The organism is Ketobacter sp. GenoA1 (genome assembly GCF_003671475.1).
Lineage (GTDB): Bacteria > Pseudomonadota > Gammaproteobacteria > Pseudomonadales > Ketobacteraceae > Ketobacter.
Genome location: NZ_RCHM01000042.1, coordinates 865072 through 922742, shown reverse-complemented (window position 1 = coordinate 922742; position 57671 = coordinate 865072). Strand labels below are relative to the sequence as shown.

56 protein-coding genes (2 of these 56 only partly in view) are annotated in these 57671 nt (G+C 51.1%); 18 read left to right on the top strand and 38 right to left on the bottom strand.

Annotated features, from left to right (window positions below; all coding sequences use genetic code 11):
• Both D9N13_RS17930 and D9N13_RS17925 read left to right on the top strand, forming a co-directional pair.
• Window positions 1-1008: the 3' portion of a protein meaA gene (locus D9N13_RS17930; RefSeq protein ID WP_290592845.1), read on the top strand. The gene continues 1017 nt to the left of window position 1, outside the view; 1008 of the gene's 2025 nt are visible here — the last part of the coding sequence; its start codon lies off the left edge, out of view; its stop codon occupies window positions 1006-1008.
• A gap of 15 nt (window positions 1009-1023) precedes the next feature.
• Entirely contained in the window at window positions 1024-2031 is a 1008-nt protein-coding gene (locus D9N13_RS17925; RefSeq protein ID WP_290592843.1) for a GTP-binding protein, read from the top strand.
• Between the two features lie 19 nt (window positions 2032-2050).
• On the opposite strand, the gene D9N13_RS17920 is transcribed toward D9N13_RS17925, so the two are convergent.
• From D9N13_RS17920 to htpG, 8 genes are all read right to left on the bottom strand, one after another.
• Entirely contained in the window at window positions 2051-2905 is an 855-nt protein-coding gene (locus tag D9N13_RS17920) for an alpha/beta fold hydrolase (protein WP_290592841.1), read from the bottom strand.
• Complete coding sequence (locus tag D9N13_RS17915; protein ID WP_290592839.1) at window positions 2895-3701, bottom strand: alpha/beta fold hydrolase; 807 nt, start codon at window positions 3699-3701, stop codon at window positions 2895-2897. The genes D9N13_RS17920 and D9N13_RS17915 overlap by 11 nt, the downstream gene beginning before the upstream one ends.
• A 31-nt stretch (window positions 3702-3732) precedes the next feature.
• Window positions 3733-5442 (bottom strand): AMP-binding protein, encoded by a 1710-nt coding sequence (locus D9N13_RS17910; RefSeq protein WP_290592837.1) that lies wholly within the window; start codon window positions 5440-5442, stop codon window positions 3733-3735.
• A gap of 96 nt (window positions 5443-5538) precedes the next feature.
• Window positions 5539-6030: a phosphohistidine phosphatase SixA gene (gene sixA, locus D9N13_RS17905; RefSeq protein ID WP_290592835.1), complete on the bottom strand. Its 492-nt coding sequence runs from the start codon at window positions 6028-6030 to the stop codon at window positions 5539-5541.
• Window positions 6027-6314, bottom strand: a complete 288-nt coding sequence (locus D9N13_RS17900; protein WP_290592833.1) for a DUF4389 domain-containing protein — start codon at window positions 6312-6314, stop codon at window positions 6027-6029. The genes sixA and D9N13_RS17900 overlap by 4 nt, the downstream gene beginning before the upstream one ends.
• A gap of 5 nt (window positions 6315-6319) precedes the next feature.
• Window positions 6320-7372 (bottom strand): NAD(P)H-dependent glycerol-3-phosphate dehydrogenase, encoded by a 1053-nt coding sequence (locus D9N13_RS17895; protein ID WP_290592831.1) that lies wholly within the window; start codon window positions 7370-7372, stop codon window positions 6320-6322.
• 12 nt (window positions 7373-7384) lie between these two features.
• Window positions 7385-7708 carry a hypothetical protein gene (locus D9N13_RS17890; RefSeq protein ID WP_290592829.1) on the bottom strand — a complete coding sequence of 108 codons (324 nt, stop codon included), beginning with the start codon at window positions 7706-7708 and terminating at the stop codon, window positions 7385-7387.
• 112 nt (window positions 7709-7820) lie between these two features.
• Window positions 7821-9734 (bottom strand): molecular chaperone HtpG, encoded by a 1914-nt coding sequence (htpG, locus tag D9N13_RS17885; protein ID WP_290592827.1) that lies wholly within the window; start codon window positions 9732-9734, stop codon window positions 7821-7823.
• 168 nt (window positions 9735-9902) lie between these two features.
• Between htpG and D9N13_RS17880 the strand changes: the two genes are divergently transcribed.
• From D9N13_RS17880 to D9N13_RS17870, 3 genes are read left to right on the top strand one after another with little or no spacing between them, the layout of a single operon-like run.
• Complete coding sequence (locus tag D9N13_RS17880; protein ID WP_290592825.1) at window positions 9903-10730, top strand: (Fe-S)-binding protein; 828 nt, start codon at window positions 9903-9905, stop codon at window positions 10728-10730.
• Entirely contained in the window at window positions 10727-12115 is a 1389-nt protein-coding gene (locus D9N13_RS17875; protein WP_290592823.1) for a lactate utilization protein B, read from the top strand. Before D9N13_RS17880 ends, D9N13_RS17875 begins: the two co-directional genes overlap by 4 nt.
• Complete coding sequence (locus D9N13_RS17870; RefSeq protein WP_290592821.1) at window positions 12112-12738, top strand: lactate utilization protein C; 627 nt, start codon at window positions 12112-12114, stop codon at window positions 12736-12738. Before D9N13_RS17875 ends, D9N13_RS17870 begins: the two co-directional genes overlap by 4 nt.
• On the opposite strand, the gene D9N13_RS17865 is transcribed toward D9N13_RS17870, so the two are convergent.
• The 4 genes from D9N13_RS17865 to D9N13_RS17850 all read right to left on the bottom strand — a co-directional run bounded on the left by D9N13_RS17865 (window position 12728) and on the right by D9N13_RS17850 (window position 15785).
• Entirely contained in the window at window positions 12728-14020 is a 1293-nt protein-coding gene (locus D9N13_RS17865) for a hypothetical protein (RefSeq protein ID WP_290592819.1), read from the bottom strand. The two genes, D9N13_RS17870 and D9N13_RS17865, sit on opposite strands and share 11 nt — an antisense overlap.
• A gap of 117 nt (window positions 14021-14137) precedes the next feature.
• Entirely contained in the window at window positions 14138-14569 is a 432-nt protein-coding gene (locus tag D9N13_RS17860) for a PaaI family thioesterase (RefSeq protein ID WP_290592817.1), read from the bottom strand.
• Window positions 14566-15060, bottom strand: a complete 495-nt coding sequence (locus D9N13_RS17855) for a PaaI family thioesterase (protein WP_290592815.1) — start codon at window positions 15058-15060, stop codon at window positions 14566-14568. The genes D9N13_RS17860 and D9N13_RS17855 overlap by 4 nt, the downstream gene beginning before the upstream one ends.
• On the bottom strand, window positions 15057-15785 hold the full coding sequence (locus tag D9N13_RS17850) for a DUF599 domain-containing protein (RefSeq protein WP_290592813.1): 729 nt from the start codon (window positions 15783-15785) through the stop codon (window positions 15057-15059). Before D9N13_RS17850 ends, D9N13_RS17855 begins: the two co-directional genes overlap by 4 nt.
• A gap of 72 nt (window positions 15786-15857) precedes the next feature.
• On the opposite strand from D9N13_RS17850, the gene D9N13_RS17845 reads away from it, so the two are divergent.
• The 7 genes from D9N13_RS17845 (at window position 15858) to D9N13_RS17815 (ending at window position 22675) form a co-directional block, all read left to right on the top strand.
• Window positions 15858-16727, top strand: a complete 870-nt coding sequence (locus D9N13_RS17845) for a DMT family transporter (protein WP_290592811.1) — start codon at window positions 15858-15860, stop codon at window positions 16725-16727.
• A 100-nt stretch (window positions 16728-16827) separates the two neighbouring features.
• Window positions 16828-18018: an amino acid deaminase/aldolase gene (locus D9N13_RS17840; protein WP_290592810.1), complete on the top strand. Its 1191-nt coding sequence runs from the start codon at window positions 16828-16830 to the stop codon at window positions 18016-18018.
• 26 nt (window positions 18019-18044) lie between these two features.
• Window positions 18045-19478, top strand: a complete 1434-nt coding sequence (locus tag D9N13_RS17835) for a GMC family oxidoreductase N-terminal domain-containing protein (RefSeq protein WP_290592808.1) — start codon at window positions 18045-18047, stop codon at window positions 19476-19478.
• Complete coding sequence (locus D9N13_RS17830) at window positions 19475-19888, top strand: hypothetical protein (protein ID WP_290592806.1); 414 nt, start codon at window positions 19475-19477, stop codon at window positions 19886-19888. The genes D9N13_RS17835 and D9N13_RS17830 overlap by 4 nt, the downstream gene beginning before the upstream one ends.
• A 2-nt stretch (window positions 19889-19890) precedes the next feature.
• Window positions 19891-21435, top strand: a complete 1545-nt coding sequence (locus D9N13_RS17825; protein WP_290592804.1) for an aldehyde dehydrogenase family protein — start codon at window positions 19891-19893, stop codon at window positions 21433-21435.
• Window positions 21436-21512: 77 nt separating this feature from the next.
• The gene (locus D9N13_RS17820) at window positions 21513-21935 is read left to right on the top strand and encodes an MbcA/ParS/Xre antitoxin family protein (protein WP_290592802.1); all 423 of its coding nucleotides are present in this window, start codon (window positions 21513-21515) and stop codon (window positions 21933-21935) included.
• A 5-nt stretch (window positions 21936-21940) separates the two neighbouring features.
• Window positions 21941-22675, top strand: coding sequence for an RES family NAD+ phosphorylase (locus tag D9N13_RS17815; RefSeq protein ID WP_290592800.1), 735 nt, complete (start codon window positions 21941-21943; stop codon window positions 22673-22675).
• A gap of 23 nt (window positions 22676-22698) precedes the next feature.
• On the opposite strand, the gene D9N13_RS17810 is transcribed toward D9N13_RS17815, so the two are convergent.
• Window positions 22699-24048, bottom strand: a complete 1350-nt coding sequence (locus D9N13_RS17810) for a cytochrome P450 (protein ID WP_290592798.1) — start codon at window positions 24046-24048, stop codon at window positions 22699-22701.
• Window positions 24049-24179: 131 nt separating this feature from the next.
• Between D9N13_RS17810 and D9N13_RS17805 the strand changes: the two genes are divergently transcribed.
• The 3 genes from D9N13_RS17805 to D9N13_RS17795 all read left to right on the top strand — a co-directional run bounded on the left by D9N13_RS17805 (window position 24180) and on the right by D9N13_RS17795 (window position 27840).
• Window positions 24180-24716 carry a TetR/AcrR family transcriptional regulator gene (locus D9N13_RS17805; protein WP_290592795.1) on the top strand — a complete coding sequence of 179 codons (537 nt, stop codon included), beginning with the start codon at window positions 24180-24182 and terminating at the stop codon, window positions 24714-24716.
• Between the two features lie 146 nt (window positions 24717-24862).
• Entirely contained in the window at window positions 24863-25435 is a 573-nt protein-coding gene (locus D9N13_RS17800; protein ID WP_290592793.1) for a YfiR family protein, read from the top strand.
• Window positions 25435-27840 carry an EAL domain-containing protein gene (locus D9N13_RS17795; protein ID WP_290592791.1) on the top strand — a complete coding sequence of 802 codons (2406 nt, stop codon included), beginning with the start codon at window positions 25435-25437 and terminating at the stop codon, window positions 27838-27840. The genes D9N13_RS17800 and D9N13_RS17795 overlap by 1 nt, the downstream gene beginning before the upstream one ends.
• 4 nt (window positions 27841-27844) lie before the next feature.
• Here D9N13_RS17795 and D9N13_RS17790 read toward each other — a convergent pair whose 3' ends face one another.
• The 10 genes from D9N13_RS17790 to sdhC all read right to left on the bottom strand — a co-directional run bounded on the left by D9N13_RS17790 (window position 27845) and on the right by sdhC (window position 40287).
• Window positions 27845-28690 carry a lysophospholipid acyltransferase family protein gene (locus D9N13_RS17790; protein ID WP_290592789.1) on the bottom strand — a complete coding sequence of 282 codons (846 nt, stop codon included), beginning with the start codon at window positions 28688-28690 and terminating at the stop codon, window positions 27845-27847.
• A gap of 142 nt (window positions 28691-28832) precedes the next feature.
• Window positions 28833-29705 carry a succinate--CoA ligase subunit alpha gene (sucD, locus tag D9N13_RS17785; RefSeq protein WP_290592787.1) on the bottom strand — a complete coding sequence of 291 codons (873 nt, stop codon included), beginning with the start codon at window positions 29703-29705 and terminating at the stop codon, window positions 28833-28835.
• Between the two features lie 10 nt (window positions 29706-29715).
• Complete coding sequence (gene sucC, locus D9N13_RS17780; protein ID WP_290592785.1) at window positions 29716-30876, bottom strand: ADP-forming succinate--CoA ligase subunit beta; 1161 nt, start codon at window positions 30874-30876, stop codon at window positions 29716-29718.
• 195 nt (window positions 30877-31071) lie between these two features.
• Window positions 31072-32511, bottom strand: coding sequence for a dihydrolipoyl dehydrogenase (lpdA, locus tag D9N13_RS17775; protein ID WP_290592783.1), 1440 nt, complete (start codon window positions 32509-32511; stop codon window positions 31072-31074).
• Between the two features lie 71 nt (window positions 32512-32582).
• The gene (gene odhB, locus D9N13_RS17770) at window positions 32583-33824 is read right to left on the bottom strand and encodes a 2-oxoglutarate dehydrogenase complex dihydrolipoyllysine-residue succinyltransferase (RefSeq protein WP_290592781.1); all 1242 of its coding nucleotides are present in this window, start codon (window positions 33822-33824) and stop codon (window positions 32583-32585) included.
• A 65-nt stretch (window positions 33825-33889) separates the two neighbouring features.
• Entirely contained in the window at window positions 33890-36721 is a 2832-nt protein-coding gene (locus tag D9N13_RS17765) for a 2-oxoglutarate dehydrogenase E1 component (protein ID WP_290592779.1), read from the bottom strand.
• Between the two features lie 334 nt (window positions 36722-37055).
• The gene (locus tag D9N13_RS17760; RefSeq protein ID WP_317622520.1) at window positions 37056-37763 is read right to left on the bottom strand and encodes a succinate dehydrogenase iron-sulfur subunit; all 708 of its coding nucleotides are present in this window, start codon (window positions 37761-37763) and stop codon (window positions 37056-37058) included.
• An 11-nt stretch (window positions 37764-37774) separates the two neighbouring features.
• On the bottom strand, window positions 37775-39547 hold the full coding sequence (sdhA, locus tag D9N13_RS17755; protein WP_290592777.1) for a succinate dehydrogenase flavoprotein subunit: 1773 nt from the start codon (window positions 39545-39547) through the stop codon (window positions 37775-37777).
• Window positions 39548-39550: 3 nt separating this feature from the next.
• Window positions 39551-39919, bottom strand: a complete 369-nt coding sequence (gene sdhD, locus D9N13_RS17750; protein ID WP_290592775.1) for a succinate dehydrogenase, hydrophobic membrane anchor protein — start codon at window positions 39917-39919, stop codon at window positions 39551-39553.
• Window positions 39913-40287, bottom strand: a complete 375-nt coding sequence (gene sdhC / locus D9N13_RS17745; RefSeq protein WP_290592773.1) for a succinate dehydrogenase, cytochrome b556 subunit — start codon at window positions 40285-40287, stop codon at window positions 39913-39915. The genes sdhD and sdhC overlap by 7 nt, the downstream gene beginning before the upstream one ends.
• Before the next feature lie 561 nt (window positions 40288-40848).
• Here sdhC and gltA point away from each other — a divergent pair.
• Both gltA and D9N13_RS17735 read left to right on the top strand, forming a co-directional pair.
• The gene (gltA, locus tag D9N13_RS17740) at window positions 40849-42129 is read left to right on the top strand and encodes a citrate synthase (protein WP_290592771.1); all 1281 of its coding nucleotides are present in this window, start codon (window positions 40849-40851) and stop codon (window positions 42127-42129) included.
• A gap of 79 nt (window positions 42130-42208) precedes the next feature.
• A complete protein-coding gene (locus D9N13_RS17735) occupies window positions 42209-43078 on the top strand; it encodes an NAD(P)-dependent oxidoreductase (protein WP_317622532.1) in 870 nt (289 codons plus the stop codon).
• On the opposite strand, the gene D9N13_RS17730 is transcribed toward D9N13_RS17735, so the two are convergent.
• From D9N13_RS17730 to D9N13_RS17660, 15 genes are all read right to left on the bottom strand, one after another.
• The gene (locus D9N13_RS17730) at window positions 43067-43723 is read right to left on the bottom strand and encodes a TadE/TadG family type IV pilus assembly protein (protein ID WP_290592767.1); all 657 of its coding nucleotides are present in this window, start codon (window positions 43721-43723) and stop codon (window positions 43067-43069) included. The two genes, D9N13_RS17735 and D9N13_RS17730, sit on opposite strands and share 12 nt — an antisense overlap.
• A gap of 19 nt (window positions 43724-43742) precedes the next feature.
• The gene (locus tag D9N13_RS17725; protein WP_290592765.1) at window positions 43743-44411 is read right to left on the bottom strand and encodes a protein phosphatase 2C domain-containing protein; all 669 of its coding nucleotides are present in this window, start codon (window positions 44409-44411) and stop codon (window positions 43743-43745) included.
• A 4-nt stretch (window positions 44412-44415) separates the two neighbouring features.
• Window positions 44416-44949, bottom strand: coding sequence for a tetratricopeptide repeat protein (locus D9N13_RS17720; protein ID WP_290592763.1), 534 nt, complete (start codon window positions 44947-44949; stop codon window positions 44416-44418).
• A gap of 2 nt (window positions 44950-44951) precedes the next feature.
• Window positions 44952-46499 (bottom strand): FHA domain-containing protein, encoded by a 1548-nt coding sequence (locus D9N13_RS17715; protein WP_290592762.1) that lies wholly within the window; start codon window positions 46497-46499, stop codon window positions 44952-44954.
• 64 nt (window positions 46500-46563) lie between these two features.
• On the bottom strand, window positions 46564-46929 hold the full coding sequence (locus tag D9N13_RS17710; protein WP_290592760.1) for a DUF192 domain-containing protein: 366 nt from the start codon (window positions 46927-46929) through the stop codon (window positions 46564-46566).
• Window positions 46930-46935: 6 nt separating this feature from the next.
• Complete coding sequence (locus D9N13_RS17705; RefSeq protein ID WP_290592758.1) at window positions 46936-47856, bottom strand: type II secretion system F family protein; 921 nt, start codon at window positions 47854-47856, stop codon at window positions 46936-46938.
• A gap of 3 nt (window positions 47857-47859) precedes the next feature.
• Entirely contained in the window at window positions 47860-48735 is an 876-nt protein-coding gene (locus tag D9N13_RS17700) for a type II secretion system F family protein (RefSeq protein ID WP_290592756.1), read from the bottom strand.
• Window positions 48735-50399, bottom strand: a complete 1665-nt coding sequence (locus D9N13_RS17695; RefSeq protein WP_290592754.1) for an ATPase, T2SS/T4P/T4SS family — start codon at window positions 50397-50399, stop codon at window positions 48735-48737. Before D9N13_RS17695 ends, D9N13_RS17700 begins: the two co-directional genes overlap by 1 nt.
• A 23-nt stretch (window positions 50400-50422) precedes the next feature.
• Entirely contained in the window at window positions 50423-51724 is a 1302-nt protein-coding gene (locus tag D9N13_RS17690; protein ID WP_290592752.1) for a type II and III secretion system protein family protein, read from the bottom strand.
• A 28-nt stretch (window positions 51725-51752) separates the two neighbouring features.
• Window positions 51753-52565: a Flp pilus assembly protein CpaB gene (gene cpaB / locus D9N13_RS17685; RefSeq protein ID WP_290592750.1), complete on the bottom strand. Its 813-nt coding sequence runs from the start codon at window positions 52563-52565 to the stop codon at window positions 51753-51755.
• Window positions 52566-52576: 11 nt separating this feature from the next.
• Window positions 52577-52795: a hypothetical protein gene (locus D9N13_RS17680; protein ID WP_290592748.1), complete on the bottom strand. Its 219-nt coding sequence runs from the start codon at window positions 52793-52795 to the stop codon at window positions 52577-52579.
• Window positions 52796-52812: 17 nt separating this feature from the next.
• Complete coding sequence (locus tag D9N13_RS17675; protein WP_290592746.1) at window positions 52813-53526, bottom strand: hypothetical protein; 714 nt, start codon at window positions 53524-53526, stop codon at window positions 52813-52815.
• Window positions 53527-53546: 20 nt separating this feature from the next.
• Entirely contained in the window at window positions 53547-54350 is an 804-nt protein-coding gene (locus D9N13_RS17670) for a hypothetical protein (RefSeq protein ID WP_290592744.1), read from the bottom strand.
• The gene (locus D9N13_RS17665) at window positions 54343-55938 is read right to left on the bottom strand and encodes a pilus assembly protein TadG-related protein (protein ID WP_290592742.1); all 1596 of its coding nucleotides are present in this window, start codon (window positions 55936-55938) and stop codon (window positions 54343-54345) included. The genes D9N13_RS17670 and D9N13_RS17665 overlap by 8 nt, the downstream gene beginning before the upstream one ends.
• A 133-nt stretch (window positions 55939-56071) precedes the next feature.
• Entirely contained in the window at window positions 56072-56362 is a 291-nt protein-coding gene (locus D9N13_RS17660; protein ID WP_290592740.1) for a Flp family type IVb pilin, read from the bottom strand.
• Between the two features lie 398 nt (window positions 56363-56760).
• On the opposite strand from D9N13_RS17660, the gene D9N13_RS17655 reads away from it, so the two are divergent.
• On the top strand, window positions 56761-57671 hold the 5' portion of the coding sequence (locus tag D9N13_RS17655; protein WP_290592738.1) for a serine/threonine protein kinase. Its footprint extends 70 nt past the window's final position; the window shows 911 of its 981 coding nt (coding positions 1-911); it begins with the start codon at window positions 56761-56763; the stop codon falls past the right edge of the window.

Below are 57671 nucleotides of genomic sequence, written 5' to 3'. Positions count from 1 at the left end.
ACCGACTTGCTGGAATACCCTGACCTGTTCGACGGTTCACCGGTTGTGCAATCCAAGGTCGATGACCTGAAGGCACAGGCCAAAGAAGAGATTCAGAAAATTCTGGACGCCGGCGGTGGTGTTGAAGCCATTAAAACCGGCTACATGAAATCACAACTGGTGATCTCCCAGGCTGAGCGCATGGCCAAGATCAACACCGGTGAGCAGGTCGTGGTGGGCAAGAACCGCTGGGCCGAAGGTATTGCCTCTCCCCTGCTCTCGGCAGCCGATGGCGGCGTGTTCAAAGTGGATCCGGAATCCGCTGCCGACACCCTGAATGCATTACATGAAACCAAAGCAAAGCGTGATGAAGCCAAAGCCCAGGCCTGCCTCAAGCAACTGAAAGATGATGCCGAAGCGGGCAAAAACCTCATGGAGGCGTCCATTGCCTGCGCCCATGCCAGGGTCTCAACCGGCGAATGGGCCGCAACCCTGCGTGAAGTGTTCGGCGAGTATCGCCCCCCCACCGGTGTGGAAGGGCAAACGCTTTCATTGGAAAATGACAAACTGCAAACCGTCCGCGCCAAAGTTAAGCAGTTTATGGAGCAATACGGACATCGACCCCGCATTGTGGTTGGCAAGCCCGGCCTCGATGGCCACTCAAACGGCGCTGAAATGATTTCGGTGGCAGCACGCCATGCGGGCTTTGATGTCATCTATTTCGGAATTCGGTTGAGTGCCGTGGATATTGTGCAGTCGGCTATCGAAGAAGACGTGGATGTTATCGGCATCTCGCTGTTATCCGGTTCACATAATGAAATCATTGACCAGCTTATGGCCGAGCTGGACAAAGAAGGAGCCCGTGACGCCATACCGGTAATTCTGGGTGGCATTATTCCGCAATCGGATATACCCAATTTGGAGCAGAAAGGCATTCAACGGGTATTTACCCCCAAAGATTATGACCTGATGGACATCATGAACACCATTATGGACCTGATCCTCAATGCCAAAAAAACCGCGGCATAGGTGCTCGCAGGTTCTATGTCCCTACCCTCCCGCATGCCTTTAGAACCAGCCTGGTTGGAAAAACTCACCCAGGCCAAAGCACTGAAGAAATGGCCTTTGGCCAAGCTCATTACCCTGTTTGAAAGCCAACTACCGGATAACGCCTGCGTGCGGGAGGCGATCCACCACTACATAGCACAACACCCGCAGAGCTTTAGCAAAGAGGCCACGATTATCGGATTCACCGGCACACCGGGGGCCGGAAAATCCTCCCTCATTGCCGAACTGTGCCGCACCATTCTACAGAAAAGCAAAACCGCCACCATTGCCGTGCTGGCCATAGACCCCTCAAGCCAGGTCTCCGGCGGCTCCATACTGGGTGATCGTACCCGGATGCATTATGGTAAAAAAGAAACGCGGCTTTATTTCCGATCTCAGGCATCAAACCTGGAACTGGGAGGCGTTACAGAGGCCACCTTTCAGGCCTGCCGCCTCCTCCGACATCTGTTTGATTTCATCATTATTGAAACCGTGGGCATTGGTCAAAATGAAATTGATATTCAATTCATGACCGACCATACCTTTCTGGTGATGCAGCCATTGGCGGGGGATCAGATCCAGTTCATGAAATGCGGCATCATGGAAATCCCGGATAGCTTCATCGTCAACAAATGCGACGAAGAGAAGCTGGCCAGAAGCAGCTACCATATGTTGCGCAGCTCATTGAAACAAGCAAGGCTTGTAGAGCTGCATGCGGAAGATGACTATAGGCAGTCGGCCAAAGATCAGATATTCCTCACCAGCGCCGTCAAAAACCGAGGTATTGAAACCCTTTGCGATCACATACTGCAACTGCCTTCGAAAACTCACTGGCATAAAACCGAAGCCTTTTATCTGCAGAAGAGCATACAGAAGCGTTTTGGGGAGTTTGGGCTATCGTTGATCAGCGACAACCCAGACAAGGAACTGTTGTCTTCAATAACGTTAAGCTATGAGGAAAAGGAAAGAAAAGTCCTGCAGTTGATCCAGTCTCACATCAAATAAACAGGTTAAGCGTTGATTTCTATTGCGCCAGAAAACGCTCGATCATTTCAACCACGGGTTTAAAGGTTTCGGGCTCCAGATGAAGGTGATGATTGCCATCATACTCCGCCCACTCCAATTGAGGGACCAACTGGATCCTTTGGCTGATCACCGCATTACCCGTCAGAAAACTTTGCTTACCGGTCACCAACATTGCCGGCATGTTCAGCTCCTTCAGGTACGCCGATACCATGCCCTCGGTTAATCGAATTGCCGAAGACATCACCAGCCGTGGGTCGGAACGCCAGGTGAAGCCACCCGACACCGACATTAAACCCCGCGAGCACAAACTCTCCGCTGCCGCTCGGCTGATTCCCCCTATGCCTTTCATGCGGGCCTCAACCGCCTCATCACGGGTTTCATAGATGGGTTTACTCTTGGCTGCAGCCCGTTTCATATCGGAGACCGCCGAGCGCAGCACCCTGGGAGCTTCCTCGGCCTCGCTGGTGTTGCTACCAATGCCTTCGATCAATATCAACTTTTCAACCCGATCGGGGAAGGACCCTGCCAGCATAGTGGAAACGCCGGTGCCCATGGAGTGTCCCATCAAGGTAAAGCGCTCCAGATCAAGAGCATCCGCCAGGCCAATCACATCATCAACGTTGTCGATAAAATGGTAACGAACCCCTTCCGGCCGATGGGAGCTGAAGCCATGCCCCGCAAAATCCAATGCAATGATTCGATAATCCTTTAATCCGGGGGCCAGCCGATCATAGGTGGCCGCATTATCCAACCAACCGTGCAGGGCAATAATGGCCGGTTTATCCGCATCCCCCCACTGTTTAGCAGCCAACTCCCGGCCGGCCAGATTGATCCGAATCTCTTCAGTCAGCATGTTCTACACCCTGTATAAATTGTTGTATCAGTGAAACAGTAGCCTTCGGCTGTTGCAATGGAAACATATGTTGCCCGGGGATCATCTGCCGTTCCAGGTCAAAGTAATCGCAGAACGGAATCACGCATTGCTTGAGGGAAGCATCACTGCGGTCAGCATGGATTACCTTGATGGGAACACCTTCTGGCCGGCGGTAGGATTTCAGATTGACCGGAGTGTTGCGGAAAATTCCAACTTCAACATCAACATCGAAAGTCAGCTCCACCGCACCTTCATTGTGAGTTTCATTACCCGCCGCCACCGGCTTTACCACCACATCACTGAACGCTGCAAAGCACGCGGCGTCAAATTGAAACAGCTTTTTGGAGGCGAAATACTGCAACGCTTGTTCCCGGCTGGGCCAGGAACGGCGCCGGAACTTTGATTTGCCGGCGGGTGTCAGATCATCCGATCTGCCCAACAGTTTGGCAATTCTGAAGGCCCAGGCCAACTTACCCCACAACAGCGGCGGGTCCAGCATCAACACGCCTTTAAAACGCTCGGGCTGCTTGCAGGCTGCAATAAAGCTGATGACGGAACCCAATGAATGGCCAACTGCCAGCACCGGTTCGGTTGTCTGCTGAGCCAGAAAATCCAGTAGCTCATCAGCCAGGTACTGCCAACCCCCGGCATAGGGGTAGTCAGGGTTATGACCAAACTGAGGGTTATAGATCACCTGATGGGGAGCCAGAGCGGTAAAAAGCGGCTTGTAACTGGCAGCTGGAATACCATTGGCGTGAGCGAAATGTATCAACATACTATCTTCATCAGATCACACCTGTGACCTGCTATTCCCACTGAACTTTCTCTTTCGAGTCGTACCAGTTTTCAATCCGATCCTCATAGCGTGATTCCAGCACATTACGCTTAATCTTCAGGGTCGGTGTCATGATGCCATTTTCAATAGACCACTCGCCATTGGTTACCACAATGGTTTTCAGCTTTTCGTGGGGATCCAACGTCGCATTCACCTGCTCGTACAACTTGATCAAATCCTGGTGAATGGACTCTCGGCTTGCACCCTCCTGCAAGGCAGCCAGGTCTGATTCAGACAAGGCAACCAGGGCAATGGGTTGCGGCATGGCATTGCCCACTACGCAGACTTGCTCCACATGGGCGTCCGCCAGCAACTTGGATTCGATAGGAAAGGGAGCCACATACTTACCTTTGCTGGTCTTGAAAATCTCCTTAATGCGCCCGGTGATTTTCAGGCTGCCGTCCGGTTCGGTAACCCCCACGTCACCGGTATGCAGAAAACCCTCCTCATTCAAGGTTTCACGGGTTTTCTCCGGCTCTTTGTAATAGCCGATCATATTGGTTGGCGAACGAACCAGCACTTCACCACCCTCACCAATTTTTACTTCCACCGTCGGGTTAGCCTGCCCCACATACCCTACCCGGCCATTTCCCTGCCGTGTACTGTGAGAATAACCCATATTCTCCGTCATCCCGTACACTTCCAGAATTTCGATACCCAGTCGCTTGTACCAATCCAGCAGAGAACCGGAAATTGGCGCAGCACCACTGAAGCACAACCGTGCATCATTTAAACCAATGGCTTCTCTCAACTTCTTTTTTATGATTCCCGATACCAGCGGAATACGCAGCAGCAGATTCAGTTTACGTTCATCCATCTTGGAAAAAACCCCAGCCTGAAACTTTGCCCAAATCCTCGGTACCGCAAAAAAGATGGTGGGCCGCGCACGTTGCAAGTCAGAGGCAAAGGTATCCAGCGATTCAGCGAAAAACACATGCATGCCCTGATACAGTTGCATCATCTCCACAACCATTCGCTCAGCAACGTGAGATAGCGGCAAGTAGGACAAGGCACGGTCATCCGGTGACGCCTCATAGATATTGGCAGCCTGACTGGCACCGGACGCAATACTGTTAAAGGTGTGCATTACACCTTTTGGCATACCGGTTGTGCCGGAGGTATAGATAATGGTGGCCAGCTCGGTGTGGCTCCGCGAGGGGCTGGCCTGCATTGGCTCAGATGATTCGACGATTTCATTCCAGGTGGGAAAGGCATTGTCCGGGCTTAAGGGAAAGCTGATGCAGGATACGTCATCGGGAACACCCGCGGCCATTGCGGGCCAGTCATCCAGCTTACCGACAAAAAGGTACTTTGATTCACTGTGCTCCAGAATCTGGCGAACGCTGTCGGCGGTCAGTGTTGGATAAAGCGGTACGGAAACCGCACCCGCCATCCATATTGCCAGATCAGCCATCACCCAGTGAGCACAGTTCTTTGATACCAGCGCAACGTTATCGCCTGGTTTTACCCCTATCTTCTGCAGATAGGAGGCCATTGCCCTCACCTGTTGTCCGGCCTCGTGCCAGGTGATGTCAACCACCACCCCATCGCCCATCGGCTGCGTGAAACAAATTTTGGTAGGGGTGTGTTTCTCCCAGTGATAAAACCGCTCCAGGGGAAGCGGAATCCCGGTGTTGATTTTCACCTCGCGTGTGGGCTGAACTTTTGCGGAAGCGCTCATGGCCTTGTACTCTTTGTTTTTATTTCACAGATATTGGGAAGGTTAAGCGTAGAACTATGGCCGATCGCCCCATAAAGTTCAACTGATTGAAATGGCCTAAATTCCCGGTGTTTTATACCATTCCAGAATCATGGAGCCGGAAGCAAAAACATCACCCTGCAGACAGGCGATGGATGCAGTCGCCATGCCGATGGAAGGTTGTGCATGGCCTTCGGTGAGTACACTCAACAACAGGGACACCAGCGGGTTGTGACTAACCAACAGCAAAGGCCCCTGCGCCTGGTCAGCGCTTTCCTGATACCGTGACAGCAACGCCAGCACTGCCATTGGGTGGTCATCTGGGGTAATACCCTCCACAGTTTCCACCAGCGGATTACACCCGTGCTGCGTAAGACCGGCCACCACCGCATCTTTGGTTTGCTGCGCCCGCAAATAGGGGCTTACCCAAATCAAGCCCGGTGGTTCCGCCAATAGCGTATCAACCATGCTCTCTGCTTCCGCTATACCCCGTTCAGACAGGGGCCGCTCAGCATCTGTGTTGGCACGGCTCACTGCATCGCCATGGCGCATCACATATACCGTACTCACGGTTTTTTCTCGTTTACCGTAGGCCACTCATTGAATGGGTAGGGTTTGACATCGGATTTCATGGAAATGTAATCAACGATCTGCGCCATGTAACGGCCAAAGCTGGCGCCGAAGCGCTTCAATTCATCCTGGGGTTGCCCCGACAATAAACGCACCGCCACCTGTATCGCGCCCAAGCCGATCAACACATACCCAGCCAAGACGAAAACCAGATAAAACAGAATCATGTAAAGGGCCGTCAAAAACAGCGAATCTTTTTCCTGCGGCTGCGAATCCTGACTCATCGTTTTTACCCTCTCTTTAAATTAGCCAGCTTGTCCGGCCCTGGTAATACAAATTCCACATCGGTATTCTGTTCACCCAACATCAGTTTCTGGATAACATCCTTTAGTTCTTTTTCCTCGAACAAAATCTCATATAGACCATGCACTAACGGCATATAGACTTCCAGTTCTTCAGACTTTCCCTTGACCAGACGGATGGTATTGACCCCTTCTGCGGTGCCCCCCAGATTATCGAGAATCTCATCCAAAGCCCGGCCCTGGGCCAATGCGTGGCCCACCTGATAATTTCGACTTAAAGGCGAAGTACAGGTTACGTACAAGTCACCGACCCCCGCCAGCCCCAGAAAGGTCATGGGATTACCGCCTAATCGGGCCGCAAAGCGGCTCATCTCGGCAAGGCTGCGGGTAATCAGCATACTCTTGGTGTTTTCACCCATCCCCATGGCAGCCGCCATGCCGGAGGCGATGGCATAGATATTTTTTAAGGCGCCCCCCAGTTCAACACCAAAGCGATCGCTATTGGCATAGACACGGAAATAATTGCAGGACAAGGTGTCCTGAACAGTCTGTCTTACCACGCCGTATTCACTGGCAATGACCGACCCGGTCAGGGTGCGCTCGGCAATTTCCTTGGCCAGATTGGGCCCGCTCAATACGCCGATTTTGGAACAGGGGGTGCAATCTTCCAGAATCTGGCTCATCAATCGAAAGCCATCCATCTCGATACCCTTGGTGGTGCTGACCAGCATCTTGCTGTCATCCAGCCACTGCGCAGCCTGAGTCACCACTTGCTTAAACGCTTTACTGGGAATGGCCACAAACAACAGATCGGAACTGGAGACCGCATCTTGCAGGCTGGTGGTGGGTTGTATCGAGGGGTTTAGTTTTTTGCCGGGCAGGTACTGCGTGTTTTCATTTTGAGTGGCGATGTTGCGTACGGTCTCGGCGTTACGCATCCACAGCATGACCCGGTGCCCGTTGTCGGCCAGGATATTGGCAATGGAGGTGCCGAAGCTCCCGCCACCCAACACGGCAACTTGCTTCACTTCGGTTGTCATTCAGTTATCCAACTAAGAGAGAATCCAACGCTTAAGCCCGTATTCGGAATACAGGAATTCCTTGGTTCCGGTGGGGCCAGACATTTCCAATTTGACAGGGCCTTCATTCGATTCAACGATCAACGACATTCTCATGAAGGGGTTCGTTACACGTTCAACCTGCATTAATTGCGCTGCAGGCTCAACCGATTCGGGCACTCGGCCAAACACCAGAACATACCCCTCCTCCGTTTCCTGAACCGCTTTGATATGGTCCAGTACCAACGACAGTAGGGCTTCGCGAATCTCCTCTGCTGCCTCCCGGGTGAACGGGTAAGTTATTGAATAATCGACCACGTTGCCTCCCAAATTTCCTGAACATCATTTCTATGATAACAGGCCTGCAGGCAGATGGAATGGCGAAATGAAATAAATGACACCGGCATTACTGCCGGTGTCAGCTTGATTTTTAACCAAGCGCTTCCATCAACAGCTTGTTGATCCGCTTGACATACTCGGCCGGATCCTCCAAAGAGCGACCTTCCGACAATGCTGCCTGATCAAAGACAATTTGCGCCAACTCCTCAAACCGATCTTCCTGTAGCTCGCCATTCAGACGCTCCATCAGCGGGTGGGCAGGGTTAATCTCCATGGTGGGCTTGCTTTCCGGCATTTTCTGACCCGCCGCCTCCATAATCTGGCGCATCTGTGCCCCCATATCGTAGGCACCCACCACCAGGCAGGCAGGGGAATCAGTAAGACGATGGGAAACCTTCACCTCTGAAACCTTGGCGGTCAACACCTCCTGCAACCGCTTCACCAGATCTTCCGAGGTTTTCTCGACTTCTTCCTGTTGCTTTTTATCTTCCTCGGTTTCAATGTCCCCCAGGTCCAGATCACCTTTGGCGATATTGATGAAGCTCTTGCCCTTGTAATCAAACAGTTGCCCCATCATCCACTCGTCAATGCGGTCATACATCAACACCACTTCAACCCCTTTCTTGCGGAAGATTTCAAGGTGCGGACTGTTGGCGGCCGCGTTGTAGTTCTCTGCGGTGATGTAGTAGATCTTGTCCTGCCCTTCCTTCATGCGCTCGATGTAATCATCCAGCGACACCACCTGCTCCGCTGTACCCGTGTATGTGGTGGCAAAACGGAACAAACCGGCAATCTTTTCCTTGTTGGCATAATCCTCTGCCGGCCCCTCTTTCAGAACCTGGCCAAACTGCTTCCAGAACTCCTTGTAGTCTTCCGGCTCCAGCTTTCTGATCATATCCAGGGAACGCTTGGTGAGCGCATTCTTGATGCTCTCCACAGTCTTATTGGACTGCAGAATTTCCCGCGACACGTTCAAAGGCAGATCATTGGAATCCAACACACCCTTCATGAAACGCAGGTACATGGGCATGAACTGATCCGCGTCATCCATAATAAATACACGCTGAACGTAGAGTTTTAACCCCCGGGAAGCTTCACGTTGATACAAGTCAAACGGTGCCCGCTTGGGTACATACAGCAGCGACGTGTACTCCTGCTTACCTTCTACACGGTTGTGGCTCCAGGCCAGCGGCTCTTCGAAGTCGTGGGAAATGTGCTTGTAGAATTCCTTGTATTCGTCGTCGCCGATTTCATTGCGGGAACGGGTCCACAGAGCTGTAGCCTTGTTGACCACCTCGTATTCGGGGGCTTTGTCTTCCGTTTTTTCCTCTTCGGATTCATCGCTGGAAGGCAACTCATTCTTGACCATTTCAATGGGCAGAGATATATGGTCAGAGTATTTCGAGACGATGCTGCGCAGCCTCCAGCCGTCGGCGAACTCTTCTTCCCCTTCGCGCAGATGCAATACAATGGACGTGCCACGGCCTTCCCGGTTCACCTGCTCTACCGTAAAATCACCTTCGCCTTCTGATACCCAGTGCACACCGTTTTCAGCGGGTTCACCGGCTTTGCGGGTGAACACCTCCACCTTGTCTGCCACCACAAAGGCAGAATAAAACCCCACGCCAAACTGGCCGATCAATTGGGAATCCTGCTTTTGATCTCCGGTGAGGTTTTTCAGAAATTCACTGGTTCCGGACTTGGCAATGGTACCCAGGTGGCTGATGACGTCATCCCGGTTCATCCCGATTCCATTATCGGTAATGGTGATGGTTTTGTTATCCTCATCGAACTCGATGCGAATTTTGAGATCACCATCGCCTTCCATGATGTCGGCTTGGGACAGGCTGAGGAATCGGAGCTTGTCGGCAGCGTCAGAAGCATTGGATATCAGCTCCCGCAGAAAGATCTCCTTGTTGCTGTACAAAGAGTGGATCATCAGATGTAACAGCTGTTTTACTTCGGCCTGGAAGCCAAGGGTTTCTTTGTTGGCATCGACTGTCATGGTTGTAACGCGCTCCTCATAACGGTATAGATAAAGCGGCTTGACGCCGCATTGTGGAGAATAGAAATAAACACTCAGGCTAAATGGGGGCTCAAGCGGTGATATCAAGCCCCATGCCGCAAATTTTTACTCATATGCCACCGCCTATAGGTCTTAAAAAACAACGAGATGCAAGACAGTACCCCCAACAAAACCAAATCGGATAAGGCTGCTCCCAGAGTGGCCCTCTATGTCACCTGTCTGGTCAACACACTACGGCCGCAGATTGGCTTCGCCTGCGTACAACTGATAGAGCGCATGGGTTTTCGGGTGGAGGTACCCGCCACTCAGACCTGCTGCGGCCAGCCCGGCTACAACGGCGGGCTCCGGCAGCAGGCCATGGCAATAGCCAGACAGCAGATTGCCCTGCTGGAGCCTTTCGACCATGTGGTGGTTCCCTCTGGTTCCTGCGCCGGGATGATGATTAACCACTATCCTGAGTTGCTCAAACAAGACCTCAGTTGGTTGCAGCGGTCCCAGGCACTGGCCGGCAAAACACTGGAGCTTGCGCAGTTTCTGGATCAGCATCACTGGGAACCCGACTCACCACCGCCGCAGCACCATCGCAGAACCTGGGCACACCACACCAGCTGTTCCTGCCGCCGGGAAACCCGATCCCACCAATGCGCTGAATCGATGCTGCAACTCGCCGGCTATGAACTGGCTGAACTCCAGGATCAAGCGGTCTGTTGCGGATTCGGCGGCAGCTTTGCCGCAAAATTTGATGCACTGTCCAGCAGGATGGGGCGCAACAAACTCAACCAAGTGGCAGATTGTAAGGCCACCGGCGTGGTATCCGCTGATCTGGGCTGCCTGCTGCACCTGGAATCATTGGCAGGGATGACAGGATTGTCGGGATTGGCAGAGAAAGGCACTCAGGATTTTCTGCATGTAGCAGAGCTGCTGGCTGCCTGCCAAGAACCACAACAATCAAGCAGCGATGTGCCGACATCATGAAGGGCCCAACACCGGATTCGTTTAGGGCCAATGCCGAACACGCGCTGCAGGACGCCACACTGCAGCACGCGTTGGGACGCGCACAAAGTGGATTCGTGGCTAAACGCGCCCACGCCATTGCCATGGTGGATGATTTTGAACAACTGAAGCAACGCGCTCAGGCCGCCAAATCGCGTGCCCTTGCCAACCTTGCGCCCCTTTTAGAGCAATTCGAAGCCAGCGTGGTGGCCTCCGGCGGCCAGGTTCATTGGGCATCCACAACCGGCGAGTTGAATCAACAGGTGATTGATATCTGCAACGGGGTCGGGGCGCACCGCATTATCAAAGGCAAATCCATGATCGGCGAAGAAGCCGGCCTAAACGCGGCCATGGAGCACGCCGGATTCGAGCTGGTTGAAAGTGATCTGGGTGAGTACATCATCCAGCTGGCGCAAGAGCCACCAAGTCATATTATCGCCCCCGCCATTCATAAAACCCGGCAGCAGGTAGCGGAGCTGTTTAAGCAATTCCATGAGCTGGGTGATCGCGGCCTGACACAGATTTCCGATCTGGTAAACGAAGCCAGGCAGGTTTTGCGCAGTGCTTTTCTTACTGCCGATGTGGGAATCACCGGGGCTAATTTATTGATCGCCGAGAACGGCTCCATCTGCATTGTGACCAATGAGGGTAATGGAGATTTGAGCGCCAGCCTGCCTGCTGTGCATATCGTTGTGGCCAGTATCGAAAAGGTGGTGGCAACCATGGACGATGCCTCGGATATCCTGGAGGTGCTGGCTCGCAGTGCCACCGGCCAGCATATGAGTGCCTACACCAGCTTTTTTAATGGCCCAAAACGCGAGGCAGATGCCGGTGGGCCGAAACAATTCCATATTGTGTTGTTGGACAATGGGCGCAGCGATCTATTGGGTGGCCCGTTTGAATCCATACTCAGCTGCATAAAATGCGGTGCCTGCCTCAATCACTGCCCGGTGTACACCAACGTGGGCGGCCATGCCTACGGTTGGGTGTATCCAGGCCCCATGGGCTCCGTTCTCACTCCATTATTACAGGGCCTTAAGGCCACCACCCCACTTCCCAACGCGTCCACGTTTTGTGGCCGCTGCGAGGCGGTCTGCCCCATGGGAATCCCCCTGCCCCAAATGCTGAGAACGCTGCGGGAACAGCAGCATGACATGGCCCTTGATAACCTGCCCTGGCGTGCAGGCTTGGGTTTCTACAGCTGGCTGTCGCTCCACCCCAGGCTGTTCAACCGGTTTGCCAGATGGATACGCATGGGACTGAAAATAACACCAAGATGGCTCTGGCCAAGGCACCGGCAAGCGGTTCAACCCCAGGGAACAACCACATTCCTGGCACAGTGGCAACACCGGAAAACGAAAACATGAGCAATAGTGACCGAGCCAGATCCCAGATATTGAACACCCTCAAGCGCCAGGCCAAACCGATGGCCGTTGACCAGCCTGCCCTGCAAGTCGAATTGCAGTGGGGCCAGCAGGAAAGCTTTCAAAACCAGCTGAAAAGCAACGGAGCGGACTGCGAAAGGGTAGCAGATTCGGTGGCAGCGCTGGCGGCAGTGGATGCGCTTATCAAGCGCAATGGCTGGCATCCGTTGCCGGTCATCGCGCCCGGCCTGCTGCAAAAAGTGCAGCTTGCAAACAGGTGGGATTCAATCCATACGGAGGTTACAGAAGCAGGCACTGTCGCTGTCTCTGAAGCCTATTGCGGCATTGCAGATACTGGTAGCCTAGTGTGCCTGTCATCGCCGGATAACCCCACCTCGCTCAATTTTCTGGCGGAACATCATGTTGTGTTTTTACCCGGACATCGCATCGTAGCGGGTAAACGCGATGTCTGGAAACTGATGCAGGCTGAGGGTATTCATACACCAAGGGCCATCAACCTCATCAGTGGACCATCACGCACCGCAGACATCGAACAAACCATACAGCTGGGTGCCCATGGGCCCCGCAGCTTGACTGTGTTTCTTCTGGACCAGCTTAATCCTTGAGCCGCACCGCCTTAACCTCCCGGCGCCGAACCATCATGGCCACCTCTCCGGCATCAAGATACCGCACCAATGACACATTGTAGCGATCCACTGAATCCACCAGCCCTTCACGCACCTTGCCATCATGGGTAATCAATTCAACATTGCGCCCGATCAGCTCATCCAGATCTTTTTCGCCGAAGGTTTCCAGCACCGCTAACATGGGCTCCTGCTTGATAGATGCCGGAGGTGCCTTTTGAATGGTTTGCAAAGCACCAATCAGTTCGCGTACCGGAGAACGCTCAACCACCCATTCTTTTTCGTTTTTGTACAATTGGATCCTGATATCGTGGACACTGCCATCCACCATTACCAATTGAACATCAGTATGACCAGTGAAGGTTTCCAGACTGGTTTGATAGAAGGTGTCATCAAAGCCAATGACTTTGTCCAGTGACGTACCCAGGTTGTTGATTAGATACTGCCGGGCAATGTATTCGATGGTATCGTTTGAATCGTAGGAACGGACCACGTCATCGAATTCCCATATCACATCTTTGGTGGATGCAGTGAAATTTCCCGCAAGAAAGCCATTGCGACCATCCGGTAATTTAAGCAGGATCTCGCCCTGGTACCGATTGTCAGAAACACGGTCCAGATACAGTTCCATCCAATAATCCCGTTCGAAAGATTGAACTGATGGTAACGCTGATTGGGGCCGGTATTGGAGCACATGCACCAATGGAAAGTTGTCCGAATCCGGAGTTAAATCAAGCATCAGGTTTCCGCTGCCTGCAACATCAAAGTCCTGTAACTCGATGGCAATTTCAAGAATCTCATCCTTGCCAAGTTGCTTGAAGCGCAACATGCCATCGGCAAAAACCACTTGCTCAAACCGATAGTCGGCACCCAGGTAGCGACCATAGCCTATGCCCGTTGCGCGCACCCTGCGTTTTATATCGTAATCCGAAGCATAGGTTTCCGAGGACAGTAACAGCGGTGACTGGGCGTAAGCCGGGGCAACATAATCCCGAACAGCGGATAGTGGGTGCCCATCAAACAGAAACGGATTGCTCCTGATAAACAAAGCGCCGAACAACAACACGGCAATCAGGGACACCCCATGCAGCACACCCTGCACCTGTGTGGCATGCCAGCGTGCCCCATAGAACGGTATCCAGCTAGCGGGAAACAGGGTACACGCCAGCCCCCAGGATAAAGATTCCCCAAACGCAAGCCTCAAGCAATTGATGGTCAACGCCCCAAACACCAAAAGGGAGACACCAAGTAAGACTGTTTCCATGATTGTTTCCAGTGTTGCTCCTATTCAACCAGAGCGACTATTTACTATTTAATTATTGTTTTTGTCAGTGCCCCTAAAACTGAACACTTTTAGTACAGCTCCTACATTAACCAAGTGTTACGACAGTAGCAAGTGCGCTCTTGCCGTGGCCACCGGCTCCTCTTTTTTGGCCTGCCACACCACCACCGATACGTTTGCAATGCGGCGCCCCATGCGCAGCACTTTGCACTCGGCAAAACTGTCCCTAAACAGGCCGGCACTCAGGTAATCGATTGATAAATCGACCACTTTTGGGAAGGTTGGGGTTTCCATCATCATCAGCAGGTGCAACTGGGCAGACTGTTCAATAAAGCCCCCCAAGACCCCGCCATGGATGGCCGGTAACGTTGGATTGCCTATGTTCGAGTGGTTGGCGGGCAAGGTGAAGATCACCTCATCCCCTGCTTTCATACAGCCCATACCAATGGTACAGGCATAGGGAATGGCGCTCACCAGGGAGGCATAGTCGTTGGTTTCCCGGCACCGGTGCACGATATCCTTGATGCTCATGAGGCCGCCTCCGCCCCTGGGCCGGCCTGCCAGGGTACTTTACTGAGCCCCATGCGCATAAAGTTGGCAACACAGTGGGCAATGGGTTGATCCCGGCTGTCCTGATAGGCGACGCCACGGGCAAACACCACGCTTCTGGTTTTTCTGTAGGCGGTCACATAGGCGAACACATCGCGGGGAGGTTCTGCCGGTCGCATATAATCAATCCTCAAATCTATGGTTGGGGTAATGTCAAAATCAGGCGACATTGCCTGTGCGACAGCCAGTCCGCAGGCCTGATCCATCAAACTGGTAATGGCTCCACCATGAATGACCCCGGTATCCGGGTTCCCAATGATTTTGTCTGAGTATGGCAGGCGCACAATCAGGCCTTCCGGTGTAATCTCTTCCAGGGTCATACCCAGCACCATGCTGTGTTTGACACCGTTAAGAAACATATTCAAACCATCTTCCAGCGCCAAAGGTTGGGCTGGCGCTTTATCATCGCTCATGGAGACTCTCCACCAAATGTGGCTCTGTTAACCCGAATCAAAGCCTTAAGTGCATTAGAATGAAATTCCCGCCGATACAGCACACCCACCACCCAGGCAGAGGTTGCCATAAAAATCCAGGGGTTTATAAACCATAGCAGGAATGCCAGGCCGAAATAGTAAGAGCGCAACCCCAGATTGAACGCGTAGGCGGCCCGCGAAATGACGCTGCCTGCGCCGAGCGTGAACTCGCCATGATCTGACATCCGATCCGATGATTTTGCCGGTGCCATCCCGATCACAACGGAGGCAAACCCATACTGCCTCAGTGCCCAACTAAACTTGAAAAATGCGTAAACAAAAATGCCCATCAGTAAAAACAGCTTCAGCTCCCAGGCTGCCTTGGACGCGCTCACCGCAAAGGGAAGCTCTTCAGCCAATGAAATCACTCTGTCCGTCGCACCCAGCACAGTCAGAATACCGGCCAGAATGATTAGGGTGGAAGAGGCAAAGAAAGAGACGTTGCGCTCCAGATTGGCAATCAGAGAGGCATCGGCCACTCTGTTTTCCCGCTCCAGCATCTCGGTCATCCAACGGCAACGCTGCTGGTGCAGCACGCTGGACAGGCAATTCTTGCTTCGTGCCTTGCGCTCTGAATACTGGGTATAACCAACCCAACAAAAAAGAAACCAGCTGAATGCCAGCGCATCAACATAAACGAGATCTAAAATAGCAAGGTTTTGCAAGGAAGCATGCCCACTCTAGTACAATTTTTTGTAATAATAGCAAATATTTAGAGCAAAAATTCAAGGATTATCGTGCCCGGGCGTCAAACCAATATCCGTACCGCAGCCGTGTTCGCCCTGCTCACTTCATTGGTTGCCAGCATGGCCGCAGCCGCCACCAAGTACCTCACGGCATTAATCGACGCCAGTGTGGTTGTGTGCATTCAATACCTCATTTGCCTGCTGACATTAACCCCCTGGATTATCCAATCTGGCGTCAAGGGCATTGCCACAAAGGTCCCCAGGGCGCACCTGATCCGGGGGCTGGCGGGCTGGGCCTGTTTCTATACCTACTATGTCGCCATCAGCAAAATACCCCTGATGGATGCTTCACTGCTGCGTAACACAGCTCCGCTTTGCGTGCCTTTCTTTGGCTTTCTGCTGTTTCGCAACCGCATCGGAGTGCTGGGTATTGTGGGAATCCTGGTGGGATTTGCCGGCGTGATGTTCATCCTTAAACCGGAAGGCGCCAGTATCAGCCTGTGGCACGGAGTTGGCTTCCTTTCCGGTGTAACACTGGCATTGTCAATGATTTATACCCGGGAGCTGGCCCATACGGAACCTTCCAACCGCATCCTGTTCTACTACTTTCTGATTTCTCTTCTGCTCAGCATTCCCCTCGCCCTGTATAAAGCCGAGCCTATACCATTCACCGCACTGCCCCCACTGCTGTTTGTTGGGCTCTCAATTTTCATCACCATGAAGTTATACAACCATGCCTATGCCAACGCCCCGGCCAGCACCATCGCCCCCCTAACCTATTTCGGTGTTATATTTGCTGGTGTGTTCGGCTGGCTGTTCTGGGATCAGATTCCCGATGCCAAGAGCCTGGTTGGTATGCTGTTGATCGTAACCGGAGGCATCATGGCGATTCTGGCAAGGCCGTTTCACCCGGAGCGTTGAACCAGGTACGAGCCTTGCCTGCGCCCCTATGAATTAGCACTTCACATTCATCGCATTTGTGGTACCATGGTACCACTAACAACAAAAACAAAAATGCATCATGAATTTATACCAGCAGTATTCAAGCGCATTTGAGTCTATCGACAAACCGGCAGCCTGGGTTGATATGGATCGACTTGACGACAACATTGCAACCAATCTGGCAAGAGCGAAAAACCGCTCCATCCGCATCGCGTCCAAGTCAGTGCGCAGCGTGCACATACTCCGCCACATACTGAACAGCAGCCAGCAGTTTAACGGCATCATGTGTTATCACCCTCGTGAGGCCGCTTACCTGGCGCAGCAAGGTTTTGATGATTTATTAATTGCCTATCCCAGCCTGTGCCGGAGCAGCATTATTGAAGCTCTGCACGCCTCAACCGCTCCGGTTAAGATCTGTTTTATGGTGGATCGAATTGAGCATGTGGCTTTACTGGACGCACTGGCCGCGGAACACAACCTTTGCGCCAATATCTGTCTTGATCTTGATCTATCGGTTCCTTTCCCGGGCCTGCATTTCGGTGTGCACAGGTCATCCATCAAATCGGCCCGGGAGGCCGTGGATTTCTATCGCCGGATCGCCACCTACTCCCACGTGAAGCTGTGCGGACTCATGGGATACGAAGCCCAGATCGCTGGCTTGGGTGATGATATACCCGGCAAGTTCATACAAAACCTGGCGGTACGGCATCTTAAGAAAAAATCCATTCCCGTGATCAACGAACGCCGTACCGAAACCATACTGGCGCTGATCCGCGAAGGCGCGGACCTTAGCATCATCAACGGCGGTGGTACCGGCAGCGTGGAATCCACTCTGGAAGAACCCCTGGTGAACGAAATAACCGTCGGCAGCGGTTTTTTCTGCTCTCACCTGTTTGACTATTATCGCAACTTCAGCCTGAAACCCGCTGCCGGTTTTGTAACGACAGTGGCGCGTAAACCCAGTGCGTCAATTGTCACCTGTAATGGTGGCGGTTATGTCGCCTCCGGCAGCGCTGAGAAAATCAAGATGCCGCTGCCTTATCTGCCATCAGGGTTAAAACTGGATAGCAATGAAGGTACCGGCGAAGTACAAACACCGCTGCATACCAACCATTGCACGCACAGCTTGAAGCCCGGCGATCCGGTTTTCTTTCGTCATGCCAAAGCCGGTGAACTATGCGAACACTTCAACCACCTGCATTTGATGCGTAATGGAGTGATCACCAATAAGGTAAACACCTATCGGGGAGATGGCTGGACATTCATGTGAGTTCAGCGACAAGGATCAATAGCACCATGAAACAACAGGTTCACGAGTACATCATCATAGGCTCCGGAGCATCCGGATCAGTCATCGCCCATGAATTAACAAAAGCAGGCGCCGATGTGCTTATGCTTGAGGCAGGCAAACGTTTCTCGGCTGCAACGTTTCCCGACAACGAACTGGATGCCAATGCGCAATTAATGTGGAATGGCGGAATGGATGCCAGTGCCGATGCCAGTACACTGTTCATTCGCGGCAAGGCCGTGGGCGGTGGAACCATCATCAATCAATGTCTGCTGGATCGCTTCGACGCTATGGCTCTGGACAGCTGGCGTGAAAAATCCGGACTGCCATTTTTTAACAGCCACGACCTTGCAACGCATTATGATGCTGTCGAATCCAACCTTTCCCTGCATCATATGGAAGAACGTGACTGGAATACCAATGCCAGATTGTACGTTAAAGGTTTCGAACAAAAAGGCTTTGGATGGGCACCGCTGCGCAGGGGTCAAAGCAACTGTGGTACCGGCAATGATTGCATGACCTGTCTGGGTGGGTGTCCACGCTCTTCAAAACAAAGCATGCTGGAAACCTTTTTGCCCAAAGCCGAAGCTCAGGGGCTTAAGATTCAATCCGAATTTTTGGTGCGCGAGGTGATCCATGGGCCACACCTGGTGAGCATTGCCGGTTATCACAAAAACGTAGCCACCACGCTTTATGCCAAAAAGGTCATATTAGCAAGCGGTGCCCTGGGCACCACTGAACTGCTGCTGAGATCCCGGCTGCAGGATCGCCTCCCGGCACTGGGAAAAGGGTTTTATTGTCATCCACAATGGATGACCATCGCATTGTTTGATGAGCTTATCGATTCCCACAAAGGGGCCTTTCAAACCGTTAAATCGGATGAACCCCGGTTTCGAAAAGCGGGATTCAAACTGGAGAATGTGTTTGCGGGCCCCATAGCAATCGGGTTGCTGAAGCCGGGTTACGGGTTTGAACATCAGCGTTTTATGCGCCGCTACCGTAATATGGCCTGTATTGAAGTGGCGGTGCGGGATCAGGATCCGGGCACAATTTCACTGAATAAACGTGATCGGCTCACAATCAACAAACCGCTGTCTGATGTCGACAGGCAAAAAGCAGAAAATGGCAATCAACTGGTGGCGGACATGTTTCACGATATCGGTGCCAATGAAGTGATGACGTCACCATTACAGATCGGACTGCATCTGATGGGGGGGTGCGCAATCGGCAATGATGAGCGTACCTCCGTGGTCAACGAAGCATTTCAAGTGCATGGAATGAACAACCTCTATATTGCCGATTCTTCTGTATTCCCGGACGCTCCCGGCATTAATCCGTCCCTGACCATTATGGCCCTGTCCCATCAGGCTGCAGCCTCTATTCTACGGCAGAACGGCATGCAATCAGCAACATCCAAGCCCACCAGAGAGGCGGTTTTATGAGTGATTTTACGTCCGGACTGTTTACCCTGAAACAGCTGCGTGGCTTGCAGAAACTGGGGGATATTCTCATGCCCGCTGGCCATGGTTTTCCTTCATTCTCAGAAAGCGGGTGCATACACCAAGTGGACACCGCAATGGGCAGCGCCCACCCGGACGATATCCGTGATTTCGGATTTCTGCTACTGCTGTGTTATTACGCTCCGGTAACCGTCATCAGATGGATTGTCAGTTGCGCAGACCATGCGGAGCGCTTCCCAAATCTGCTGGCGATCCAATTCAGAAAACTCAACATAGGAATAAAAGGCGTTGTTGTCAGCCTCTACTATTCGGGTAAGGTGGGCATTGGCCAGACCGGTTCACCCCTTGACGTGATTGAATTCAAACTCACCTGCAAACCCCTGGACCAATAATCATGCTAGACAACCAGCTCGAATCCAGCTCACTTGCTCAACCACTGGAGCCACTGCTTGATCTGTCCAGTCGCCAGGCAGCCGACATTTTTGCCCGGGCCGGGCGCGCACAGTCAAACCTGTCAAAACTAACGCTGGATATCCGGCTCGCCGGTCTGCGGAAACTATTGGATTACGTGGTTGAAAACCGGGATGACATCATCGATGTGCTGTGTCGGGAGACCAGAAAATGCCGAACCGATGCACTGGTTTCAGAAGTGCTGGGTGTATTGGACAATTTTGAATGGCTGCTGAAAAATGCCAGAAAGATCCTCAGGGAAAAGCGGGTTTCCACGCCCATCACTCTACTGGGGAAACGATCACGCATCGTGCATGAACCGCTCGGCACGGTTCTCATTATAGCGCCCTGGAATTATCCCCTGCACATTGGGCTGACCTCCATTCTGGCAGCCTACGTTGCCGGTAACGCAGTGATATTCAAACCGTCCGAACTGACCCCCATGCAGGGATTGTTTGAAAAACTATTCGCCGTCGACCCGGTAATGGCAGACAGCATCCAGGTAGTGTACGGTACCGGCAAATCCGCGGAACAATTAATTGAGCAAAAGCCTGCCAAGGTGTTTTTCACCGGCAGCGCCCGCACCGGCCGCAAGATTCTCCATCAATGTGCCGAGCACTTGATTCCCGTTGACCTTGAATTAGGTGGTAAAGATCAGGCTATTGTTTTTGATGACGTGAACCTGGAGCGTTCCGTTAAAGGCGTTATCTGGGGGGCCCTCACCAACGCCGGGCAGTCCTGCAGTTCCGTGGAACGAGTGTATGTGCAGAGCAGGATTTATGAACAGTTCGTTGCCTTGGCTCAGCAGGAAATTGAAAAGCTGGTCCTCAACAGCGGTGATGCAGGTAATGCCGATGTGGGTGGCATGACAGCGGATTTTCAACTGGATATCGTTCATCGACAGGTGATGGATGCCCAAGCCAAAGGTGCCAGGATTCTCACCGGAGGCGCCACCCTGCTGGACAACGAATTATTCTATCTGCCCACACTGATCACCGGCATTGAGGATGATATGGCGCTGATGACGCAAGAGACCTTCGGGCCGGTGGTACCCATTCTACCGTTCAACACGGAAGATGAGGTGGTGGATTGCTGCAACGCGTCAGCCTTTGGGCTCAGCGCCAGTGTGTGGAGCAAAAATCTGGTGCGTGCCAACCGGGTAGCCCGTCGACTTGAGTGCGGTGCCGTCAGCATCAACAACGTTATGCTCACGGAAGGCAATCCCGCCCTGCCCTTTGGTGGCACTAAGCTCAGCGGCTATGGACGCCAGAAAGGTGAGGAAGGTCTGCTGGGCTATACCCGATCCAAATCCATTCTCATTGACAAAGATAGCCAGAAACTGGAGCCGAACTGGTATCCTTATACGCGCTCTAAGTATCTTGCCTTTGATCAGCTGATCAAGACCATGTTTAGCCATAACCTACTGAAATTATTGAAGATGGCGATTATTGGCCTGAAACTGGAGACAATCGCCAAGCGACCAAGATAGCCCCTACAAGGAAATTTACTTGATTTTTTCCCTCTGTGGACATCATAATACTCCAGAGACTCGCAGGGGGATCACTCATGCATACAAACACTGCCACCCAACACAGCTACCAGAACCGGGATGACCGTGTCAGTGCGGCCGCACTGCTCAATTTTTTCGGCATAACCGACGAATGGGGGCTCAGCAGCAGGGATCAGATGATCCTGCTGGGCAATCCGGCCAAAAGCAGCTTCTATCGCATGAAAGAGTTTGCCGACGGCAAAATCAATAAACCGATCCGATTGTCGCAGGATACTCTGGAGAGGGTCTCATATGTCATGGGCATCTACAAAGCACTGAACATTCTCTTACCCAACCCTAAAAGAGCCGCTGACTGGATCAAAAAACCGAATGCCGCACCGCTATTCAACGGCCAGTCGGCACTGGACATTATGCTAAACGGGCGAGTTACCGACTTGAGCGATGTACGCCGATTTCTCGATGGTGAACGGGGACATTAATTGCAATGCCAATCAGCGAACACAAGGAAGTCTGGGTTGACGGCCCTCAGTACCGAATTATTCCAACCAAGTTTCCGCCCATTAATTTTTTCGAACGTTTTACTCCACCGGAACTGATGGATGAAGCATTTGAAATAGAATCGTTGACCAACGAACGCCTGCAGGACGAAGTCGGTCAGCTCTCTCATGTTGCCACCTCTGATCGTGTCAGCGGCCCCGGTGCCAGCGTGGTTATGGCCTCATTCACTCACACCGGGTATGCCAGCCGTTTCACCGATGGCAGTTATGGCGTCTATTACGCGGCACGGGATCTGGAAACCGCTATTCACGAAACGGTTTATCATCGGGAGCGGTTTATGAGCTATACCCGGGAGCCGGCCTGCGAGATTGACGTGAGAGTGTATAAGGGTACGGTACAAAAACCATTAATTGACCTCAGAGCGCAACAATACAGCCATCTGATGCAGCCTGATCCCGAACAGTATCATGATGCTCAGCTGTTTGCCGCCACCTTGAGAGCGGAGCAACGCAACGGACTTCTGTACCCCTCGGCCCGCAATCTGGGCGGGGAATGCATTGCCGCCTTCAAACCCACAACGGTTTCCTTACCCGTGCAAAGCAAGTGGCTGGTGTATCATTGGAATGGGCAACGCATCAATAAAGTGTTCGAAAAACGGGAAATGCTGATCAAGCTAAAGAGCGGGCAAGAAGAGGAAGAACAACTGCTCTCCCTCTGCTGAGCGTCAAACGCAACGCAAGCCCGTCAGATAAACTCAAGCTTAACCGGGAGTTTGTCCCCGGGCACCGGCAGAGACGTCATATCAATCGGCATTTGGTATCCGGGCTCCACCGACCATTTGAAGCGTAAAAGTATCTGGTGAAGAATGGCCTTCACCTGCACTTCAGCAAAATGCAACCCAATACACATATGAGCACCACCGCCGAAAGGTACCCAAGCGTAAGGGTGAATCTTGTCCTCCCGCCGCTCGTCCGAAAACCGGCCGGGGTCAAATTCAGTGGGATTCTTCCAATACTCCGGCATGTAATGGGTAAAATAAGGCGAAACCGAAACCAACGATCCCTTGGGAATCAATACATCCTTGTACACCACGTCTTTAACCGTCCGGCGGGGAATAGAAGGAACCGGTGAGCACAGGCGAAGCGACTCCTTCATGACCAGGGTCATACCAGTGAGCTTTTCCAGATCGTCAAATTCCAGATGTGACCTGCCCAGTTGCCGGCTTTCTTCACGTAGCTGGTCCTGCCATTCCGGATTCTTGGCTAAATGATAAAGCATCGTACACAGAGTAATGGTGGACGTATCATGGGCCGCCATCATTAAAAATATCATGTGATTGATGACATCATCATCAGAGAACTTCTGCCCCTCTTCGGTTTCAGCCCGACACAGTTGGCTGAATAAATCCGAACCGTTAGCCGCTCTCTTCTCTGCTATACGGGACTTGAAATACCGATACAACAGCTTGCGGCCATCCAATCCTTTCTTCCAGCGTCCGCCAGGTACCGGGTAGCGAACCAGGGCGGTCCCGGCCCTGACCGTGTCAATAAACGCTTTATTCAGTGCCGACGCTTCCGGGCCCAGCTTTTCACCCATGAAAATTTCGGTGGCCATATCCAGCGTCAGCTTTTTTATGGCCGTAAAAACATGGAAATCATCCTGTGGTAACCACCTCTGGATACCCTGTTCAATGGGCCGCTGCATCTCCCCCAGATACTGTACCAGAACTGGCTTCTTAAACGCGTTCTGCATGATCCGGCGATGATGACGATGCTCCTCAAAATCCAGCAACATAATCCCGCGATGGAAAAACTTGCCGATAAAGAAATCCCATCCCTGGTTGTTGGAAAACATATCGCCGCGGTTCTGGAACACAAATTGATTTGCATCAGGGCCCAACATACTGACCATTCGGGTTCCAAACAGATTACACCAGCTGATTTCCCCCAGTTGGTCGAAGCGCTTGCGTGAAAACTTGATCGGATTGGCCATGGAGTGGAAGGTATAACCCACCAAGGGCAATCCCGGATCACCGGGAATGGGTTTCGCGGTCAACTTTTCCCCTTCCTGCAACGTTACGCCAGAAACAGTCATATTCATCTCCGAACTTATTATTGTCGATAACAGCTAACAGAGCCTGACTCATCAGTCTCTTGATTAATCCAGAATAGAGAGGTACAAATAACAATACAACCCTGTATGTTTTTATTAGGGAATCTCTGCTAATGTCAAAACTATCTAAGCATGATTGGGTATCTGCGGGCATCAACCAATTAAAAGAGCATGGCCCCGCAGGCGTATCCGGGGAAAAAATAGCGCGCCGACTGGACGTCACCCGGGGCTCCTTCTACCACCACTTTCGCTCAGTGGACGAACTGGTCAAGCTGATGCTGGAATTCTGGGAGCAAACGCAAACCACGGACATCCTCAACCGGTCCAATCAGGACTATGAGGATTTGAACGAAAAAATGACCATGTTACTGGAATCGGCCTGGAACACCGATGCTGACCTCGAGATCGCTATACGCCAATGGGCCTTCACCAACGCCACCGTCCGTCAACATGTTGAGAGAATTGATCAAATCCGCCTTGGCTATATATCGGCAATCTATTCGCAGTTGGTTAACGACCCCAAGCGCGGCCCAAAGCTGGGAAAGATCGCATACTACGGCTTGCTGGGGGCTCTTCACGCCTGGCCCCGCTTTACCAAAAACAGGCTGCGGGACACCATCCTGGAGATTCAAGAAATCCTTACCGAATAAAACAACTTAAGCCAATGTAACTCTTTGTATAGTTTGCAAAATATAGGTTAGCAATTAAACTTGAGTTAAGTAGATCGATTAGACAGAGCGAAGTCGCCTGAGTCTGATAGCATACAGGCCTGAGCCCGATAACCGGATGTAATCACTTGAAAAATGGAAACTCATTGGGGCACCGATCATTGCTGCGCGCGCTGCCGATTTTCCTCTGCCTGTTCGCCCCTGCATCCGCTCTCAGCGCAGGGCCCGACGAATACACTTTAAAATTTGTTTACCTTTATAATTTTACCAAATTCATAAATTGGGAAGCAGAATCCACACAATTCCCTGAAGCGCCGTTTCACATTTGTGTTATCGGGCAACTTCCCGGCAATGAACCTCTGGATGTACTGCAAACCAAGCGCTCAAAAAACCGGCCCATTACCACAGGCAGATACAAAAGCAGTAGTGAAACCCAAGACTGTCATATATTGTTCATTACGAAAAGCATACGAAGATCTGAGGTGAACCAAATACTTGCCCAGCCCCATAAAAATACCATTGTAGTTGGTGAAACCAGAGATTTTGCCCGTGATAAAGGTGATATTGGGTTTGTTATTGATGACGAACAACACGTGAGAGTGGAGATAAACCTGGAGAACACGCACCGCAAAAACATAACCATTCGAGCCCCTTTGCTTGAAATCGCCCGCAAGATTTACCGAACAGAGGATAACGGCTGATGAAACTGCTCAGATCGATGTCCCTGCGGGTAAAGACCATCATGATCGCAATGGTTACCAGCTCACTTGCGTTGACGATTTCAGGGATGTTCTTCTCCCTTTATGATTATCAGAACGCTCATCAGAAAGCCGATCAGGAATACAAGGTAATCGCCACCATTCTGGCAGACCGCAGCAAAGTGTCCCTGGAGTTTCTGGATAAGGTCAGCGCCACGGATAACCTGGCCTCCCTTGATGCTCATAAAGCCATCACCCTGGCCTGTCTGTTTGATGTGGACGACACGCTGTTTGCCTCTTATCACCGCAACTCCTATCGCCCCAAGCGATGCCCAACGTCACTACCCAGCCAACCGGTGTTTGATGACAATCTGTTCAAGGAAATAAGGGAACCGGTGATCTTCGAAGATACCGTTATCGGTACTCTCTACTTGCTCGCAGACCTGGGCGACCTGCGCGAAACCATGTTTCTCCATATTGCGACCAGTATCATCATCATTGGTATCACGTTGTTCATTACCTTTTTACTTGCCGTCCGCCTGCAGTCTTTCGTCACCGTTCCCATAAAGAAACTGCAGGACACAGCAATCAAGATACGACAATCCGATAATTATTCCTTGCGCGCAGACAAAACCACGGAAGACGAGTTGGGCAACCTGGTGGACGCATTCAATGGCATGGTAGCCAAGATTGAGCATGATAATGTTGCCTTGCGGGACAGTGAAGAACGTTTTCGCACCTTGACCGCATCCTCTCCAGTGGGCGTCTTTCAAACCGACGAAGAGGGCCAATACACCTACGTGAATGCCCGCTGGCGTGAAATAACCAACATATACGATATACACCTGACGCAGGAATCCTGGATCAAAACATTACATCCCGAGGAACGCTTTCAAGTGTTATCCCGTTGGCGGGAATCGCTGGAAAAAGGTGAAGAATTCCGCATGGAATATCGTATGCTAAGGGACGATGGCGAGGATATTAACGTTATCTGCCACGCCAAACCCCTCTATGAAGGAAACGGTCAGATTGTGGGGTATCTGGGTAGCCTGTCGGATATATCAGAACTGAAATCAGTGCAGTTGCAGCTTGAGCAGCTTGCCTTATACGATCCGCTGACCAAACTGGCCAATCGTCACTTATTCCGTAATCGCCTGGAAAAGGCACTGAAACATGCAGAAAGAGAAGGCAGCATGATCGCTCTTCTCTTTTTGGACATTGATCATTTCAAAAAGATCAATGATACCATGGGCCATGACCAAGGTGACGAACTGTTAAAAGCCATTGCTCACCGGCTGCGTTTCTGTACCCGCCCCGGCGATACGGTTGCCCGAATGGGAGGCGATGAATTTACCATTCTTGTTCCTGAAATAAGCGAAGGCTATGAAGCCGATGCCATCGCCCGCAAAGTGCTTGACGTACTTAAGGTCCCCATTCGTCTGACCGGGTTGGAAGTGATCATTACCACCAGCATTGGGATCAGCGTGGGCCTGAAGGATGCAGAAGATGCCAATGCATTAATGAAAAATGCCGACTTAGCCATGTATCGGGCCAAAGCCAAGGGACGGGACAACTATCAATTTTTCTCTGATGAGATGAACGTTGAGCTTTCCCGACAATTGGCGCTGGAGGCAGAACTGAGAATCGCTCTCCAGCAAGAACAGTTTGAACTTTACTATCAGCCTCAAATCAATCTTAATGATGGTACGTTAATAGGCTATGAGGCCCTGCTGCGTTGGAAGCACCCTGAAAAAGGTTTCATCCCACCGTCTGAATTCATTCCTGTGGCGGAAGATTCCGGTTTGATTCTGCCATTGGGGGAATGGGTGTTACGGCACGCCTGCCGGGATATAAAACAATTCAGAAAAGAAGGCCTGCTACCCAACAGTGGTCATGTGGCCGTTAACATTTCACCCCGCCAGTTCCACGACCCAAACCTGGTCACCGTGATCAAAGATATGATTGATTCTGCAGGCATTGAAAGCAGTCATTTACAGGTAGAGATCACTGAGAACCTGCTGATGGAGAATGTGGAAGCCACCATCGCCACGCTGAACTTGCTCAAGGAACTCGGCATCATACTCGCTATTGACGATTTTGGCACAGGCTACTCATCGTTGAATTATCTAAAGCGCCTGCCAATCCACGTTCTGAAAGTGGATCGCTCTTTTGTTATGGATATTCCGGCAGATAAAGATGACATGGAGATCACCAGTGCAGTGATCGCCATGGCGCACAAACTGGGCCTTACTGTGGTAGCGGAAGGAGTGGAGATCATTGAGCAGGCTGATTTTCTCAAGGAGAACCAGTGTGATTTCGCTCAGGGCTTCTATTATGGCAAGCCCATGAGCGTTGCGGATCTGTATAAACATATTGGAAACGTGGAGCGTTGGCGCTCCAGTGGCTAGTTTTTCAAAGACTGGTGAGCAGTTTCCTGAATAGCCCCTTATCGATGTCGTTTTCCCTGATGGTCAGCAGTTCACCAATGATATCCTGAATCGAAAATGCCACTTCATCCCGCAGTTCAAATAGTGCGTCCTGATCGTTCTCTTTACCCTGATATGGAGACACCTCAATTTCATCACCAATGGCGAAGTAGAATCGCTCTGGGCGAGGCAGTGCCGTTAAACCTAAGCCTCGTGTTAATGGCATGATGATATCGCCTCCCCGCAACAGGCCTTTCTTCTCCAGTAATCCGGCTTTCTTTAGTAACTTACCAACCGGGGATTGCAGGATATCTTCAGCATCCAATACGATGTCATACATATCATCGGGGCCCACAACGGCAAATGGCAGAATGTTGTAACCATGCTGAATCGCCATACTGCAAAAGCCTGTGCGTCGTTTCCATGTCAACTGGTATTGTTCACCCTTGCGTTTGCTGACCTCCCTTGCGCCACCAGGAAATACCAGAACATGCTCCCCTCGTTGCATTAACGCAGAACAGTTCTCCCGCGTGCCCTCCACGCCTCCGGTGCGATCAAGCACATCGCGCCACAACGGAATATCATAGTGCTGATGATCGGCCAGAGCCCGCACCAATACACCGCGTTCCCGATAAATCTGAGCCAGAAACAACGGCACATCAATCACCCCATAGATGGTGTGATTGCCTACCAATAGCGTGGGCTTGTTCGGATCCAGTTTTTCCAAGCCATAGAATTTTGGGCTGAAATAGGCCCTTAAGGGAGCGGTCAATTTCCACAGTTGTTTTGCATCAAACAACTCTGTCTCAAATGGCTTATGCTGATATCCCATAAATGGTCTCGTACTCGATTAAAATGAAATAGGGCGCGACAATCAAAACGCCATTGTCGCAAAAATAACAGGAACAAAAAACCGGCTGACAGTTTCCTGCAGCCGGCTCTTCATTACAATCAGGAATGCACGCAACCGTTTATTACCAGCCCGTCAATTCCTTCAGTGCAACACCCATTTCAGCCGGGTTGCGTACGGTTTTAACGCCAGCTGCCTGCAATGCGGCAAACTTATCATCCGCTGTGCCTTTGCCACCGGCAATGATAGCACCGGCATGCCCCATGCGCTTGCCCGGAGGTGCAGTCACGCCTGCAATGTAGGAAACCACAGGTTTGGTGACGTTATTTTTAATGAACTCAGCGGCTTCTTCTTCTGCTGTGCCGCCGATCTCACCTACCATGATAATCGCTTCAGTTTGCGGATCTTCCTGCAACAGCGCCAAAGCGTCGATAAACGTGGTGCCTGGTATGGGGTCACCGCCGATGCCGATACAGGTGCTTTGACCAAAGCCCAACGCAGTGGTCTGGTTAACCGCTTCATAGGTCAGAGTGCCGGAACGGGACACAATTCCCACCTTGCCCGGCTGATGAATATGGCCCGGCATAATACCGATCTTGCACTCTCCCGGTGTAATGATGCCCGGGCAGTTGGGGCCAATCAGACGCAGGCCTTTCTGTGCTACATATTCCTTCACATACAGCATGTCCAGTACCGGAATGCCTTCGGTAATACAAACGATCAGAGGAATGCCCGCATCCGCTGCTTCCAATATGGAGTCCTTACAAAAGGCAGCCGGCACATAGATAACGGTGGCATCACAGTCAGTTGCCGCTTTGGCCTCTGCCACCGTGTTGAATACCGGCAAACCCAGATGTTCAGTACCACCTTTACCGGGTGTTACACCACCCACCATCTTTGTACCGTACTCAATCGCCTGTGTGCTGTGTAAGGTACCTTGAGCACCAGTAAACCCCTGGCAGATGACTTTTGTGTCTTTGTTAATTAAAACGCTCATGTTTAACCTCTCACTTCACCGCTGCAACGACTTTTTCAGCAGCATCGTTGAAGCCGGTTGCTGCTATTATGTTCATACCACTTTCAGACAGGATCTTTGCACCCAGGTCTGCGTTGTTGCCTTCCAGGCGAACCACAACCGGTACCTTCACACCCACTTCCTGCACGGCACCGATTACACCCTCTGCGATCAGGTCGCAACGAACGATCCCACCAAAGATGTTGACCAATACCGCTTCAACACTGTCATCTGACAGGATAATCTTGAACGCTTCGGTGACCCTTTCCTTGGTGGCACCGCCGCCAACATCCAGGAAGTTCGCAGGCTGGCCGCCTTTGAGTTTGATCAAATCCATGGTTGCCATCGCCAAACCGGCTCCGTTCACCATACAGCCGATGTTTCCTTCCAGGGCAACGTAGTTCAGATCCCATTCAGCAGCACGGCGCTCACGTTCATCTTCCTGGGTCGGATCGTACATGTCGGCGACGTCTGGATGACGCAGAACCGCATTACCGTCAATGACCAGTTTGGCGTCCAGGCAGTGCAGATTGCCTTCTGAGGTAATCACCAGGGGATTCACTTCGATCAAAGAGATATCCTTCTCTTCAAATAGCTTGGCCAGGCCCATGAAGATCTTGGTGAACTGTTTAACCTGATCATTGGTCAATCCCAACTGATAACCCAGGTTGCGGGCCTGATAGGGTTGCGCACCAATGAGAGGATCAATTTCTGCTTTAAGGATTTTCTCCGGTGTTTCTTCTGCAACCTTTTCTATTTCCACACCGCCTTCAGTGGAGGCCATGAAAACAACCCGTCGGGTGGCACGATCAACCACTGCACCAAGATACAATTCCTGGTCTATATCGGTACAGGTCTCAACCAGAATTTTATTCACCGGCTGACCATTGGCGTCTGTTTGATAGGTCACCAGATTGGTGCCCAGCTTGGCTTTCGCAAACTCGATAATTTCCTCTTTGGAGCTTACCAGCTTAACCCCACCCGCTTTACCACGCCCCCCAGCGTGGACCTGTGCCTTAACAACCCAGCGATCACCTCCGATCACGTCAGCGGCTTCTGCTGCTTCATGGGGAGTGCTGGCTGCAATCCCCTGAGAAACAGGCAGGCCGTACTGAGCGAACAATTGCTTGGCTTGATACTCATGTAAGTTCATTGGCTCACCATCGATCTGATAATTGTGTGGATCATCCACGTTAAACATACTTGACGCGATTACTTTCCCTCGCACCAGCTTGCGCCACTTGCGCTTAGCAGGCTTTCATTTCGCCTACTGTCTGAACAGTCGTAGTCCAGCAAAAAAGATCGGGGTAGGCTTCCCTAACCCGACCAAAACTGAAATTGCATCTACCTACTTCTTGCGTTTACGTTTGGCAGAGTGAATGGCTTTGCCATCCACATCCAAGCACGCTTCATGGAACACCTCGGAAAGACCGGGGTGGGCAAACACCATCATTTGCAGATCTTCGGTGCTGGCACCGAATTCCATCGCAATAATAGCCTGCATGATAATTTCGGATGCCTGGGGCCCAACGATATGAACACCCAAAACCCGATCAGTGGTTTCATCGGCAACCACTTTCACGAAGCCAGCGGTTTCATTGGCGGCCGCTGCCCGGCCGTTGGCGGCAAATGAAAACATACCGGTCTTGTAGGCATCACCACTGGCTTTAACCTGCTCTTCCGTGACACCTGCCCATGCCACCTCGGGATGGGTATAAATCACCGAAGGAATGCATTCATAGTTAATGGCAGTGTGATGACCCGCGATAATTTCCGCCACCATAACGCCCTCTTCGGTGGCTTTGTGGGCCAATGCCGGGCCCCGAACAATATCACCGATGGCATACACACCCGGAACATCCGTGGCACAACTCTGGTTAACGAAGATAAAGCCACGCTCATCCAAATTAACGCCACTGTCTGCGGAAAAAAGATCTTCGGTATAGGGGCGCCGGCCTACTGCCACTATCAGCTTGTCAACGACGATTTTCTGTTCACCATCAGCATCGCTGTATTCAACCGTAACCTTGTTCTTTTCAACCTTGGTTCCGGTCACCCGGGCAGACAATTTCACATCGATATTCTGCCCTTTCAGGTTTTTAAGCAGCTCTTTTCCGACCTGGCGATCAACCATGGGCAGGAAATTGTCCATAGCCTCCAGCACCGTGACTTCAGAACCCAAGCGGCTCCAGACACTGCCCAATTCCAACCCGATAATACCGCCACCGATTACACCCAGCTTTTTGGGTACTTCCGTAAACTCCAGGGCACCTGAGTTATCCACTACAATGCCGTCCTGCAGCGGTGCCATGGGCAACGCAATTGGCTCTGAACCGGATGCCAGAACCACACTCTCTGCCTGCAACTTCTCAGCCTCACCTTCATGAGGCGTGAACTCAACCTGCTTGCCGGACAGCAGCTTTCCACGCCCCTGCAGCCAGGTCACGCCATTGGCCTTCAACAGCATAGCGACACCATCGGTCTGTTTTTTGACGATGCCATCCTTGCGCTTGATCATTTCGGGCACGTTCATCTTAACGGTCTTCGCCTCGATGCCGTGAACCGCCAGGCCATCTTTTGCTTCGTGGTACTTCCAGGTTGAATCCAATAAGGCTTTTGAAGGAATACAACCCACATTCGCACAAGTACCACCCAGGGCAGGGTTTCCATCTTTATTGATATACATATCGATGCAGGCTGTATTCAAACCTAACTGCGCAGCCTTGATAGCGGCTGCGTAGCCACCGGGGCCACCACCGATTACAACGACATCAAAACTCTTTGCCATGATAAATTCCCATTAATCATTCTGACTCAATAAATTAACACGCCCGGTAAAACAGGCGTCCAGAATACTGCTTACAGATCCAGCAACAGACGAGCAGGATCTTCCAGCAAGTCCTTAATGGTCACCAGAAACTGCACTGCTTCCTTGCCATCGATCAGGCGATGATCGTATGACAGTGCCAGATACATCATAGGCAGAATCTCGACCTGGCCATTGACCGCCATTGGACGTTCCTGAATTTTATGCATTCCCAAAATTGCAGTTTGCGGTGGATTCAATATAGGAGTGGACCACAACGACCCGAACACACCACCATTGGAAATGGTAAAGGTGCCGCCCGTCATCTCCTCAAGGGAGAGCTTTCCGGATTGTGCTTTCTTGCCGTACTCAACGATTTTACCTTCGATTTCCGCAAACCCCATCTTGTCAACATCTCGCAAAATGGGCACCACCAAGCCTCGATCCGTTGATACGGCGACGCCGATATCGTAATAACCGTGGTAGACGATATCGTTATCATCGATTGATGCGTTGACCGCTGGATACTTCTTCAATGCTTCAGTGGCGGCCATCGTAAAGAACGACATAAAGCCCAGCCGGTGGCCATGCACTTTCTCAAACAGATCCTTGTAATTTTTGCGCATCTCCATCACAGGCTTCATGTTCACTTCATTGAATGTTGTGAGCATGGCTGAATTATGCTGTGCGGCCAGCAGGCGCTCCGCCACTCGGGCCCGAAGGCGGGTCATCGGAACCCTGCGCTCTTCCCGCTCGCCGATCGGCAGGGGTGCTGCCGCGGCAGCCTCAGCCTTGGGCACTGTCTGGGTTTTGGAGGACGCTTCAGACGATGGCGCCGCACCGGCACTCTTCAAGTGGTTCAATACGTCTTCTTTCGTGATGCGGCCGCCTTTGCCGGTGCCTTTTATCTGGCTCGGATCAAGGTTATTTTCAGAGATCAGCTTGCGTACGGCCGGCCCCCAACCATCTTCCACGCTGCCACCGGTATCAGTATCCCCGGCAGGTTGCTCCGCTGGGGCTTCCTCTTTCGCTGCTGCAGGTGCCGCCGCTGCACCACTGCCCTCTTCAAGATAACCAATCAATTCCTGGCTGAGGACGGTATCACCTTCCTCTTTCATGATTTTTCCCACTACACCATCGTGGGGAGCAACCACTTCCAGCACGACTTTGTCGGTCTCAATGTCCACCAACAACTCATCACGGGAAATGGCTTCACCGGGCTTTTTGTGCCAGGTGGCTACAGTACCGTCTGCAACCGCTTCAGGAAATTGTGGTGCTTTAATTTCAGTTGTCATCTGTGTTCCTTTATCGCCAATCTCTTCACAACCAAATACTGGGTTTGCTACTAACGTGGTTTCGATCAAATGTTGAAAGCGGTTTCAACAAGCTTGTTTTGCTCTTCGAGGTGCAACGACATATAACCTGCTGCTGGTGCTGCTGACGCGACTCGACCCGCGTATTGCAAGAACAGAGAAGGGTTAATTCTGTGCACCACGTGCCGCATGTGATGCTGGCTACAGTACCATGCGCCCTGATTCATGGGCTCTTCCTGACACCAGACCACATGCTTGAGGTTGGGGTACTGCTTGAGCATTTCGTACAGCTCTTCTTCCGGGAAAGGGTAAAGCTGCTCAACCCGGATGACCGCAGTGTTCTCAATCTCATTGTGAGCGCGATGCTCAAACAGGTCGTAGTACACTTTGCCACTACACAACACGACACGTTCAATCTGCTTGGCATCATGATCCCAGGCATCATCCAGAACCACTTTGAAGTAACCATTGGCCAGATCATCAATCGTGGATTTCGCCAGCTTGTGCCGCAGCAAGCTCTTGGGTGACATCACTACCAAAGGCTTACGCAACGGGCGAATAGCCTGTCGGCGCAACATATGAAAAACCTGAGCCGGTGTAGAGGGCACACATACTTGCATATTATGTTCGGCAGACAACTGCAAGAAACGCTCAAGGCGCGCTGAAGAGTGCTCAGGCCCCTGCCCCTCATAACCATGGGGCAGCAGCATGGTGAGACCACACAAGCGCATCCACTTGTGTTCACCTGACGAGATAAATTGATCGATTACCACCTGAGCACCGTTGGCAAAGTCGCCAAATTGGGCTTCCCAGATCACCAGGCCTTTCGGTGCAGTGGTGGCATAACCGTATTCAAACGCCAACACCGCTTCTTCGGAAAGCAATGAATCGTATAAATCAAAGCGGGTGCCTTCCTGAGGGATGGTTTTCAGCGGTACGTGTATGCCCGGCGCTTTCTGGTTATGCATCACCGCATGACGATGGGAGAAAGTGCCACGACCAACATCCTGCCCGGTCAGGCGCACAGGATAGCCTTCATGCAACATGGTTGCATAGGCCATGGTTTCAGCAAACCCCCAGTCAATGGACAATGCACCGGAGGCCATCTTTTGGCGATCCTCACGTATCTTCGCAACCTGCCGCTGCACACCAAAGCCATCAGGAACCTGGTCCAGTTGCTGCGCCAGATCGTGAATCAGTTTAGCATCCACTCCCGTATCGAAATAGGCCACATAATCGTGTCCGATATAAGGCGACCAATCCACAAACAGTTCGGTGTTGGGCTTTTTCACCAAAGATTTCACTACATGCTGACCGTCGTCCAGGGCAGACCGATAATCCCCCATCATGGAAGCGACTTTATCTTCTGTGAAAGAACCCTCTTCCACCAGACGAGAAGAATAAATTTCTCTGGGATTCTTTTTCTTGCGAATCACCTGATACATCATCGGCTGAGTGATCGCAGGCTCATCGGCTTCGTTGTGGCCCCGCGCCCGGTAGCAGATCAGGTCTATAACCACGTCTTTCTTAAACTGCTGACGAAAATCAATGGCCATTTGGGTAACAAACAGTACCGCTTCCGGATCATCGCCATTGACATGGAAAATTGGTGCCTGAACCATTTTCGCCACATCGGTGCAGTACTCAGTGGAGCGCGCATCATGGCGGTTACTGGTGGTAAAACCAACCTGGTTATTGACGATGATGTGGACCGTGCCACCGGTTTTGTAGCCCCGTGTCTGAGACATCTGGAATGTCTCCATCACCACACCCTGGCCGGCAAACGCTGCGTCACCGTGAATCAACAAAGGTACAACCTTATCGCCTTTCTTATCCTTGCGACGATCCTGCCGTGCCCGCACGGAGCCCTCTACAACAGGCGACACAATTTCCAGATGCGATGGGTTAAAAGCCAGCGCCAAGTGCAGTTCACCACCGGGGGTCATCACATTGGAGGAGAAACCCTGGTGATACTTCACATCACCGGACCCCACCTCGTTCTTCACCTTGCCTTCAAACTCACTGAACAGCTCAGCCGGATTCTTGCCGAGAATATTGATCAATACGTTCAAACGGCCACGGTGAGCCATACCAATGACCAGCTCTTTGGCACCATAGCTTCCGGCCCGCTGAACAATCTCATCCAGGCAGGGTATCAGACTCTCGCCACCTTCCAGGCCAAACCGCTTGGTGCCGGGATATTTGGTCGCCAGCATGCGCTCAAGGCCTTCCGCTGCAATCAGGCGCTCCAGCAGATGGGTTTTAACGTCAAGACTGTAGTTGGGGTGGGAACGGACACTTTCCATACGCTGCTGAATCCACCGCTTCTCGGCAGTATCAACAATATGCATATATTCCACACCGATACTGGTGCAGTATGTTTTTTCAAGCGCTTCAACAATCTCGCGCAGTGTGGCTTCTTCACGCCCCAGGAATACGTTTCCGGTCTGGAAAGTGGTGTCCAGATCCGCCGCCGACAGCCCATGGTGGGTCAGCTCCAGGTCTGGAACCGACTCTCGCTCCATGATATTGAGAGGATCGAGATTGGCTTTCTGGTGGCCTCGTACACGATAGCCCGTGATCAGCTGCAGAACCTTTACCTGTTTCTTTTCATGCTCGGAAGAGACACTGCTGACTGCAAGGGGTTGCACCCGGTTCTTATTCTTGGCGAGGTATAAAAAATGTTCTCGGACTGTGGAATGGGGAACGTCTGTCTCAGTTCCATTTACGCGGGGGAGTTTATCGAAGTTATCGCGCCATTGTTCCGGCACAGAATTGGGGTCTTTCAGATAAGCTTCGTATAGCTCTTCGACATAGTTAGCATTCGAACCGGATAGGTGCGAAGTACTCCATTGCCGATACATCAAACTATCATCCATTGCAGATCACCGTGTCGAACTAGGACACTATCTGCAAAGACGCGAATCAGCAACAGACACGTGTGAACATGTTAGGTTTGCGACTGGCGGGTTGAGCCAAATGCGCTTCGAGATAGTTCGGTTTTACCGATAAGCCCTAAGGTTTAATAATCAACCTGCTTCCGCTTTTTGGGCGGAGCAAGGAAATTCACAGAGGTCACCAAAACATTAGTTGACTGATGCCCCTGTATTCCCAACATCAAGTGTAGCGTCTTTTCAGTGGGCCACCTAAAGGGAATCGCTTAGGTGGCTGAGACCACTGAATTATATAGACTTCAGGCCAATAAACAAACGTTTATGTGCCCTGCTGCAGCAGCAGCGAACGAATGTGCCCGATTGCCTTGGTGGGGTTCAAACCCTTGGGGCAAACGTTCACACAGTTCATAATGCCTCGACAGCGAAACAGGCTGAACGGATCATCCAGATCGGATAATCGCTGCTCAGTCATCGTGTCGCGGCTATCCGCAATAAAGCGGTAAGCCTGCAACAGGCCGGCGGGGCCGATAAATTTCTCCGGATTCCACCAGAACGACGGGCAGGATGTTGAACAACACGCACAGAGAATACACTCATACAGGCCGTCCAGCTTGTCCCGCTCCTCTGGCATCTGCAAACGCTCTATGGGCGGAGCCGGCGTGTCATTGACCAGATAAGGCTTAATTTTTTCGTACTGGTTATAGAACATGGTCATATCGACCACCAGGTCACGAATAACCGGCAAGCCCGGCAGGGGCCGCAGGACCAACTTGCCTTTACCACCGGTTGCCTGTGAAATAGACGTAATACAAGCCAAGCCGTTCTTGCCATTGATGTTCATGCCGTCGGAGCCACATACTCCCTCACGACAGGAACGACGATAGGCCATGGTACTGTCCTGCTCTTTGACCAGACTCAATACGTCCAGCACCATTAAATCTTTACCACCAGTTTCAATCTGGTAGTCCTTCATATACGGCTCGGAATCAGTGTCCGGATTGTAGCGATAAATACTAACCTGCAACATATTGATTCACCTTAATAAGTTCGGACCTTGGGCTGGAACGTATCAACTTGCTTGGGAGAGAAGTTGACGGCGCGCTGAGAAAGCTGCTTGGTCTTCGGATCATAGATCGAGTGGGCCAGCCAGTTTTCATCATCACGGTCGGGGAAGTCATAACGGCTGTGGGCGCCACGACTTTCCTTACGGCCTTCTGCAGCAATGGCAGTGGCCTCAGCCACCTCCAGCAGGTTATCCAACTCCAGCGCTTCAATTCGAGCGGTATTGTAGGCACTGCTTTTGTCATCAAGATGGGTATTGCCAATGCGCTCACGCAGCTCTTCCAGCTTTTTAACACCTTCCTGCATGAGATCGCCTTTACGGAATACACCGAAGTTATTCTGCATATTGGTCTGCAGCTCCTTGCGCAGCTTTGCCACATCCTCGCCGTCGCTGCTGGTCTCAAGACGGTTCATCCGACTGTAAGCCCGCTCCAGATCCGACTCGGAGGTATCACGATGCTCGATACCATCCTTGAGCGCTTTCTCGATAAACAGCCCGGCAGCCCGACCGAACACCACCAGGTCAAGCAGGGAGTTGCCGCCCAGGCGATTGGCACCGTGCACTGATACGCAGGCTACCTCACCCACCGCATACAAGCCGTCGATGATCTTATCTTTGCCTTCTGCATCCTGCATGATCGCCTGACCATGGATGTTGGTGGGTATACCCCCCATCATATAGTGACAGGTGGGCACCACAGGAATGGGTACTTTCACCGGATCGGCTGCGGCAAAGGTAATGGCAAGCTCGCAAATACCGGGGAGTCGCTTGTGCAGTACTTCCTCACCCAGGTGATCAAGCTTCAGGTAAACATGATCCCCGTCCGGGCCACAACCACGGCCATCGAGAATCTCTTGCATCATGGAGCGGGCGACAACGTCACGGCCGGCCAGGTCTTTGGCATTGGGGGCATAACGCTCCATAAAGCGCTCGCCATCCTTATTGACCAAATAGCCCCCTTCACCCCGGCAACCCTCGGTCACCAGTACACCCGCACCGGCGATACCGGTTGGATGGAACTGCCACATTTCGATATCCTGCACCGGGAAACCGGCACGCAGAGCCATGCCCACGCCGTCTCCGGTGTTGATCAGAGCATTGGTGGTGGACGCATAAATGCGGCCGGAACCACCGGTTGCAAATACGGTGGCCTTGGATTTGAAATAGACGGATTCACCGGTTTCCATGGAGATGGCAATCACACCGGTGACTGCTCCGTCCTGATTGGTCACCAGATCCACCGCATACCATTCGTTATAAAAGTTGGTATTGCAGCGAACGTTTTGCTGATACAGGGTGTGTAGCAGCGCATGACCGGTACGGTCTGCAGCGGCGCAAGTACGGGCAGCCTGGCCCCCTTCGCCGAAATTCTTCGATTGGCCACCGAAAGGACGCTGATAAATACGCCCTGCCTCAGTACGGGAGAAAGGCAGCCCCATGTGATCCAGCTCGAACACCGCTTCCGGGCCAACGCTGCACATGTATTCGATTGCATCCTGATCACCGATATAATCCGACCCCTTTACAGTGTCGTACATGTGCCAGCGCCAATCGTCGTTGGGGTCGGCACTGGCGATCGCGCAGGTGATACCACCCTGGGCGGATACTGTGTGGGAACGGGTTGGAAACACCTTGGAGATCAGGGCTGTTTTCTGCCCGGATTGCGCCAGCTGCAGCGCAGCTCGCATGCCGGCACCGCCACCACCAACGATAACGGCATCAAATGTCAAAGTACGCATATTGGCCATCTTTTAAATACCCCACAAAATCTGGATGCCCCACACTACGTACACCATGGTCACCAGTGCACAGACAGCCTGAAAAGCAATTCGAAGAACGGTCCCGGCAGCCCCCAACTGGCGCTCGGTCAGGTAATCTGTGGAAATGGTCCACAGACCTACCCAGGCATGGGCGGCCATAGAAATAAGGGCAATCAAAGTGAAAATACGCATATAAGTGGAAGACATGTAGGCCTGCCACTGATCATAGGTCAGGTCCGGGGTGGCAATGAGGAACCCCATCAGGCATAGGAAATACACACCAAGAACCACTGCAGTTGCACGCTGAATGACCCAATCGTACAGGCCGTTTTTACCCAAACTGGTTACGCTGGTTACCATACCCATACCCCCGCAGCAACGATCAGAACCGCTGACACAATCATGACAGCGATAGAGAGAATCCGTGACCCTTCCAAAGTCTCGAAGTAGCCGGCGTCCATCAGCAAATGGCGCACACCAGCAATGAAGTGATAAATGAACCCGGCAAGAATTGCCCAGACGATGAGCTTGGCGACGACACTGTCCATGCATTCTTTTAACGCATCGAACGATTCCTGGCTCTGCAGAGACAGGCCCAAACCCCATATAAGGAAAGCCATACCAACAAATATTGCGACACCCGCGATACGGTGCGTAATGGACGCAATCATTTGCGGCGTAAACTTGATAGTCGTGATATCCAGATTAACAGGTCGTTGACTTTTCACGGTTCCAACCACTGAGACTGTGGCTCCAAAATCGGAGCGTTAAAGGAAGTTCCGAGAACAGTTAGGCAAGAAAAATCAGGTAGTTAAATAACCCCGAATTTTGTACCCCTCTCTCATTCGGGGCCGAAGTATAGTCTCATAGACATTGAAATACAAATGATCAATTGACCCTATAGACGTTTGTATAATAAGCATTTATCACCACTTTGGCGCGCTATAGCCCCCTGATGCACTATAATGGGTGCAGCATGGATGACTGAGCGGTTTTTACCCCCAAAACAGCCACTCAAGCCTGAAATAAATTGACAAACTTTCGTTGAGTGATTAGCTTTGGCGACCACTTTTGCTCGGCCCCTTTTCGGCAGATGAGCTTAAGTAGTCAAATACGTTCACGACTAAGCCAAACAACGTGACACAATTACCTTTGTCTCACCGGGCTTAATGCAGAGGCTCCATATTAACGAGCACGTAGGCGCAGTTGCCTTCCTATCAGGAAGTCAATTGAGTGATTCGGCATAATTCCTGCCTGAAATGCCTACTAACCGAGTACAGGAGAGTAATATGACTGAGAAAAGCGCTCAGTTAAACCTAGGCGGAAACACCCTCGATCTTCCCATTTATTCCGGCACCATTGGACCTGACGTCGTCGACGTTGGCAAATTGACCGGCGCGGGTGTGTTTACGTACGATCCAGGCTTTGTTTCCACAGCAGCCTGCGAATCCAAGATCACCTACATCGATGGCGGCAAGGGCGTGCTCTTGCACCGCGGCTACCCCATTGATCAATTAGCAGACAATTCTGATTACCTGGAAGTCTGTTACCTTCTCCTGTACGGAGAGCTGCCCAGCGCAACCGAAAAACAGCAGTTTGAAAACACCATCAACAACCACACCATGGTGCACGAGCAATTGCGAAACTTCTACCAGGGTTTCCGCCGTGATGCACACCCCATGGCGATTATGTGTGGCGTTGTTGGCGCGCTGTCAGCGTTCTATCACGACTCTCTGGAAATCTCCGATGAGCGGCATCGGGAAATCGCCGCATTCCGGTTGATAGCGAAAATGCCTACCCTGGCGGCCATGTGTTACAAATACTCCCTTGGCCAGCCCTTCATGTATCCAAGAAATGATCTGAGCTACTCAGAAAACTTCCTGCAGATGATGTTTGGCGTTCCTTGCGAAGAGTATGAAGTTAATCCGATTCTGGCCAAAGCCATGGATAAGATCTTCATTCTGCACGCGGATCATGAGCAAAACGCCTCCACCTCTACCGTGCGCCTGGCCGGCTCCTCCGGAGCCAATCCGTTTGCCTGTATCGCTGCCGGTATTGCCGCCCTGTGGGGGCCCGCACACGGCGGTGCCAACGAAGCCGTACTCGACATGCTGACTGAAATCGGCGATGTATCCAACGTCGACAAGTTTGTTGCCAAGGCCAAAGACAAAAATGATCCATTCCGTTTAATGGGATTCGGTCACCGCGTCTACAAGAACTACGATCCCCGCGCCAAGGTAATGCGTGAAACCTGCCATGAAGTGCTGGGCGAATTGGGCATTAAAGACCCTCTTCTGGAGCTGGCCATGAAGCTGGAAGACATTGCCCGTTCTGACAGTTATTTCATTGAGAAAAACCTGTACCCCAACGTGGATTTCTATTCAGGGATTATCCTGAAAGCCATCGGCATTCCCACCAGCATGTTCACCGTAATCTTTGCCCTGGCAAGAACGGTTGGCTGGGTTGCTCATTGGCATGAGATGATCAGCGGCTCCTATCGAATTGGCCGTCCACGCCAGCTCTACACCGGCTCGCCACAGCGGGACTTTGTTCCACTGGACAAGCGATAAAAAAAGGCTGCGCAAGCAGCCTTTTTTTTCGACTATTATTTCAGTCAACAGCAGCGCTTGCCCACGGGAGGAAACCACCATTATGAAAATTGCGTTTATTGGACTTGGGGTCATGGGTTATCCCATGGCAGGGCATCTTTCCACTAGCGGCCATGAAGTGTGCGTCTACAACCGGACCAACGCCAAGGCAGAACGCTGGCTGCAGATCCATAAAGGAACCTCAAAAGCCACTCCCGCTGCCGCGGCACTGGATGCAGATATTGTATTCACCTGCGTTGGCAACGATAGTGACCTGAACCAGGTTACCCTGGGCCCTGATGGTGTCATCAAAACGATGAAAGAAGGCGCCATACTGGTTGACCATACCACCGCTTCCGCCGACATTGCGCGGGCACTGTCGTCAACCCTCGCTCTCACTGGAATCGGCTTTATTGATGCCCCGGTGTCCGGCGGGCAACTGGGTGCAGAAAACGGCCAGCTTACGATTATGTGCGGGGGTAACGAGGACCACTTCGAGGTAGCAAAACCGGTGATGGACTGCTATGGGAAGCAGGTCACACTCATGGGGGAATGCGGTGCCGGGCAACTCACCAAAATGGTAAATCAGATCTGCATTGCCGGCCTGATTCAAAGCCTGTCAGAAGGCATGCAGTTTGCAACAAAAGCCGGCCTGAATGTTGAACAGGTTTTTGATGTCATTGGCAAAGGTGCCGCGCAGTCCTGGCAAATGGACAACCGACATAAAACCATGATTGAGGATCGCTTTGATCACGGCTTTGCAGTTGACTGGATGAGAAAGGATCTTGCTATTTGTTTGGAGGAAGCCCGTCGAAATGAATCCAGCTTGCCGGTGGCTGCGCTGGTTGACCAATTCTACTCGGAAGTGCAGCGTATGGGGGGCGGTCGCTGGGATACATCGAGCCTTTTAAAACGTCTGCTACTGAGATGAGTAGATTGAATCGTAATTATTGAGTGTCAACCTGGCAGGTGATTGCATTCGAACCGTAGCAACCGCAGAAATATTGGTTCCATTATTTGCTGCAGGGAGATTGGATTCACCAATCAAACGTATATTGCTGACGAAGGGTATACCGCTATCGTAGCGATAGGTGACCCGTATTCTTAGAATATTGGCGTCCTGAATACTGGCACCATTGCATATCAAGGCATCGTTATCATAGAACGGCATGCCGAAATAGGGAATCTCACAACTCCCTGGAAGGTAACAATCACTATCGTCATAAGACGGCTGCTCGCCACACGCTTGAAACATTTCAAGTGTAGGATTCAGGACTTCAACTGAGATGTTGGCAAGCTGGTTTGATACGGCGTCACCATCATTGCCGTCAATGCCTGTAGTGGCCTGCATACGATAGGCCACTTCCCGAGCCATAGCACCAACATCTATACTGGTGGAGGCGCCCACTCTGGCTGCCATCAGGGCTGCATATTCCAGATTAGCTTGCGCCTGGTAGACAAAGCCCCCCTGCACGATACCAAAGCCGATGATTAACATGATCGGCAACACGAGCATCGTCTCTATCATTGAAACACCGGTTTGCAGATAACGGCCGAACGCTTTTTGAATTGTCATTGTTTGCTCCTACTGTGCCCTAAAAAACACAGAGAACCGTCTTGTCATCTCTACCACCACACCGCTCACTCTCATCAACCAATGACTTTAATTTTTCAGACACAGATCGATTTTCTGCGGCAAGCAGTTGTTGCATTCTTTCATTACTCACCACATCACTAATACCATCGGTCATCAGTAACAGGTGATGCCCCTGTGCTGATGGAAAACGCTGAACTTCAACTTTTACAGACTCCCTTACACCCAGGGCATTGGTCACTACCTGCTTCTGAACATCATCACCTTTGTTCACCAGCTTGGAGTGATCCTTTGTCAAAGCTTCAAGACCTGCATCCGACAGACAGTACACTCGACTATCGCCAACATGACAGACAAGCAATGTGCTTTCGTTCTGCACAACAGCAGCTACTGTAGTGGCCATGCCATTCAGTTTAGGCTCCTGCCCTGCTTTGTAAATTTTCAAATTGGCACTCTGAATCGCAGCCAGCAAATCATTCTCTGGATCGTCTCCCGAGGAACATATGTGCTCAACCTCCTCAACCAGTGTCCTTGATGCGAAATCGCCTGATGGACCGCCACCAACACCGTCGGCAACCACAAAAATACCTTTGTTGCTCAGCGCAATACAAGCATCTTCATTAACGGACGACTTCGAACCCTTTTGGCTGATTGACACCACATGATACATATATTTATTTTTTTAATGTAATGGCTAGTTGATCCAGGCTCTGTTCTCTATCAGAGGGTGAGGATTTCTTGGTAAATCTATCAATACCCGCCATCAACTCAGACACCTTCTTCAGGTCTGCTTCTGGATCCACCAAAGCTGCATAGTATTTAAAATGGTTCTCCGCTTGCATCAACCGGATGGAGGCCAAGTTATAATGCGCTTTGTAGTTCTTGGGATCCTCGTTGATCACCGACTCAAAAAACGCGGCAGACTCCACATATTGCCCTTGCCTGAACGCAATGGTACCCAAACGATAGTTGGCATTGGGTTCACCCGGCTTAATCTTCAACATAGCGAGAAACTCAGCTTTCGCAGCATCCATTTCTCCGAGCTTATAGAACGACTCACCCTTGTCATAATGTGATTTCAACTGGGCTCTGATTTGTTCCTGCTCAGACTTTTCCTTGCCGGCGGACGATGAACCAACACCTTGTGTTGCACAGCCGGCGAACAACAACGCAAACGCCAATGCATACGACACTGCGAGCGAACGCATGTTCAACTGCCCCACTTTTCATACCAGGCTAATTTTGCGCTGGCCTTGGTATGATACTCAGTTCCAGGAGGCAGCAACTGGGTGACTTCAGACCACATTGCCTTAGCCTTGTTAGTATTGACGTATTCCAGCCTCAGTGCCTGCCGATAAAGCTGCCGGGCTTTGTTATTCAGGTTATCAAGAGCAATTTTAGCGCTGACACTGTCACCAATTTCGACAGCCTTACTCCAATAGTTATACGCACTGTGATTGTCGCCGTCGCTGGAGGCCTGGTTACCCCGCTCCACATATTCGTCCATGACCTTGGTCGCTATTGAACGACTGTATACACTCTTCTGTCCGTCCAAAAGCTGTGACTCTCGGGACATAAAATCGGTCCAAACACTGAAAGCACGATCCTTATCACCCGTCGCATACGCTTTCTGGGCATCCGTATACTGGGAAAACAGTGCGTCGATATCCCGATAGGTGGTTTTCACCCTGTCCTGATAGGACCTTGAAACAGCTGCGTTGCCGATATACTTCTTCAATTCATCCAGTGCCTGGGGGGCCTTACCCTGAATGTATAAGCTCTGCGCCGTTGTTTGAGCAGTTGCTGCCTGGCTATTCAAATTGGGGGTCGGTTTGGGTTTTGGCTTCGATACCACCGGTTGAGGTGGCGCCGGTGAATCGCTTGCTTGGGCAGCTGCCGTCTCAACTTTCTTTGGCACCATAGACAAACTGGGCGGTGGCGCAATGGAACTGGCAGGAGGTGGGGCGGCCGGGCTGCTTGAAGCCACCATTGATTCGCCCTCCAAAACCGGTTCAGAACGCGCGGGCTTAGCCGGCGCTACCGTATCTGTCCTGCCAGGTTGGGTAACCGGAGCCGCTGTTGGTGGTGTTGCTGTTGGTGTTCTCTCCTGAACAACGAGCCCTTGCTGCCCTGACCTCTGCAGATACAGGAAGCCAGTATAAGCAAATATCCCAACGGCAAGCACAATGATCATGGAGGTTGCAATCTTCTTAACCGGGTTGGGGCCAAAGGTGTCGTCCTCAGCTCCTTTTAAAGGTGCACTGCGTTTGGCAAACAGGCCACTCTTTCCGGTGTTTTCGGCTTGATCATCAGTGGCTCCAGACTCACCAGAATGAAAGGTTAGAGCAACTTCCCCCATTTTGATCGAGTCGTTCTCCTCCAGTATCACCCTTGCTACTTTATAGCCGTTTACCTTAATACCGTTAAGGCTTTCCATGTCATTAACAACAAAACGGCCCGATTGAAAGACTATTTCAGCGTGTTTTCGAGAGACACCTTTGCCCTGCAGTACCAAATCGCATTCGCTACCGCGCCCAATGACAAAGGGAAAGGTAGTAATTGGATAAGATTCCCCTGTTTCTGCAACCAGCGTAGCAATTGCATCAGAATCTTCAATATCGGCGTACACTTCGGTACGGTCTGCGTCCCACGACTGAGCCGGGCCCATGCCGGGTTCGCTATGATTTTCAAAACCTTGCTTTTTAAGATCTAAAACAGGTGTGGATTCAACTATAAAATTGTCAGAGTTCTGATTCATTACACTGCCCTGCGAGCAGCCCCAGGACAGGGCCGCAGTATATTATTCTTCTAATACTAATCATTTAATCAAATATCAAGGTGTCATCCAAGTGAATTCCTGTTCGCATAACGTTACCTTGTGCAATTTCGAGCACGGCGTAGGTGCCTTTTGGTGCCAAGCTAATTCTATTAGGCTTGACATTCTCTTTTACGCCTAAAACCTTGTTGTCATTGTCGAGAAACACCAAATCAATTGTAAAGCGCATAAAAAAGGTATGGATACTGGCGCAAGGCACGATCAAGAGCCCTTCTTCTGAACCGATTGAACTGCGGGATAACAGCCCGATCAAGCGGGTAAGAAAAGTATCAGCAGTACGAATTCGTGTTAGGCCATTACTGCCAATCGGCTTACCCGCCCGCTGTATATGCAACGTTGATAAACCGGACATCAATCACTACACCAACAAATCCATCATGAACTGCGGCAAAAAGTTGGTTTCTGCCAGCTTCACCACCAACACAAAACCAATCAACATAAAGATGATGGGAAACAAAAACAACACCAATGGCAGAAGCATTTTTACGGGTGCCTTGTTTGCGGCCTCCTCAGCCTCATTGAAGCGCTCAGAGCGACGCTGCTCCGCCTGTAAGGTCAGCACCTCAACGATTTCCCCTCCCGTTTCCTCGGCCTGGTTTATGGCAGCGACAAAGTTATTGATGGACTTGGTATCCATTCTTGCTGCAAGGTCCAACAATGCCTGCCTTCTCACTTTACCCGCCCTGATTTCCCGCAGCAGCTTACCAAACTCCTCCTTAACCGGGCCTTCGGGCAGATTGGAAATAGCCTGACCCAACGAGGTCGAGTAATTCAAACCGGCTCTCATGGACAGAACCAGGAGATCCAGGAGGAATGGGAATTCCTTTGCGACACGAGCCCGACGCCGGGCAATTTTATCGTTGAGCCATATATCCGGATAAAAGAAGCCCAGAGGGATCAAGGCAACAATGACGAGTTTAACCTCCGCACCTTGCTCACTGGGCATAGTGAATAAGAAATAGGATACAAAACACATGGCGGCTAGACAGACTAGCTTGAGCGTGAAAAATTCTTCTGCCAAAATGGCGTAGTTCATGCCTCCAGTACTGAGACGATTGTTAATCCGCGTGTAAAAGGTATGAGGCATTGCGCCGCGCACATCTGACGCGAACAGCCTTACCACCGGTTTGAAAATCTTGAAAATAAGTGGTGGCGGATCACGCCAATCTTCCTTTGACTTGGCACGCGTTTTTAAAAACAGGTTAACCAGAGCGAACGCACCGATCCCCAGAGAAGAAGACAGCAATAGCACCGGAACATATTGCATGATAAACGCCATACCCTATACGTCCACGTTTACGATCTTTTGAATCATAAAGAAAGCCATTACTGACATGGTAATCATGACACCCAACCATATGAGGCCCAAATTGGTTGTAAACAGCATGGACATGGCTTCCGGCTCAATTTTGTAGAATACGTAACCAATGAACACTGGGAAAAACGTTGCCAATGTACCTTGCGCCTTTCCCATTGAAGTCAACGCCCGAATTTTACCTTCCACCTTGGATTTCTCCCGTAAGGTTCTGGAGAGCACCTCAAGGGTATCCGCAAGATTACCCCCCACCGTACGGGATATTTTGATGGCGGAATTCATTAGAAGCAGGTCGTCACGGCCAATTCGCTTGGCCAACGCATCCAATGATTCGTTCAAGTCGGAGCCCACCCTGTACTCAACCAGCACTTGTGTAAACTCCTGCGCCAGAGGTTGCGGTTGATTTTTTGCAACCTGCTGGAAAGCCTTCACCAAATTCAAGCCTGAGCGCAATGAAGAGGATATTGACGAAAGCGCGTCGGGCAATTGATCCACAAAGTCATCGGAACGGCGTTTTTTCATGACCTTGAGGACAAAAGTGGGGGCCACGAAGATAATAACGGCCAGCGTCATCGCCAACACTATGTTGGTGATCCAGAACACCAGGGGAACGAAGACGATTGCAGCGATCAACGTCACCGTAAAAATCTGGCCAGGCTCCATCATGACAACAACATCACGCAGCCCTTTATCCACCTGTTGATAGAAGTTCTTCTGATAGAGAGAAAACAACTGACGCGCAACATTTGAAAGCACCCAGGTGACACAAAAAAACGCCACCCCAATCAGAACAAAGCTGACGAGCTGGGATTGACCTTGCAGTATCGCCAACAACTGATCCATCAACGTACCCCCTCGTGGAGAAATTCTCCTGAACTATCATCTCCAAACAAAGCTGTATCCAACGGGACGCCCTGCTCAATTGCATTACGGTAGAATTTCGGAATATAGCCAGTCGCTCTATAAAACCCGGTTATCTTTCCGTTTGCATCATAGCCTTTGCGTACAAATTCAAAAATAGGTTCCAGTTTTATTTTGTCTCCCTCAAAACCAACAACTTCCATTATGTGGGTAATGCGACGGGTACCATCCGCCAACCTGGTCTGCTGAACCAGAATATCCACTGCCGACGCTATCTGCTCTCTAATGGCGCGAGAGGGAAGATCGACTCCCGCCATCATCACCATAACCTCGAGACGGCTCAGAAAATCGTTGGGAGAGTTTGCGTGCCCGGTTGTCAACGAGCCATCATGGCCCGTATTCATCGCCTGCAGCATATCCAGGGCTTCACCTCCGCGACACTCGCCAACAACGATACGGTCAGGCCGCATCCGCAAAGCATTGATTACCAGATCCCTTATACTGACCTTACCTTTACCTTCCGCGTTCGCCGGCCTGCTTTCAAGTGCAACCACATGCGGTTGGTTTAATTTCAGTTCGGCTGCATCTTCAATGGTAATGATTCGATCTTGACTGCCAATAAAATTGGAAAGAATATTCAACAAGGTTGTTTTACCAGACCCTGTTCCACCGGAAATGACGATATTCTGCTTTAGCTCAACAGCCTCTTTTAAGAACAACCCCATGCTCTCGGATATAGACCCGTAACGAATTAAGTCCGACATATAGAGGTTTTTCTTGGCGAACTTTCGAATGGTGATGGATGGGCCATTCAGGGCCAAAGGTGGAATGATTGCATTCACTCGTGATCCGTCTGGCAGACGCGCATCCACCATTGGGGAACTCTCGTCTATACGCCGACCGAGTGGTGCGACTATTCTATCGATTACAGACAAGAGAGACTGGGTACTGGAAAAACGACTTTCTGACAAGGTCAGGCGCCCGTCTTTCTCTACATAAATCTGATCAGGGCCATTCACCATAATTTCGGTTACTGCATCATCGTTTACCAAAGGCTCCAAAGCGCCCAAGCCTACGGCTTCCGCAACCACCTGCCGTTGCAACTCCTCGCGGGAAACACCGTCAGGAATTCTGCTGACATGATCCCGGATTATTTCCTGAGTTGCTTTTTCTGCCTCCAGACGCAACTCATCCTGCCCCATTGTCTGCAAGTTTGCCCGTTTACGCAGATCCAGATAATCAAGAATAAGTGAGTGGACTCTACGCTTGAGCGCAACCAGTTCTTCACTTTCCTGCTTCACGTTATCGAATTTTTGGCGGCGGTCCGTACCCTCTTCAAACACTGCCATCTTTTTGGATACTGCTGTGATACGCAGAGTAATTTCACCAAAGCGCAGTACATCACCTTCCGACAACAACAGTTCCGCCAACAGGCGTTCTCCGTTCACCCAGGTCCCGTTGGTGCTATTGAGATCCTGAAGCCGAGCGCCACTTTCATCCACGATAATCTCAGCATGATTACGGGAAACGTGGTTATCGGTAAGGATAACATCACAATGGTCCCCTTTTCCGAGCACCACTTTGCCAGCGGCAAACTCAAAAATGGACTTGTTTCTGTTACTGTCTACAACCTCAAATTTCAACATGATCAAGCGCTCAGAAGACTACATCAGTCAAAGATGCTGTACTTCATGTCCTCACTGGCATCATTACTTAGCTTGCTGGCATAATCCAGCATATCCTTATTTCGCTTACTATCAGGATCAATAAGATAGGGGGTCACAAATATCACCAGTTCTGTTGTGTCCTCACGAAAATCCCGGGATTTAAACAACTCACCGATGATCGGTATTGAACCTAAGCCCGGAACTTTGGAAACAGCCTTACTGTCTTCAGCTTGCAGCATGCCGGAGATCACCATGGTCTGACCGGTTTGTACGTTCATTTCCATATTGGTTTTCCGGGTGATGAAGCCTGGTATATCGAGCACTTCAACACTTTCATCAACCGCACTGACTTCAACATTAATCTTGGTATTGATGAAGCCGTCCGGGTCAGCAACAGGCTCAAAATCCAGAATGACACCCACTTGCTTGAACTCCACTGTCAGCTCACCATCACCTCCCCGTATGGGTATCGGAATTTCACCACCGGCCAGGAAAGCTGCTTTGGAACCACTCTTGGTAACCAGCTTGGGCTGAGCCAACACACGGGCAATACCGTTGGTTTCCAGCAAATTAATGGTAGAACCGATTTCTGTCAGTGGTTCAGAGGTCCCTTCTTCATAGCCGAAGCCGAAGAAGGACGTATACTTTTCAAAATCAAGCACACCGTGGAATTCCCCCAACAATTCATAAAACGGCCCTGGTGCGGATGCTGCCCATTCCACACCCACATTCATCAGGTCATCCCGACGAACTTCAACCACCTGGACATCCAGCAAGATCATGGCCTGCAGACTGACCTTTGGCCTAACAATATTGAACACGACGGTACCACTGCCTACTTCCTTCGACAGTTTCTTTTTCATATCTTCGATGATGGGAATGTCCTGCTCTCTGAGAATCCTCCCCTCAATAAATACGATGCCATTCTCCTCCCGCGCGTTCACTCCTTCCACGTCGGCCAGAACAATATTGGCAACTTCCAGTATCTGAACCCAGGAGTTATCCACCACCTTCAATAGATAGCGTATCTGTTCACCACTGTCCGTCCAGATCCGCAGATCAGTAACCCCGGCTTTCAAGCCGGTTAGCAGAATTTCATCAGGGCCTGTTGGCTGGGCGTTAGCAATATCAGGATGTCCAATGGAAACTCGATTCACACCGGGATAGGGCATCAGGCGTGTTTGACCTTGAATAATGTTGACGGTACCTGAATAGGCGTCGTCTGCAGCATAACTGGGAGTAAACAGAAAGGAATACATTGCCAAAAGCGCCGCGAACAGCACTGGAAAACAGGTCTTAACCATCACTTCTTAGGTCCTTTTATTTTTATCGTTATGAGCGCTTGCCGCCTCTAATCACCTCAAACCCCCAGGGCTGATCTTTCGGTGGCGGCGGAGCAACGGCCTTAACTTCATTAGGAATATCTACTAAATTGTCCAGAGTTACATAATCTTCAAAGCGATCTGCTTCATCTTCCGGGCGCCTTAACAACAGGCTGATGTCACCAACCGTCTGGGCATGAATAAGGCGTGTTGCATACAGAGGTGTTACGCCCACCGTTATTTCTGTATACCGGCGTTGTGTCTTGTTGGGGATGCCATCGTCCAGATCCCCACCCGTTGCCAGCACTCTCAGATTCTGGGCCAGCGGAACCGTACGCCGGGTAACGCCGTCCTGAAGCGTAATCATCAAGTCAACATAATCACCCGGTGCAAGAAAACCCGAAAACGTATCAAGTGTGGAAACAGGGAGCGTAACGGCCCGTTCGCCCTCCCTCAGCAAACTCGCCAATCCGTCAATCTTTACCTGGCTGACATGCAGCCCGAGAATAGGTTGGCCACCACGAACAGGGTGAATAAGCTGCCTGCCTTCTAGCCTTGAAAACTGTGAAGGCCTGACGGCTTCCGATGAGACATAAATTTTTGGAATTTTACGGATAGACGCGGTGGTTGAATTGATCTCCTCACCGACGGCAAGATCCCGCTTTGCGACGACAACCTCAACCGCTTCACGTTCCGCCTCAAAATTGGACTTATAGGAGGATATTTCACTTTCGATATGATTGGTGGATAAATACCAACCACCAGCACCCGCGGCAATGGCACACACCAGAAGAATGATACTGTTCTTATTATTAGATTTCATAGCTACTACCACTACGGCTCATAGATTTCTCGGGCGAACTCGTGCTGTCGGTCGTTTAGAGCAGACATGATGGTCGGATCATCGGTTTCAGGGTCGCCGTCAATACCGCCTTCAATCCCCCCCAAATCCCCCACGCTGCCCATCATGGCGAAGCCGATCACTGCAACCATAAAGATCAACACGACCAGATACTCTGACATGATATTGCCTGACTGCGAATTCTTATTCATTTTTTGTTCTTATAAGTCTATTTGACCCAGTTTATAAGCACCTGACTAAAACTACTGTTGCGACCTTGTAAACCCTTTATATTCAACTGTAACAGCTCTCCCCCTCGTTGAAAACTGACCACAGCGCCCTCGACCCCGTCTCCAGAACCGGAGTATTGTTGCCATCCCTCACTTTGCAATTGAACTCTATAGAAATCCAAAACTTGTGCTACGCCAAGAGAGGTATCAAGCGTGACCGACTCTGATCGTTTACCCATCTCCAGTGACTGCACCACGCTGGCAATCTTGGCGCGAGGTGGCAGTGGCAATGTGGTTTTTTTGCGCTCTTTATAGTTAAGCGGGGTTGGCGAGACCACAATCTTACCATCCACCACGTTACCCTGCTGGGAAAACTGCACAGAATACTGAAATCCATCCAATTGGTAACCCAGTATATTAAGATCACCTATACTCTTTTGGGTTAGCTTTCCATGCCCCTTAATCTGCCACAACCCCAGATAGAAACGCTCAACCTCTTCAGCTTTGCCCGGGTAGGAAAAAAGCTTAACGGACATGGGAATGTTGTTTACCGCCAGATGCCGGCCTGCCCAATACCACTGGGCACCTGACACCACTTCCAGCTCCGGCAGTTTAACATCCAGGGGGTCTTTAAAAGCGGAAAAAGCGGTTTGGGAGAACACACACGCAACAACAAGAATCAGGCTGACGTAGAGTTGCCGGGGAAATTCCATGAATACTGCTTGCCTGTATATTAATTTGCTACGTAGGGCTCCAGCAGCGTGCTGGGAACCGCAGTGGATTGCTCTGATGACACCATTTCAAAAGAATCATTGCCATTCACAAACAGTTTTTCGTCGATTTCATCGAATAAAGGCGCTAAAAACCGGGTAGCATTAGTATTTTGGAACCAACGCTGGGCATTGCTGTACACTGATTCCCGAACCCCCTGTACCCTGTCGGAGAACGATGCCTCATTGCCCGGCGCCCAACTGTCTGCAATAAGCACATAAGAGGCACTGACGTTGGGCGTATAAGCACTCTCAGAATCCAGTGCAAAAGTGTTTTCCGCGTCAAAATTCACTTGCAGGGAGGCCGCTGCTATGGAGTTAACATTTACATCGCTCCTTTCGCTCAGCCAGTTGACTCGGGATGAATTTGATTCAAGAAATCCGGTAGCATCATTGATGAAAGTATCTTCTACAGTGGGTGCATTGACCGATATTCCATTATCCAGATCCACCACCGATTGCCTGGATTGCCAATCCCGCCACTTTTCCGTGGTCACCGCCACATCACTGTCAAAGCCAACCGAGTCGTTGATAAAAAACCGCTCGGCAATTTCATCATCAAACCCATTGATTGGATCGGACATACGGGCTTCGTAATCTGCTCCGGTGTAGGCGGTGCGCTCCCATGCCACGTAGCGGGCCGCCTTATGAGTTTGAGTCTGCACCTTGATCATCTGCATGATCGCAATCAGCATGAATACAAACGGGATAACCCAAGCCATGTACACAATGAATTCTGAAATAGCTTGTCCGCGCTGCTTATTCATTGACACCTCCAATACCGCTGGCAATCAAACGCGCATGCCAAAACGGGTTATACAGGTTGGGCACTTCTACCGACCCACTGTTATCAAGGCGAGAAAAGCCATTATCGGTGCGTGAGCAGGACGCATTGCCATCTTCATAACAATCCGGTCGCTGAAAATACACTTCAGCCTGCCCGATAGCGTACACGTTTTTCCCACATATGCTCTCTTGCTCTTCAAAAGGGCGCAAGTTATCGGACCAGCCTTCCAGCCGATTTCCATCATCGTCAAAGCCAATATGATCGGAACAGTTACTCTGATGGAGAAACGCCGTGATGGTGGCTTTTTGGCGGTTGGGGTCCAACGCCGCGTAGCGTTGCACGCTGTCATAGCTATTATTTGCCAACGAGTTACAGTCGATACTACCGCCGTTAGTGCAAAGCCCCCAGAAGCGCAAGCCCTGAATCGCAGCGTCATTTATCATGGCAGTTGCTTCCTCCACGTTCTGCGCGGCATCGCCATCCTCGGTGGTACGATAAAACTGTATCCCGGCAAACTTGAGCTCAAATGAATCCTCTTCAGCAACCCAGTTAATATTACCTGTATTGGGATTAAAGACTGCGTTGGTTTCACCGGCGCGGTCTGCCCGAAACGCACCAAAAAATGAGTAGTTATCCATGTTCCGGTCACGAATCCAGGTGGCATTTTCCATGGTTGCCACCGTTTGGCGGATGGCATCGATCATCAGGCCACCGTCTGCTTCCGGGGCCATGGGAGTACCCGGTATGGAAATACTCAAGTTTCCAATACCGCTGACCGCCTGCTGGCAATTCTGGGAGCGCGCCCCGTAGGAGCTACCCAACGCATTGCCAGTCTCCATACCCGGCGCTGCAAAGAGTATCATTTCGCACAGTTCAGCAGCGGCGTTCGCCGCCTCGGTGGCAGCCGTAGCTGCGGTCTGATTATCCGATGTTATAAATTGCTGCAATGTGGTGGGGCTGTTAACCGTGATGGGCGCATTGGCACGGGATATATAGGAAGACGCCACTACGGACATTGCCTTCTCCACCACTGTGTAGCCAGTGTTGGGGTCGGGCCTGATCAAATCCTCGTACGCCTGCTGCTGAAAATTGGCGAACGATGCATTATTGGCGTCCAGCATTAGCGAAAGCATCCCGGTAAATACTTTAGAAGTATCCACTATGGGTTGAATAACCTGAGCAATCAAGTCCAGGGAATCCTCAAAAGCGTCCCCGATGATTACCCCCAGCAACCAGCGCACAAAGTCACCAATCAAGCCGCCACCACCGACCCCTTCCTGAACAATTTTACCCAGCAGGTCTACTTCCACCTGAAAACTGTAGAGATGGCCAATAGCCGCCTCGTTGGCCACCATTGCACGATTGGTATAAGCCATAAAATTCAGGTGGCGAGCCGCTACCTGAGCACCGGAATAGGCACTGGCATCGGCCGCATTGACCAAGTTAATTTTCTCATTGACAGCGCGACCACTGTTGAAAACAACAAAGAAGACCACGCACGCAACCGCTAGGACAGCGAGGGAAAGGGGGAAGACCTGGCCACTATGGCCCTTCAAAGACAAGCTCATACGCACCACTGGCTTTAGTTTTAATTGTTGTAATCGGCTGGGCGAAGAGGAGTAACTACTTCAAATCAATAGCGGCGGCCACTACAAGAGGAAGCCGCCGCTCATAAAACAGATCAACAAAAAAGATCTAAACTCAGTTTCCGTTCAGAACGTCGTTGTTTGTGTCGTAGTTATCCAAGCCAGCTACAGAATTATCCGCTGCGTCTTGCGCCAGGGTACTTGCATCGCTTCGAATAGTGGCAGACTGCGTGCCATCGGCAAATTCATCAGCAAACGCTGCCATTGTGGTACGGACAGAGCCGCCCATCAGACCCATAGCAGCAATACCAGCTACTGCCAGCAGACCAACGATGACCAGATATTCGGACATGCCTTGACCAGTGATTTTTTTGTTAGACAGTTTGCGAGAAGATTTGATATCCACAGGATTTAGCCCCTTTATAGTTGTTTTCTGTGTTAGTACTAACGAGTACGGACTCATAAAGCACTTTACTTATTTTGCATCGGTTTGACTAGCCTTTTGTGGCCACGCCGTCAAAGAAATAGACAAACTACGATGATTGATATACTGCTTATAGACTCTTTATTAGTCAATATCTATAAACCGATCAACCATCAAATTTCCGACGAACGTGAACGAATGCACGCCCTTGGCGCCAATATATCGACGGAAAACTGCCACTAAAATCGCCTTAATATCAACATCAACTGTTTCTTTGCGAATCCCTGACTAGCGTGTAAACTATTAGGTTATCTAACAAAAACAACTTATTACTACTGTTTTTTCACCACGATTTTTGCGTTAAAGGGCTCAACCTCTCTATGAATCTGACGTGGCTATTCTCATGGCGCTCAAAAAAACAGCAAAACGAACCCAAGGACGCCAAGCCCGAACGCCGACCTGACGCACAGAGTCAGGGGAGTGGTGCCAAGAAACCGGCTGTGGCCACCCGCCCCCCGGCAACCAACCTGCAACGCCCCTTTGAGGTTCAGCTCAACATTGGCCGTTATCGAATGGAGCCTTTCACTGAGGGTGGAATCTGTGTAGTGATGAAAGGCATACCGCTGGAGCAGGGCAAACCCAAGCTGGCGGTAAAAATGGTGCGGGAACAATGGCTTAACCACCAGGCCGTGAGGCGACAATTCACCACAGAAAGCCAGATTGTACGGGAACTGCATCACCCCCAATTACCCAAATACCGTTCCAGGGGGCTTATTGACGGTAAGGCCTATTATGCCTATGAATTCATAGAGGGGTTTCAGCTTATCAATCTGTCTCAGGAACAACAACGCTTCCCTCCACAACTGGTTAAGGAGCTGGCCAAAGACATTGTCGGGCAGCTGCTGGAACAACTGCATTATCTGCACACCAGCCTGAAGCCTGTGGTGCATGGGGACATCAGCTCGGAAAACATACTGATCGATACCAAGCAAAAGATCTATCTGGTGGATTTTGGTTGCTCACACTTTCAGAAGCAGGCCAACAAAGAGGCCTATCAATGGTTGGCCAAGCCATCGTTCATTTCACCGGAACAAGCCCGGGGTGAAAAGTGGGATCACCGCAGTGATTTATACCAAGCGGGTATTCTGCTGTATGAGTTGCTGAAAAACAGACGCTGGAATGAAGGCACAACCAAGCGGGACAAGGTACTGTTTGCGGCCTCCAATCAACGACAACAGGACAATTTTCTGGAAGGCGTAACCGATGCCAGGACTTCTGCGTTTGTTGCCAA

Bases quoted from the DNA above. Each gene is read 5' to 3' on its own strand.
- D9N13_RS17925 (WP_290592843.1), top strand. From the start codon at position 1,024: ATGTCCCTACCCTCCCGCATGCCTTTAGAACCAGCCTGGTTGGAAAAA.
- D9N13_RS17920 (WP_290592841.1), bottom strand. From the start codon at position 2,905: ATGCTGACTGAAGAGATTCGGATCAATCTGGCCGGCCGGGAGTTGGCT.
- D9N13_RS17915 (WP_290592839.1), bottom strand. From the start codon at position 3,701: ATGTTGATACATTTCGCTCACGCCAATGGTATTCCAGCTGCCAGTTAC.
- D9N13_RS17910 (WP_290592837.1), bottom strand. From the start codon at position 5,442: ATGAGCGCTTCCGCAAAAGTTCAGCCCACACGCGAGGTGAAAATCAAC.
- D9N13_RS17900 (WP_290592833.1), bottom strand. From the start codon at position 6,314: ATGAGTCAGGATTCGCAGCCGCAGGAAAAAGATTCGCTGTTTTTGACG.
- D9N13_RS17895 (WP_290592831.1), bottom strand. From the start codon at position 7,372: ATGACAACCGAAGTGAAGCAAGTTGCCGTGTTGGGTGGCGGGAGCTTC.
- htpG (WP_290592827.1), bottom strand. From the start codon at position 9,734: ATGACAGTCGATGCCAACAAAGAAACCCTTGGCTTCCAGGCCGAAGTA.
- D9N13_RS17880 (WP_290592825.1), top strand. From the start codon at position 9,903: ATGCAAGACAGTACCCCCAACAAAACCAAATCGGATAAGGCTGCTCCC.
- D9N13_RS17875 (WP_290592823.1), top strand. From the start codon at position 10,727: ATGAAGGGCCCAACACCGGATTCGTTTAGGGCCAATGCCGAACACGCG.
- D9N13_RS17870 (WP_290592821.1), top strand. From the start codon at position 12,112: ATGAGCAATAGTGACCGAGCCAGATCCCAGATATTGAACACCCTCAAG.
- D9N13_RS17865 (WP_290592819.1), bottom strand. From the start codon at position 14,020: ATGGAAACAGTCTTACTTGGTGTCTCCCTTTTGGTGTTTGGGGCGTTG.
- D9N13_RS17860 (WP_290592817.1), bottom strand. From the start codon at position 14,569: ATGAGCATCAAGGATATCGTGCACCGGTGCCGGGAAACCAACGACTAT.
- D9N13_RS17855 (WP_290592815.1), bottom strand. From the start codon at position 15,060: ATGAGCGATGATAAAGCGCCAGCCCAACCTTTGGCGCTGGAAGATGGT.
- D9N13_RS17840 (WP_290592810.1), top strand. From the start codon at position 16,828: ATGAATTTATACCAGCAGTATTCAAGCGCATTTGAGTCTATCGACAAA.
- D9N13_RS17835 (WP_290592808.1), top strand. From the start codon at position 18,045: ATGAAACAACAGGTTCACGAGTACATCATCATAGGCTCCGGAGCATCC.
- D9N13_RS17830 (WP_290592806.1), top strand. From the start codon at position 19,475: ATGAGTGATTTTACGTCCGGACTGTTTACCCTGAAACAGCTGCGTGGC.
- D9N13_RS17825 (WP_290592804.1), top strand. From the start codon at position 19,891: ATGCTAGACAACCAGCTCGAATCCAGCTCACTTGCTCAACCACTGGAG.
- D9N13_RS17820 (WP_290592802.1), top strand. From the start codon at position 21,513: ATGCATACAAACACTGCCACCCAACACAGCTACCAGAACCGGGATGAC.
- D9N13_RS17815 (WP_290592800.1), top strand. From the start codon at position 21,941: ATGCCAATCAGCGAACACAAGGAAGTCTGGGTTGACGGCCCTCAGTAC.
- D9N13_RS17810 (WP_290592798.1), bottom strand. From the start codon at position 24,048: ATGACTGTTTCTGGCGTAACGTTGCAGGAAGGGGAAAAGTTGACCGCG.
- D9N13_RS17805 (WP_290592795.1), top strand. From the start codon at position 24,180: ATGTCAAAACTATCTAAGCATGATTGGGTATCTGCGGGCATCAACCAA.
- D9N13_RS17795 (WP_290592791.1), top strand. From the start codon at position 25,435: ATGAAACTGCTCAGATCGATGTCCCTGCGGGTAAAGACCATCATGATC.
- D9N13_RS17790 (WP_290592789.1), bottom strand. From the start codon at position 28,690: ATGGGATATCAGCATAAGCCATTTGAGACAGAGTTGTTTGATGCAAAA.
- sucD (WP_290592787.1), bottom strand. From the start codon at position 29,705: ATGAGCGTTTTAATTAACAAAGACACAAAAGTCATCTGCCAGGGGTTT.
- sucC (WP_290592785.1), bottom strand. From the start codon at position 30,876: ATGAACTTACATGAGTATCAAGCCAAGCAATTGTTCGCTCAGTACGGC.
- lpdA (WP_290592783.1), bottom strand. From the start codon at position 32,511: ATGGCAAAGAGTTTTGATGTCGTTGTAATCGGTGGTGGCCCCGGTGGC.
- odhB (WP_290592781.1), bottom strand. From the start codon at position 33,824: ATGACAACTGAAATTAAAGCACCACAATTTCCTGAAGCGGTTGCAGAC.
- D9N13_RS17765 (WP_290592779.1), bottom strand. From the start codon at position 36,721: ATGGATGATAGTTTGATGTATCGGCAATGGAGTACTTCGCACCTATCC.
- D9N13_RS17760 (WP_317622520.1), bottom strand. From the start codon at position 37,763: ATGTTGCAGGTTAGTATTTATCGCTACAATCCGGACACTGATTCCGAG.
- sdhA (WP_290592777.1), bottom strand. From the start codon at position 39,547: ATGGCCAATATGCGTACTTTGACATTTGATGCCGTTATCGTTGGTGGT.
- sdhD (WP_290592775.1), bottom strand. From the start codon at position 39,919: ATGGTAACCAGCGTAACCAGTTTGGGTAAAAACGGCCTGTACGATTGG.
- gltA (WP_290592771.1), top strand. From the start codon at position 40,849: ATGACTGAGAAAAGCGCTCAGTTAAACCTAGGCGGAAACACCCTCGAT.
- D9N13_RS17730 (WP_290592767.1), bottom strand. From the start codon at position 43,723: ATGACAATTCAAAAAGCGTTCGGCCGTTATCTGCAAACCGGTGTTTCA.
- D9N13_RS17725 (WP_290592765.1), bottom strand. From the start codon at position 44,411: ATGTATCATGTGGTGTCAATCAGCCAAAAGGGTTCGAAGTCGTCCGTT.
- D9N13_RS17720 (WP_290592763.1), bottom strand. From the start codon at position 44,949: ATGCGTTCGCTCGCAGTGTCGTATGCATTGGCGTTTGCGTTGTTGTTC.
- D9N13_RS17715 (WP_290592762.1), bottom strand. From the start codon at position 46,499: ATGAATCAGAACTCTGACAATTTTATAGTTGAATCCACACCTGTTTTA.
- D9N13_RS17710 (WP_290592760.1), bottom strand. From the start codon at position 46,929: ATGTCCGGTTTATCAACGTTGCATATACAGCGGGCGGGTAAGCCGATT.
- D9N13_RS17705 (WP_290592758.1), bottom strand. From the start codon at position 47,856: ATGGCGTTTATCATGCAATATGTTCCGGTGCTATTGCTGTCTTCTTCT.
- D9N13_RS17700 (WP_290592756.1), bottom strand. From the start codon at position 48,735: ATGGATCAGTTGTTGGCGATACTGCAAGGTCAATCCCAGCTCGTCAGC.
- D9N13_RS17695 (WP_290592754.1), bottom strand. From the start codon at position 50,399: ATGTTGAAATTTGAGGTTGTAGACAGTAACAGAAACAAGTCCATTTTT.
- D9N13_RS17690 (WP_290592752.1), bottom strand. From the start codon at position 51,724: ATGGTTAAGACCTGTTTTCCAGTGCTGTTCGCGGCGCTTTTGGCAATG.
- cpaB (WP_290592750.1), bottom strand. From the start codon at position 52,565: ATGAAATCTAATAATAAGAACAGTATCATTCTTCTGGTGTGTGCCATT.
- D9N13_RS17680 (WP_290592748.1), bottom strand. From the start codon at position 52,795: ATGAATAAGAATTCGCAGTCAGGCAATATCATGTCAGAGTATCTGGTC.
- D9N13_RS17675 (WP_290592746.1), bottom strand. From the start codon at position 53,526: ATGGAATTTCCCCGGCAACTCTACGTCAGCCTGATTCTTGTTGTTGCG.
- D9N13_RS17670 (WP_290592744.1), bottom strand. From the start codon at position 54,350: ATGAATAAGCAGCGCGGACAAGCTATTTCAGAATTCATTGTGTACATG.
- D9N13_RS17665 (WP_290592742.1), bottom strand. From the start codon at position 55,938: ATGAGCTTGTCTTTGAAGGGCCATAGTGGCCAGGTCTTCCCCCTTTCC.